Here is a 55,320-nt window from a genome sequence, read left to right as displayed (position 1 = left end):
GCGAGGAACGCGAGCGGAGCCCCCGGCACCGACACCCGGCCACTCGTCAACCCGGCCAGAGGGACCAGCGACTGAAGGATCTCCAGGTCACCGCCGGGATGCTCCCCGTCCGACGCCGGCAGGTGCAGCGCCCCGCCCAGCCAGGAACCCGACGGCTCCGGCATTTCTCCCGGTGGCCGCCACTCCAGGACCACCTGAGGATGGTCACCGAACCGCGCGCCCACCTCCGGGACATCGCTCACGACCGCGATCCCCAGCGCCTCCAGCTCCCGGCGCGGCCCCACCCCGGACAGGTGGAGCAGATGCGGAGAGCGCAACGCCCCCGCGCACAGCACCACTTCACCGCCGCACACCATCCGGCGCAGCCCGTCCCGCTCCACCTCGACGCCGGTCGCGCGACCCCGCTCGACGACGACCCGCAGGACCGTACTGCCGCCCTGGACACGGAGGTTGGGGCGGTCCAGCGCGCCGAGGAGGTGACTGAGGCCGGTGTTGATCCGGACGCCGTCCACCGTGTTGGTCGGGACCGGACCGAACCCCGGCGCTCCGTCGGCGTTCTTGTCGGGTTCCTCGGGAAAACCCAGGCGCAGAGCGGCCGTTCGGAACGCTTCGGCGGCCGGATGGGCCAACTCCGTGCGGGTCAGGCCGGTTTCGAGCGAGCGCAGGAGCGGCAGCAGCCGGTCGTACGACCAGACGCTCCCGCCCGCCACCGCCGACCACCGGTCGAAGTCCTCCCGCCGGGCCCGGATGAAGTAACCCCCGTTCACCGCGGTCGACCCGCCGAGCCCCCGCCCCCGCACGACCGTGTACGGCCGCGACGGCGTCAGACGGACGTCGTACGGCTGGACGGCGGGATGCCCCGGCCGGGCGCCGGGGACGAGCCGGGCGTCGAGCACCTCGGGGCCGAACCCGGCCACGGGCCCCGCCTCCAGGACCAGCACCCGGCGTCCGGGATCCTCGCTCAGCCGGGCCGCGAGCACCGCGCCACTGCCCCCGGCGCCCACCACGACGACATCCGCGCGCTCCATGGGCACCGGATTCAACTCCCCGCGCCCGCCCCGCACAAGACCCCGTCCCGCTGGCCGGGAACACCGGCCCCTTCACTTATGGCACGTGGTGCCATTACTCTCCCGGCAACCGACGGAAGACGTCCGAGGGAGAGTCGCATGACCGAGCTCCGATCCGAACCGTCCGAAGAAACCGCCGAGTTGGAGACACCCCCGCTGATCGAGGCGGAAGACCTCCTGGAGGAGATCTCCATCGACGGCATGTGCGGCGTCTACTAGGGGCCGCCGCATGACAGGGATCGACCTCGACCGCGCCTGGGACCTGCACCCGCAGGTCTCGGTGCGGCCCGAGCCCTTCGGGGCGCTGCTCTACCACTTCGGCACCCGCAGGCTCACGTTCCTCAAGGACCGCCGCCTCCTCGCCGCCGTCGACCGCCTCGCGCAGGCGCCCACCGCCCGCGCCGCCTGCCGCGACGCCGGGATCGAGGAGAGCGAACTCCCGCGCTACCGCGCCGCGTTGGCCGCCCTCGCCGACTCCGCCATGCTCGTCGGAAGGACGACCCCATGACCCGGCTTACCGACCTGTTCGAGCACGGACTCGACGCGCCGATCTGCCTCACCTGGGAACTCACCTACGCCTGCAACCTCGCCTGCGCCCACTGCCTCTCCAGCTCGGGCCGCCGCGACCCCCGCGAACTCACCACCGCCGAAGCCAAGGCGGTCATCGACGAGCTGGAGGCCATGAAGGTCTTCTACGTCAACATCGGCGGCGGCGAACCCACCGTCCGCCCCGACTTCTGGGACCTCCTCGACCACGCCACCGCCCACCACGTCGGCGTCAAGTTCTCCACCAACGGCGTCCGCATCACCCCGCACGCCGCAGGCCGCCTCGCCCGCAACGACTACGTCGACGTCCAGATCTCCCTGGACGGCGCCACCCCCGACGTCAACGACGCGCTGCGCGGCCGGGGTTCGTACGCGACGGCGATCAGAGCCCTGGAGAACCTCGCCGCCGCCGGGATGGACAACGTCAAGATCTCCGTGGTCTGCACCCGCCACAACATCCCCCAGCTCGACGCGTTCAAGGCCCTCGCCGACCGCTACGGCGCCACCCTGCGCCTCACCCGCCTGCGCCCCTCCGGACGCGGCGCCGACGTCTGGGACGACCTCCACCCCACCGCCGCCCAGCAACGCGAGCTGTACGACTGGCTGTTGGCTCACGGCGAGTCCGTCCTCACCGGAGACTCCTTCTTCCACCTCTCCGCGTACGGCGAACCGCTGCCCGGCCTCAACCTGTGCGGCGCCGGACGCGTCGTGTGCCTCATCGACCCCGTCGGCGACGTCTACGCCTGCCCGTTCGCCATCCACGACGAGTTCCTCGCCGGGAACGTCCGCGACCCCGGCGGATTCGCCCAAGTCTGGCGCGACTCCGAGCTGTTCGGGCGGCTGCGCACCCCGCAGCACGGCGGCGCCTGCGCGTCCTGCGCCTTCTACGACACCTGCAAGGGCGGCTGCATGGCCGCGAAGTTCTTCACCGGCCTCCCGCTCGACGGCCCCGACCCCGAATGCGTCCAGGGCCACGGCGAGCGACTGCTCACCCTCCGCGACCCGGTGCTCCTGCCCAAACCGTCCGGCGACCACTCCCGGCCCGCCCGCGCCTGCGACGAGAGCCCGCTGACCATCGTCAGGAAAGCCCATGCCTAGAAACCCCTGGTTCGAGACGGTCGCCGAGGCACAGCGCCGGGCCAGGAAACGCCTCCCCGCCTCCGTCTACGGCGCCCTCCTCGCGGGCTCCGAACGCGGCCGCACCCTCCGGTCGAACGTGTCCGCCTTCGCCGAACTCGGCTTCTCCCCACGGGTGGTGGGCCACCACGCACAGCGCGACCTGACCACCACCGTCCTCGGCGTCCCCGCCGCATTCCCCGTCGTCATCTCCCCGACCGGCGTCCAGGCCGTCGACCCCGAGGGCGAGGTCGCCGTCGCCCGAGCCGCCGCGAACCGGGGCATCCCGATGGGCCTCAGCTCCTTCGCGAGCCGCCCCGTCGAAGAGGTCGCCGCCGCCCAGCCGGACCTGTTCTTCCAGCTCTACTGGAGCGGCACCCGCGACACGATGATCCGCCGCATGGACCGCGCCCGCACGGCAGGCGCCAAGGCCCTCATCGTCACCCTCGACTGGTCCTTCTCACAGGGCCGCGACTGGGGAAGTCCCGCCATTCCGGAGCGACTCGACCTCCGGACGATGCTCAAGTTCGCCCCGGACGTCCTCCCCAAGCCCGGCTGGCTCCTCAAGTACGCGAAGGCCGGCCGCCTCCCCGACCTGACCGTCCCCAACCTCACCGAACCCGGCGCCGCACCCCTCACCTTCTTCGGCGCCTACGGCGAATGGACGCAGACCCCACCTCCCACCTGGGACGACGTCAAATGGCTCCGCGAGGAGTGGGGCGGCCCCTTCCTCCTCAAGGGCGTCACCCGCGTCGACGACGCGAAACGCGCGGTGGACGCGGGCGTCACCGCCCTGTCCGTCTCCAACCACGGCGGCAACAACCTCGACACCACCCCCGCCACCATCCGCCTCCTCCCCGCGATCACCGAAGCCGTCGGCGACCAGGTCGAGGTCCTCCTCGACGGCGGGATACGACGCGGCGGCGACGTCGCGAAAGCCCTCGCCCTCGGCGCGCGAGCCGTCCTCGTCGGCCGCGCCTACCTGTGGGGCCTCGCCGCGAACGGACAGGCCGGCGTGGAGAACGTCCTCGACATCCTGCGCGGCGGCCTCGACTCGGCGGTCCTCGGCCTCGGCCGCGCGGCCGTCCACGAACTCGCCCCGGACGACCTGGTGATCCCGCCCGGCTTCCGCCTCGACCCGGCATGACGGCGTCCCTGTCCTACGCCGTCTGGCCCGCCGTACCGCGCGGCACCCTCGTCCTCGTCCCCGTCGGCTCCACCGAACAGCACGGACCGCACCTGCCGCTCGACACGGACACGGTCGTCGCCGACGCCGTGGCCCGGCGCGCGGCACGGGAGTTCCCGGGCGCGCTCGTCGCCCCGGCCCTCGCGTACGGGGCGAGCGGGGAACACGCCGGGTTCCCCGGGACCGTGTCCATCGGGCGCGAGGCCCTGCACGCCGTGCTCGTCGAGGTGGCACGCTCACTCGCGCTCTGGGCCGGGCGCGTCGTCCTCGTCAACGGGCACGGCGGGAACACGGCGACCGTCGCCGACGCTGCGAGGATCCTCCGTGAAGAAGGACACGACCTTGCCTGGACAGGCTGCGAGATCCCCGGCGGCGACGCACACGCCGGACGCACCGAGACGTCCCTCATGCTGCACCTCGCCCCGGAACACGTCCGCCTCGACGCGGCCGTCGCCGGGGACACCAGGCCGCTGGCCGATCTGATGCTGGAACTGGTCGCGCGCGGCGTGCGAGCCGTGTCACCCAACGGAGTGCTCGGGGACCCGGCCGGGGCGTCGGCGGAGGAAGGGCGGCGGACCCTGGACCGTATGACCGACGCCACGGTCCACCGCATCAAGGCGTGGACGGTCGACACCCGAGGGCGCCTGAGATGACCACCGTCGCACTGGACCGCCACACCCACGTCCTCGACGACGGCCGCGCCCTCCTGGGCGGCTCCCCGACCCGGCTCCTCAAACTCGCGCCCAGAGCACGGGAGTTGATGACCGGCAGAACCCTCACCGTCCGCGACACGGCGAGCGCCCTCCTGGCGGACCGCCTCCTCGACACGGGCATGGCCCACCCGGTCATCGAGACCTACGGCCCCCCAACCGACCCGCGCTACACAGTGGTTGTCCCGGTCCGCGACCGCCCCCGCCAACTCGAACGGCTCCTGCGGAGCATCGGCGACCACCCGGTGATCGTCGTGGACGACGCCTCGCACGATCCAGGGGCCGTCGCACGCGTGGCCACCCAATTCGGTGCCCAGCTCGTCCAGTTGGCCACCAATCAAGGCCCCGCCGGAGCCCGCAACGCCGGCCTGCGGCGCGTCACCACGCCGTACGTCGTCTTCGCCGACTCGGACGTCGTCCTTAACCCCGACACCGTCCCCACCCTCCTGCGCCACTTCACCGACCCCCGCGTCGCCCTGGCCGTCCCCCGAATCACCGGCCTCCCCGCCCCGAACCCCACCTGGATCGAACGGTACGAGAACGCCCGCTCCTCCCTGGACCTCGGCGCGCACCCGGCACTGGTACGGCCCGGGACGCCGGTGTCCTGGGTGCCAACTGCTTGTGCGGTGGCCCGAGTCGACGCGCTACAGAAGGGCTTCGACGAGGAGCTGCGGGTCGGCGAGGACGTGGACCTGTGCTGGCGGCTCATCGAAGAGGGCCGGCGTGTGCGGTACGAGCCCTCCGTCCGGGCCGCGCACGAACACCGCACGCGCCTCGACGACTGGCTCACCCGCAAGGCCGTGTACGGAACCGGCGCCGCCCCCCTCGCCCACCGCTACCCCGAGTTCATCGCGCCCGCCGTCCTCGCCCCGTGGAGCGCCCTGTTCGCGGCCTCGCTGCTCGCCCAGCGCCGCTGGTCCGCGCCGGTCGCGGCGGGCGTCCTCGCGGTGACCGCCGTACGGGTGGGCCGCAAGCTCGACGGGACCGGACACCCGTACCGGTTGGCCGCGCGGCTCACCGGGAACGGTGCCCTCGCGGCCCTCGCGCAGACCTCGGCGCTCCTGAACCGGCACTGGTGGCCCCTCACCGCCGCCGGATGCCTCGTGTCCCGGCGGCTGCGCAGGGCTGCCGTGGTCGCCGCCGTGGCCGATATCGCCCTTGAACACCCCAGCCCCAGTGGCCTGTTGAGGTACGGCGTCGCCCGGCGTCTCGACGACCTCGCGTACGGCGCCGGCGTCTGGATGTCGGCGCTACGGGACCGCTCGACGCTCGCCCTGCGACCCCGCTTCACGGCTGTCCCGGTCAGCGGAAAGCGTCCGGCGGGCCCGGGGCACGCACCCCGAGACTGAGATCGTCCCGGCGCCGTGACCATGCGCGGCGCCGGCGTCGATTCAGTCACCAGGAGGTGCGCGTGACGCATGAAGTGGTCGGCCGTGTCGAGGAGTCCGGGGCCGAACTGGCCGCACTCGCCGACGACAACGAGGCACTCGGCAAACTCAGCGACCGGACGGTGGAACTGCTCCGCTCGGCCGGGGTCATCCGCATGCTGCAACCCAAGGCGTACGGCGGCTACGAGGCCCACCCGAGGGACTTCGCCGAGGCCGTGATGGCGGTCGCCCGGCACGACGGCGCCGCCGGCTGGGTGTGCGGCGTCGTCGGCGTGCACCCCTGGGAGCTGGCCCAGATGGACCCCCGGCTCGCCCAGGAGGTGTGGGGCGACGACCCGGACACCTGGATCGCCTCCCCGTACATGCCGAACGGCATCGCCGAACCCGTCGACGGCGGCTACGTGTTGAGCGGGCGGTGGCCGTTCTCCTCCGGCAGCGACCACTGCCGCTGGGACTTCCTCGGTGCGCTCCTCGGCAACGGCAACGGCAAGGGCCGGCCCGCCCAGCCCATCACCGTCCTGCACGTCGTGCTGCCCCGCTCCGACTACGAGATCATCGAGGGGAGTTGGGACGTCGTCGGCCTCAGCGGCACCGGCAGCAAGGACGTCGTCGTCGACAAGGCGTTCGTCCCCAGCCACCGCGCGATCCGCCAGGAAGCGGTGCAAGAGGGCGTCGCCGCCGAGGAGTTCGGGATCAACGACACCCTCTACCGGCTGCCGTTCAGCTCGATGTTCCCGCTCGGCATCACCTCCGCCGTCATCGGCATCTGCGAAGGCGCGCTCGCCCTGCACCTCGCCCAGCAGAAGGAACGCGTCGCCGTCACCGGCGTCCAGGTCCGCGACGACCCCTACGTCCTGTACGCCGCCGGGGAGGCCGCCGCCGAGGTCGCCGCCTCCCGGGTCCAACTCCTCGACGGCATCAGCCGCTTGTACGACAAGGCCGAGTCCGGGCAGAAGATCACCGTCGAGGACCGGGCCGACGTACGGCGCAACCAGGTGCGCTGCGCCTGGCGGGCCGTCGGCGCGCTCGACCAGATCTTCACCCGCTCCGGCGGCAACGCGATCCGCCGGAACAACCCGATGCAGCGGTACTGGCGGGACGCGCACGTCGGACTCCAGCACATGATCCACGTACCGGGTGCCGCCTACCACGCGAACGCGCTCGCCGGCATGGGCCTCGAACTGCCCGAGCCGATGCGCGTGCTGATATGAACCCGCGGGAGTTCCGCGACGTCCTCGGCAACTTCCCGACGTCCGTCGTCGCCGTCACCACCACGGGCGCGGACGGACTCCCGCACGGCATGGTCGTCGGCACCTTCACCTCCGTCTCCCTCGACCCGCCGCTGGTCTCCTTCCTCGCGGACCGCTCCTCCGCCACCCTGCGCACGATCCTCGGGGCGGGGCGGTTCTGTGCCAACGCGCTGGCCGGGAACCAGGAACGGCTGTCGCGGAAGCTGGCGAGCGGGCCGGGGCGCGGGCGGTTCGAGGGGGTCGCCTGGAGCCCGTCGTCGAACGGGAACCCGGTGCTGGACGGTGTCGTCGCCTGGGTCGACTGCGCCGTGGAGCGCGAGGTCGGGATCGGGGACCACCTGCTGGTCGTCGGGCGGGTGCGGGACCTGCGCGTCGAGTCGATGAAGACCCCGCTGCTGTTCTTCCGCGGCGGGTACGGCGACTACCTGTCCAGCGCGGCCGTGCTGCTGGACAGCCTCGTCGGCTGGGACGAGATCGGGAGACAGCCGGGCGCACATCCGTGACAAGGAGCCGCAGATGCCGCAGATGAGACCTGACCGCTACATCAGACTGCAACGCCTCTCCGCCTGGTGCGGAGTCGTCCTGTTCGTGGGATTCCTCGCCGCGTTCCTCGTGGGCCACCTCACCCCGCCGATGAGCCCGACGGAGAGCCCCGAGGACATCGTGAAGTTCCTCAAGGACCATCGCACAGGCATCCTCACCTGTGTCGCCCTGATGGTCCTGCTCGTCCCCTTCGAGTACCCCTACGTCGTCGTGACGAGCCTCCAGATGCGCCGCGTCGAGGGCGGCTGGGGGCTGATGTCCATGATCCAGGTCCTCACCGGGGTCGTCGCCCCGCTCGGGTTCTTCTTCCCGCTGGCGATCCTCGCCGCCGCCGCGTACCGGCCCGAGATCCACTCGGCGGACGTGCTGTCCGCGATGACCGACACGTTCTGGCTGATGTTCGTCGGCAACGCCTGCATCTTCGTCCTCCAGGTGTGGTCGATCGGCTACATGTCGTTCATCGACGACACCCGGGAGAAACCCCTCTTCCCGCGCTGGTACGGCTGGCTGAGCATCGTTCTCGGCATCCTGCTGATCCCGGGCGCGTTCGTCTTCCTCAACCGCACCGGACCGCTCGCCTGGGACGGCCTGTTCGCCTACGCCCTCCCGTCGGCGGCCTACTTCGTGTGGAAGATCGCCACCCCCTACGTGCTGCTGAAGGCGATCAGTGACGAGGAACGCGAACTCGCCGCATGACTCAACGGCTGTGCCCCGCAACCGAGTTGCGGGGCACAGCCGTATGCGCTCACAGCGAGAGCGCGAACCCGCCCGTCACGCGCAGCGTCTCACCGGTCACGAACGAGGCCCGGGACGACACGAGATGCAGGAGCGCCTCCACGATGTCCCCTTCCGTGCCCGGGCGTTGGATCACCTGCTCCCCGACGACGCGTTCCAGTTCGGCCGGCGGCAGTTGGGCGCGGACCGCGTCCGTCAGGACCAGCCCCGGGGCGATCGCGTTCACGCGGATCCCGTCCGGCGCGAACTCGCGGGCGAAGGACATCGTCAGCCCGCGCACCGCGAGCTTCGAGACGCCGTAGACGCTGCGGTTCGCGAAGGACGCCGACGACGAGATGTTGACGATGGACGCGCCGTCCCGCCCCTTCATCGCCTCGCGGGCGGCCAGCGAGCAGATCACGACGCCCATGACGTTGACGTCCAGGACCCGCCGTACGGCCGCGAGGCCCAGCTCGGTGAAGGGGCGGTTGTAGGCGGCGTGCAGACCGGCGTTGTTGACCAGCACATCGAGCCCGCCGTACCGCCCGACGATCCCGGCGACGGCCGCGCCCACCGCCTCCTCGTCGGTGACGTCGCAGGCGACCCCGGTGACCCCCGCCCCGAGTCCGGCCGCCGCCTCCGACGCGGCGTCGCCGTCCACGTCCGCGAGGACGACGTACGCGCCCCGTGCCGCGAGTGCCGCCCCGAACGCCCGCCCGAGCCCCCGTGCGCCCCCGGTCACGAGGGCCACCTTCCCCTCCAGCTCCACGCCGCTCACCTCGGCCCGAACCGCTGCCCGGCGTCCAGGCGCAGACACTGGCCGTTCAGCATCGGGTTGTCGACGACGGCGAGCGCCAGCTTCGCGTACTCCTCGGGCCGGCCCAGGCGCCGGGGGAACGCCGCGTCCTTCACCAGCGCGGCCCGCGTCCCGGCGGGGATCCGCTCCGTGGCCCCTGTCTCGAAGAGGCTCGGCGCGATGGCCACGACCCGGATGCCGAGCGAGCCGAGATCGCGGGCCATGGTGAGGGCCATCCCGGCGATCGCCGCTTTGGCCGCCGCGTAGGCGACCTGGCCGATCTGCCCCTCGAACGCGGCGATCGACGAGGTGGTGACGATCACCCCGCGCTCCCCGTCGGGCTCCTCGGGCTCGCCCCGGCTCATGTGGAGGGCGGCGAGGCGGCTGATGTTGAACGTCGCGACCGCGTTGAGGTCCAGGACCCGGCGGAACGTCTCCAGATCGTGCGGGCCGTCCTTGCCGAGCGTGCGCCGGACACTGCCGCCGCCCGCCGTCGTCACCGACACGTGCAGCCCGCCGAGCGCGTCGACGGCGTCGGCGAGCGCGGTCTCGGTGGCCGCGAAGTCCGTCACGTCCACGGGGTGGAACGTCCCGCCGAACGCGGCGGCGACCTCCCTCCCGGCCGACGCGGGACGGTCCAGCACGGCCACCTCGGCGCCGCGCGCCGCGAGGAGTCCGGCGGTGGCCCGGCCCATCCCGGACGCCCCGCCGACCACCACGGCCTTCTTGCCCTTGATCTCCATCAGGAACCCTTCGGATCGGTGAGGCCCGGCATCAACAGCTCGCACAACCGGTCACGATGAACGGCCGCGTCCCCGTACAGCACGCTGTCCGCACGGGCCCGCCGCAGATACAGATGCAGATCGTGCTCCCACGTGAAGCCGATCCCCCCGTGCAACTGGAGCGCCCGGCCCGCGACGTGAGGGGCCCCGGCCGCGACGTACGACGCGGCGGCACAGGCCGCCCGCTCGGCGTCGCCCTCGGCCATCGCGGCGTAGTAGGTCGCCGCCCGCGCCCCGTGCACCAGCAGCGCCATGTCCGCGCACGCGTGCTTCACCGCCTGGAAGGCGCCGACCGGCCGCCCGAACTGTACGCGCGTCGTGGTGTGTTCGACGGTCAGCTCCAGCATCCGTTCCATCGCCCCGAGCGCGTCCGCACACCGCAGCACCGACGCCTCGTCCAACAACCGCTGGATATCGGCCGGTTCGGCGTCGAGCCGCTGCGCGGACCGTACGCCGGTGAGCCGGACCTCGTAGAACGCCCGCGTGGGGTCGAGGACCTGCTGCCGCCTCACCGTGACCCCGGGCGCGGAGCGGTCGACCAGGTACGACGCCGGCGTGCCCTCCTGGAGCGCCGTCACCAGCAGCCAACGGGCGCCGCCCGCATCCTGCACGGCCGTCTTCACCCCGTCGAGGACGTATCCGCCGCCCCTCTCCGGCTTCGCCGTGGCACGGATGCCGGCGAGGGACCACGGGGCGCGGGGCTCCGCGAACGCCCAGGTGGCCCAGGCCGCTCCGGCGGCCAGCTCGGGCAGCACCTCCGCCCGGAGACCGGGCGGCCCGGCGTCGGCGAGCGCGCGCCCGACGATGGCCGTCGGCAGGAACGGCCCCCGCCCCAGCGCCCGCCCGATCTCCTCGGCCACCAGCGCGAGTTCCACCAGCCCCTGCCCCGCGCCCCCGTACTCCTCCGGCAGCCCCAGACCGGGCCAGCCGAGGCCGGCGGTCAGCCGCCACACCTCGGGATCGACGTCCTCGTCCCCCTCCGCCCACGCCCGTACCCGCTCGACGGGGGCCCGGTCCGCCAGGAGGTCGCGCGAGGCCGCGCGCAGCATCTCCTGCTCCTCACTGAGCTCGAAGTCCATGGAGACGCCCATCTCAACGCGCCGCCCACGTCACGGACTTCGTCTGCACGTACTCCTCCAGCCCGAACTCCCCCCACTCCCGCCCCAGCCCGCTCTGCTTGTACCCCCCGAACGCCACCCGCGGACTCACCCCCGCGCTGCCCCCGTTCACAGCCACTCCGCCCGCCCGGATCCGCGCGGCGATCTCGTACGCGGCGACCGGATCCGCGCTCCAGACGCCGGCGGCCAGCCCGTACGGACTGTCGTTGGCGATCCGTACGGCCTCCTCGTCGTCCGCGAACGGGATGACGACCCCGACCGGCCCGAAGAACTCGGTGCGGGCGACGGTCATGGAGTTGTCGACGTCCGTGAAGAGCGTCGGCTCGACGAACCACCCCCGCTCCAGGCCGACAGGCCGACGGCCGCCGTACGCCAGTCGCGCCCCCTCCTCCTCGCCGGTGCGGATCAGCTTCTCCACCTTGTCGCGCTGGGCGGCGCTGATCAGGGGGCCCATGGTGGTCGCCGGGTCGGCGGGGTCGCCGGTGCGTACCTGGGCGAGCCCTTCGGTGAGCCGGGCCACGAACTCGTCGTGCACACAAGCGTGGACGAGCGTCCGGGTCAGCAGCGAACACCCCTGGCCGGCGTGGGTGACGATCCCGGCGAGCGAGGAGCGGACGGCGCCGTCCAGGTCGGCGTCCGCGCGGACCAGGTTCGCCGACTTGCCGCCCAGCTCCAGGACGACCTTCTTCAGGGAGGCGGCGGCCTGGCCGTACACCAGTCGGCCGACGGTGTCGGAGCCGGTGAAGCTGACGAGGTCCACCATCGGGTGGGTGGTCAGGACCCGGCCCGCCTCCGCGTCGCCGGTCACGATGTTGAGGACGCCCGGCGGCAGTCCGGCCGCGTCGGCGAAGTCACCGATCAGCAGGGACTCCAGGGGCGTGGCGGGCGCGGGCTTCAGCACGGCCGTGCAGCCCGCCGCGAGCGCGGGGATCACCTTCATCATGCTGAGGAAGAAGGGGAAGTTGTACGCCGAGATCAGCGCGCACACCCCGAACGCCTCGCGGCGCAGCACCCCTTGGGAGATGCCGAGGCCCGGCACGGGTGTCGGGGCCACCGGGCGCTCCCAGTCGAACGCCGGCAGCACGCGCTCCGCCATGTCCCGCAGGTGGGCGACCGGGACGCGGGTCTGGAGGGTCTCGGCGAGCGCGCGCACCGAGCCCGCCTCGGCCATGTTGACCGCGACGAGTTCGGGGAGCCTGCGCTCCATCTCCTCGGCCATCCGCAGCAGGACGGCGGCCCGTTCGCGGGGGCGCATCCGGGGCCACGGTCCCTCGTCGAAAGCGCGCCGGGCGGCCTCGACGGCGCGGCGCACGTCGTCGGGTCCGGCGTCCGGGACCTCGGCGATCGGCTCTTCGGTCGCGGGGTTGCGCACGACCAGGGACGTGGTGGCGCGGCCGTCGGTGCGGTGGCCGTCGAGGTAGAGCTGAGTGGAGAACGCGTAGGCCGTCGTCATGGTATTGAGTGTACTTAATTGAGGGCTGCGGGAAAGGGGTCCGGTCGCAGCTCCTTGTGTCGGCGTTCTGTCAGGTTGGCGGACCGTGTGACCTCGTGGAATCCGTGTGCTGAATCATTGACTAGACCGATCGGTACAGCTAACTTCGGCGCTATCCGCTCGTGGGGGAGTCCGACGCGAACGACGAGGGTCGAAAGAGGTACCGCCAGTGTTCAAGGAATTTGTCGTCTCCGGCGATTCACACATCATCGAGCCGGCCGACCTGTTCAAGGCCCGGCTGCCGAAGGGCCTGCGCGACCGGGCCCTGTGGGAAGAGGAGTTCACCCTCGACGAGCCGATCGTCGAAGGCGGGCACACCGAGTTCAAGAAGCTCCACACCATCGGGTTCGACGGCTGGACCATCTCCAAGTACCGCCAGCTCGGCGGCGAGACCCCCGACGGCGACCCCGAGCACATCATCCGCGACATGAACCTCGACGGCGTCGACGCGTCGGTCATGTTCCCGAACCTGTCGCTGTTCGTGCTCTTCACCGACGACCACGAACTGTCCATGGCCCACGCCCGGGTGTGGAACGACTACCTCGTCGAGCGCTACCTCCCCTACAAGGACCGGCTGCGCCCCACCGCCGCGATCCCGCTGACCGACGTCCCCGCAGCGGTCGCCGAGATCGAGCGCTGCGCCCGCCTCGGCCTCGGCGCGATCCTCCTCCCGGAGATCCCGCCGCTGCCGTACTACGCCCGCGAGTACGACCCCGTCTGGGCCGCCGCGCAGGCGCACGGCCTGCCCGTCTTCATCCACGTCGCGACCGGCGGGGTCAAGGTCAGGGAGACCGTCTCCGAGACGGCCATGACCGTCCGGGGCCTCATGACGGCCGTCAACCAGGGCAAGGGCAACCTGACGGACAGCATGGTCGCCGGCCGCACCATGGGCAGCGCCGTCGGCTCCGCCGTCGCCGGGCCGCAGGGCATCATCGCGAGCCTCGTCGGCGGCGGGGTCTGCGAGCGCTTCCCCGACCTGCACTTCAACCTCATCGAGTACACCGCCGGCTGGCTCGTCTCCTTCATGGGCTACATGGACAAGGCGTGGAAGACCGGCACCGGCCAGGACTCCGACTGGTGGCTCGGCTTCTGGGACGACAACCGCCCCGCGCACGACCAGCCCGCGATGGGCCGCCTCTTCGCCATCAACGACAAATGGCCCTACCCCCTCAAGCCCACCGAGTACGTCCGCCGCCAGATCCACGTCCAGTTCGCCGACGACCCCACCGCCGTCAAGGCCCGCCACATCACCGGCCTCTCCACGATCATGTGGGGCAACGACTACCCCCACGCCGAGGGCACCTTCCGCTCCAGCGCGGACTGCGTCGCCGAGAACTTCGAGGGGGTCGGCACGGAGGACCGCGCGGCGATCCTCGGCGGGACCCTGGCGAAGGTGGTCGGCTTCGACGCGAGCAGGAAGCTGGCGCCGGTGCCGGAGACGATCTGAGGCCGGAGAACAGCCGGGTCCCCGCAGCGCCGTCCGCTGCGGGGACCCGGCCGGCTTCAGGGAGCGGCGGCCCCGATCAGCTCCAGCGCCGAACGCGCGTACGCCGCCCGCCGTCCGGGGCTCACCAGATAGCTCGGCGGCGCGAAGTACCCGACGTCGCGGGGGAGTGACCCGGCCCGGCGGGCCAGCGTCTCCTTCGCCTCCGCCGTCGTCCCGCACACCGCGATCTCCGCCAGCATCCCGTCGGTGACCGCCTGCGCCATCGCCTCGGAGTCGCCGTTCCTGAACGCCCCGCGCAACGCGGCGACTTGCTCCTGCCAGCCGTGGTGCGCGACGAACGGGTCGTACGTCTTCACCGTCAGATAGAAGGCGATCATGCGGCGCGCGTCGGCGCGGGCGCGCTCGGGGGCGTTGTCGTCGACGGCCGTGATGATCCAGCCGTGTTCGAGCAGCGGGCGCCCGATCGTGGCGGGCCGTACGACGTCGTTCCACCAGGAGGCGGTGAACAGGCCGTGCCCCACGATCCCGTCGGCGACCCGCGCGGCCGTCGTCGCCATCCGCCGGTTGAACGCGGCGAGCAGGACGGGGATGTCCAGCCGCCCGAGCACCGGCGCCCGCACGTCCGCGTCCACGGCGAGGAACTCCCCGGAGTAGCGCACCGGTTGCCCGTTCTCCGCGCCCAGCCAGGCCCGTACGGCGCCGACGGTCTCGGCGATGCGCTCCACCGGCCGGTCGGCGGGCACCCCGAGCCAGTCCCGGTTGACGCGGAACGCGGCGCTGCCGAGCCCGAGGAAGAGCCGGCCCGGCGCCTGCGCGTGCAGGTGGCGCAGGGCGGTGGCGTGGGCGTAGGGCGTGCGCGCGAAGGCGTAGGCGATGGCGGGACCGGCGAGCGCGCGCTCGGTGTTCGCGACGATCTCGGCGACCGTGAGGTAGGCGTCGTGATCGGCGAACTCCCCCGCGCAGAACGCGTCCACGCCGGCCTCCTCGGCCTCCCTCCCCACCTCCCGTCCGGGCCAGGGCATGCCGAACCGCATGAGAACCTCCCGAAGACTGAAACGGTGAGATGAGTACACTCATTCGGGAGAGTAGGGGAGTGTCACCGCAGTGTCCACCGCCCCCGCTCCACCGCCGAACGCTCCACCTGGGCCTTCCCGACCGGATTGCCGATCTGCGTGTACGACAGCCCCGTACGCAGCGCCTGGGTGCGCGTCGCGTCCAGTGACTCCCAGATCGCCCGCACCGTCCCCTGGATCACGGCGGGCGGCTTCGCGGCGATGATCCGGGCGATCTCGTCGGCCCGCGCCCACAGTTCCCCGCGCTCCACCACCTCGCTGACCAGCCCGATCTGTAGCGCCCGCGCGGCCGAGACCCGCTCGTCGAGGCCGAGCAGCGCGATCCGCAGCGCCTCCCCGAGCGGCACCCGGCGGGCGAGCCCGATCGGCTCCAGCGCGGCCGTGAGCCCGTAGCTGACGTGCGGATCGAAGAACGTCGCCTCCGGCGAACAGATCAGGATGTCCGCCTCGTTGAGCCAGTAGAACGCCCCGCCCGCCGCCATCCCGTGCACCGCGCAGACCAGCGGTTTCCACACCTGGTTGAGCTTCGGCGACAGGAACTCCCCGGGGTCGGTCTGCGACCACGCGTTGGGGTGCCGGTCGATGCCCTCCTTGACGTCCATCCCCGTGCAGAAGGCCCGCTCACCGGCCCCGCGCAGCACGACCACCCGGATGTCGTCGTCCGCCTTGACGGTCTCCCAGACCGCCGCGAACTCCTCCAGCATCCGCTGGTTGAAGCCGTTCATCACCTCGGGGCGGTTCAGCGTGACCGTGGCGACGTGGTCGGCCACCTCGAACAGGACGGTCCTGAGATCCATCCGACGACTCCCATCTCGACGTGATCGGGCTAAGTAGTATACTTTTTTCGCGTTGCTCGGCACAGTTGCTCGGTCACTCGATACTCGCGGAGGACGCTGCGATGAGGCCACGCGTGGGGCAGATGCTCGCCAGTACCGTCGACACGACGGCGGTGATCGTCGTCCGCTGCCCGGACACCGAACTCGACATCACCTGCGGGGGCGCCCCGATGACCGAGGGCACCACCACGGGAGCCTCCGCCCCCGCCCCGGCCGGCGGCACCCTGCTCGGCAAGCGGTACGCCGACGAGGAGCACGGCCTCGAACTCCTCTGCACCAAAGGCGGCCCCGGCACCCTCGCGGTCGACGGCGTCCCCCTCCAGGTCAAGAGCGCCAAACCGCTCCCGGCCTCGGACTGAGGGGCTTGCGCCATGCACCTCTCCACGCTGCTCGACATGGCCGCCGAGGGCTTCGGCGACCGGGTCGTCCTCGGCCGGACCCAGGACGGGCTGACCGCCCGGCGTCTGCGCGAACTCGCCGACCACGGCGCCGGGTTGATCGGGGACGCCGACGCGCTGGTCCACCTGGCCGTGAACGGCCCCGCCCTCCCCGTCGCGCTGTTCGCCGCCGCCCGCGCGGGAGTTCCCCTCGTCCCGGTCAACTACCGCCTGGGCGCGGCCCAGTTGGACGCCCTCCTCGCCCGCCACCCCCGAGCCCTCGTCATCGCCGGACCTGACCACGACGAGGCACCGCGCCGCGCCGGACTGCGGATCACGACGCCGCAGGAGTGGCTGACCGGCACGGGCTCGCCCACTGCTCCCACCGGGAGCGACCCCGACGCCCCCGCCGTCCTCATCTACACCAGCGGCACGACCTCCGCCCCCAAAGCGGTCGTCCTGCGCCACCGCAACCTCGTCTCCTACGTCCTGGGCACCGTCGAGTTCGCGGCGGCCGACCCCGAGGAAGCCGCGCTGGTCAGCGTCCCGCCGTACCACATCGCCGCCGTCGCCAACGTGCTCACGCACCTGTACGCGGGCCGCCGGGCGCTGACGCTGGAGAGGTTCACGCCCGACGGCTGGCTGGAGCTGGTGCGGGACCAGGCGGTCACCCACGCCATGGTCGTCCCGACGATGCTCGCCCGGATCATGGACACCCGCGGCCTCGACCGGTCCGTGCCCTCGCTGCGCGCACTCGCCTACGGCGGGGCACGGATGCCGGTGCGGGTCGTGGAGGCGGCGCTGCGGGCCTGGCCGCACGTCGACTTCGTCAACGCCTACGGACTCACCGAGACCTCCTCCACCGTCACCGTCCTCGGCCCGCGCGAGCACCGCGCCGCCCTCAACGCGGACGACCCCGCCGTACGCGCCCGGCTCGGCTCCGCCGGACTGCCGCTGCCCGGCGTCGAGTTGGAGATCCGCGACGCCTCCGGCGCGGTGCTCGGGGCCGGGGAGAAGGGGGAGATCTGGGTGCGGGGCGAGCAGGTGTCGGGGGAGTACGCGGGGCAGGGGGCCGCCGTCGACGGGCGGGGCTTCTTCCCGACCCGCGACCGGGGGCACCTCGACGGCGGCGGCTACCTGCACATCGAGGGGCGGGCCGACGACACGATCATCCGGGGCGCCGAGAACATCGCGCCCGCCGAGATCGAGGACGTCCTGCTGATCCATCCGGACGTGCTCGACGCCGTGGTCGTGGGGGTGCCGGACGAGGAGTGGGGGCAGCGCATCGAAGCGGTCGTCGTCCTGCGGGACGGGGCCGCGGTGGACGCGGACGCACTGCGTTCGCAGGTGCGCGGGGTGCTGCGCGGGTCCAAGACGCCGGACCGCATCGCCTGTTGGGCCGAGTTGCCGCGTACGGCGACCGGGAAGCTCGTACGCCGCGAGATCGTCGAGGCGCTGACCGTACGCGGGGAGGGCGCGTGAACACCGTGGTCGACGAGGAGCTGGCCGAGCGGACGGCCGTCGCCGTACGGGGATGGGTGCCGGGGGCCGGGGTCGTGTCGGTCGCGCCGCTCGCGGGCGGGACGTCGAGCCTCACCTGCACCGCCGTGCTGTCCGGGGTGCCTGCGCGGTACGAGCGGGTCGTGCTGAAGGTGGCGCCGCCGGGGCTCGCGCCCGTACGGAACCGGGATGTGCTGCGGCAGGCTCGGCTGATGCGGGTGCTGGCGGGGGTGGCCGGGGTGCGGGTGCCGCAGGTGCTGTTCACGGACGCGGGGGCGCCGGTCGACCGACAGCCGTTCGTCGCCATGGAGTTCGTGCCGGGGGAGTGCGTCGAGCCGGTGCTCGTGCCGAGGGGGCGGGTCGACGCCGGGGAGGTGCGGGCGCGGGCCTTGGACGCGGCGCGCATGCTGGGGCGGCTGCACCGGGTCGATCCGAAGCGGACCGCGCTCGCCGTCGAGCCCGTGGTGACGCCGGGCGCGGAGATCGGCCGGTGGGCCAAGGCGTTCACGACCGTGCCCGAGGATCTGCGGGGCCGCTGCGAGGAGATCGAGGCGCGGTTGCGGGCGACCGTACCGGCCGCGGTGATGCCGGTGATCACACACGGGGACTTCCGGCTGGGGAACACGCTGTGCTCCGGGGGCACGGTCAACGCCGTGATCGACTGGGAGATCTGGGCGCTGGGAGACCCCCGGGTCGACGTCACCTGGCTGACGTTCTTCACGGACGAGGCCCGCCATCCGGCGTCCGTCTCCGAGGAGTTGACGGGGATGCCGGGCAAGGCGGAGCTGATCGACGCGTACCAGGAGGCGCGGGGCGAAGTCCTGCGGGACATGGGGTGGTTCGAGGCGCTCACCAAGTACAAGGAGGCCGCCGCCACCGCGCTGCTGATCAAACGGGGGCGCAAGGCGGGGGAGTTGACGGACATGCACCGGCGGATGCGGCCGGCTCTGCCGAGGCTGCTGGCGGAGGCGGGGGAGCTGCTCGGCTGACGCTCCCCGGGATCCCCGGCTCCCACCCTGCGGACTGCGTACGCCTCGTCACCGACATGTGGCCCGGCCCTCCTCCGGCTCAGCGCGTGTCGACGAAATGTGAGTGGTGAAAGCCCGCTCGCCAAGGTTCTTCGCGGAGGATGTCGAGAACGTGCCGTCGGCTCCGTCCCAGGGGCAACAGCGGCCAGCACCGGCCGCGCCAGGGATCAGGAGGGACCGTCATGGCGATTCAGCGGATGGACAACGTCGGCATCGTCGTCGAGGACCTGGACGCCGCCGTCGCGTTCTTCGTGGAGCTCGGGATGGAGCTGGAGGGGCGAGCGGAGGTCTCGGGCCTCGTCGCCGACCAGTGCACCGGGCTCGACGGCGTGCACTGCGACATCGCGATGGTCCGGACCCCGGACGGACACAGCCGGCTCGAACTGGCGAAGTACCGCAGCCCCGAGGCGATCAGCACCGGGCCCCGCAACCAGCCGCACAACATCCTGGGCACGCACCGCGTCATGTTCGCCGTCGACGACATCGAGGACACGGTCGCCCGCCTGCGCACCCACGGCGCCGAACTCGTCGGTGAGCTGGCCCGGTACGAGGAGAGCTACCGGCTCTGCTACGTCCGTGGCCCGGAGGGCATCATCGTCGGGCTGGCCGAGCAGCTCGGCTGAACGGCCTGGCTCTAGTACAGGCCACCGTCCACGCGGATCAGCGCACCCGTCGTATAGCTCGACGCGTCGCTCGCCAGGTACAGCGCCGTGCTGACGATCTCCTCCGGACGGCCCGGGCGGCCCAGCGCGCTGCGGGCCGTGCGGCGTTTCTCCTCCGTCCAGGAGGCGGAGATGTCGGTGAGGAAAGGGCCCGCCGAGATCGTGTTGACGCGGACCGTCGGGCCGTACTCCTGGGCGAAGACCGAGGTCAGGGTGTTGAGGGCGGCTTTCGCGCCGGCGTAGGGGGCGAAGCGGGGCTGGGGGAAGAGGGCGCCGGAGGAGGAGACGTTGATGATGGAACCGGCGCCGGCCGCCGCCATGCGCTCGCCGATGAGGGAGGCGAGGCGGAACGGGCCCTTGAAGTTGACGGCGATCACCTTGTCGAAGAGGTCCTCGGAGGTCTGTGCCGAGGACGGGGCGAGCGGGGACATACCGGCGTTGTTGACGAGGACGTCGACCTGGCCGAAGTGGTCGTAGGCGGCGTCGGCCAGCCGGGCGAGGTCGTCCCAGCGGCCGACGTGCGCGGCGACGGGCAGGGCCCGGCGGCCGAGGGCGGCGACCTCCTTCGCGACGGCCTCGCACGCGTCGGACTTCCGGCTGGCGACGACGACGTCCGCCCCGGCCTCGGCGAACGCGCGCACCATCTGGAGCCCGAGCCCCCGGCTGCCGCCGGTGACGAGGGCGACTTTGCCGGTGAGGTCGAACGGGTTCACGCCCCCACCCACTCCGGACGCCCTCACGCCTCCACCCGCCCGCTGAGCGTCTCGTCCCCGATGATGTGCGCGTACCGCTTCCGCGCCGCCTCCAGCCTCGGCGGAATGTGCTCCGACGGGAACAGTCCCTCCGCCGGGCGGTAGCCCTTCAGTACCCGTTTCGCGATCGTCGTCCGGTGCACCTCCGTCGGCCCGTCCGCGAGCGCGAGGTTGGGCGCGGCCATCCACCACTTCGCGAGCGGCAGCTCGTTGGTTGTGCCGAGCGACCCGTGCAGGTGGACCGCCCGCTGGACGATGTCGTGCAGCACCTTCGCCGTCTGCACCTTGCACATCGCGATCTGCGTGCGCGCGGCCCCGTGCGGCTGGGTGTCGATGAGCCACGCCGTGTGCAGGACGAGCAGCCGGAACTGCTGGAGTTCGACCCACGAGTCGGCGATGAACTGCTGGACGGCCTGTTTGTCGGCGAGGAGGGTCCCCTGCGTACGGCGCGACAGCGCGCGCTCGCACATCATGTCGAAGGCACGCGCGCACTTGCCGACCGTCCGCATCGCGTGATGCACCCGGCCCCCGCCGAGCCGCGCCTGCGCGACCTCGAACCCCTGCCCCGGCCCGCCGAGCATCGCGTCGAGGGGGACGCGGACCCGGTGGTAGCGGATGTACGCGTGGATCCCCTCGTCGAGCCCGTCGCGCTCGTCCATGGTGCCGACGTTGCGCTTGACCTCGATGCCGGGCGTCTCGGCGGGCACGACGAACATGGACATCCGGCGGTGCGGCGGCGCGTCCGGATCGGTGACGGCCATGACGACGAGGAAGGCCGCGTACCGGGCGTTGGAGGAGAACCACTTCTCCCCGTCGATGACCCACTCCTCGCCGTCACGCCAGGCGCGGCACACGAACTCCTTGGGATCCGCGCCCGCTTGGGGCTCGGTCATGGAGAACGTCGACACGATGTCCCCGTCGAGCAGCGGCTTCAGGTACCGCTCCTTCTGTGCGTCCGTGCCGAACATCGCGAGGATCTCCGCGTTGCCGGTGTCGGGGGCGGCGGTGCCGAAGACGGTCGGCGCCCAGTAGGAGCGGCCGAGGATCTCGTTCAGCAGGGCCAGCTTGACCTGGCCGTAGCCGGGGCCGTCGAGTTCGGGGCCCAAGTGGCAGGCCCACAGCCCCTGTTGCTTCACCTGCTCACGCAGGGGCCGCAGGATCGCGCGGGCCTTCTCGTTGCCGGTGTCGTAGGGGTCGCCGCCGTGCGGGAAGAGGAGGTCGAGCGGCTCGATCTCGTCGCGGACGAAGGCCGCCGCCCAGTCCAGCTTCGCCTGGAACTCCGGTTCGGTCGTGAAATCCAGCATGCCGAAAACAGTATACTTTTTAGCGTCCTCGGTCCATACTCGTACCCGCAGAAGCCGCATTGGGTATGCGTAATAGCGCCGATCCGCCGAGGAGTTGATCCGATGCAGAGGCCCATGGAGGGCGTGCGGGTGCTAGAGGTCGCCCAGTTCACCTTCGTCCCGGCGGCCGGGGCCGTCCTCGCGGACTGGGGCGCCGACGTCATCAAGATCGAGCACGCCGAACGGGGCGACGCCCAGCGGGGGTTGGTGCGGGTCCTCGGCTACGAGGCCGCGAGCGAGGGCTCGTCGTTCTTCCCCATCATGGAAGGCCCCAACCGGGGCAAACGCAGCGTCGGCCTCGCCCTGGAACGGCCCGCCGCGCGCCCGGTGCTGGAGAAGCTGATCCGCGAGAGCGACGTCTTCCTCACCAACTTCCTCCCTGACGCCCGCGCGAAGCTGCGGATCGACGTCGACGACGTCCGCACGATCAACCCCGACATCATCTACGTCCGTGGCAGCGGCTTCGGCGTGCACGGCGAGGAGTCCGGCAAGGGCGGCTACGACAGCACCGCGTTCTGGGCACGCGGCGGCAGCGCGGCCGGGGTCACCCCGCCGGACGCCGACCGGATGACGCGGATGCCGGCCGGGGCGTACGGCGACTCGATGGGCGGCATGACCATCGCCGGAGGCGTCGCCGCCGCCCTCTACTCCCGCGCCATGACCGGCCGACCGTCGGTCGTGGACGTCTCGTTGATCGGCGTCGGCGCCTGGGCCACCCAGTTCACCGTCAACCTCGCCCTCATGAACGGCGGCCCCCTCCCCGTCGCCGCCCGGCCCCGGCACGGCTCCGCCACCAACCCCCTCATCGGCGCCTACCGCACCGCCGACGGCCGCTGGATCGAGCTGTCGATGCTGCAACCCGGCCGCTACTGGGCCGAGTTCTGCACACTCGCCGGACGCGACGACCTCGCCGCCGACGAACGCTTCGACAGCACCGACAAGGTGATGGCGAACGCCGCCGAAGCGGCCGACCTCGTCGCCGAGTTGATCGCCTCACGCCCCTTCGCCGAGTGGACGCGGATCCTCGCCCGGGGCGACGGCCAGTGGGCCGCCGTACAGAACTCCTGGGAGGTCGGGCAGGATCCCGCGCTGCGGGCCAACGGGCTGATCGCGCCGGTCGTGGACGCCGACGGCGTGGAGCGTGAACTCGTCGCGAGCCCCGTGCAGTTCGACGGGAGCGCGCCCGGACTGACCCGCGCCCCGCAGTTCGCCGAGCACACGGACGACGTGCTGCGCGAACTCGGTCTCAGCGACGAGGAGTTGCTCAGCCTGAAGATCGACGGGGCAGCCACCTGAGGAGCCGTGACATGAGTACCCCTCTCGCATCCGACGGCACCCACGACGGGGTGCCCGCCTACCGCTTCGACAACCGCCTCGGCGGACCGGTCCTCAGCCACCAGGAACGCTGGGACGAGATCGCCGGGAGCCACGGCGGCTTCCGCTCCACCACCGCCCGGGGCTACTGGGTCGTCACCGACGGGCCCGCCGTCCAGCAGGCGCTGCAGGACTGGCGGACCTTCTCCAACCGGTCCGTCACCGCCCTCGAACCCGACCCCAAGTTCCTGTGGATCCCGGAGATGCTCGACCCGCCCGTGCACGGCGTGTGGCGCCGCCTGCTCGGCCGCTACTTCTCCCCGAACGCCGTCGCCGCCCGCGAACCCGAGATCCGCCGCGTCGCCGCCGACCTCATCGACGACCTGAAGGACCGTCAAGAAGCCGACGTCCTCGACGCGTTCGCCCGCCGCTTCCCCACCCGGATCTTCATGCGCCTGATGGGCCTGCCCGAGGACGACCTCCCCGTCTTCCTCGACTGGACCCACGAACTCCTCCACCTCCCGCACCACGAGGACCCCGACGGCGCCCGCCAACTCGCCGCCATGCGCGCGGTGTCGGCGTACTTCGAGGAACAGATCGCCCAGCGCCGCGAGACCCCCCTCGACGACCTCCTCTCGCACGCCATGGCCTGGACGATCGACGGCGAACCCATCGACGACCGCGACCTGCACGCCTTCTGCGTCCTCATGTTCCAGGCCGGCTTCGACACCGTCCCCATCTCCATCGGCTGGGCCCTCTACCACTTCGCCACCCACCCCGAGCAGCGCGCCGAGATCCTCGCCGACCCCACCCTCATCCCCACCGGCGTCGAAGAGACCCTGCGCGTCTACTCGTTCGTCGTCCCCGCCCGCAAGGCCACCCGGGACGTCGAGATCGGCGGCTGCCCCGTCAAGTCCGGCGAGATGGTCATGCTGCCGCTCGCCGTCACCAACCGCGACCCCGGCCGCTACCCGGACCCCCACCACGTCGACCTGCACCGCGCGACCACGAACCACATCGCGTTCGGCTCGGGCCCCCACCGCTGCCTCGGCTCCCACCTCGCCCGCCTCGAACTCACCGTCGCCGTCGAGGAATGGCACCGCCGCATCCCCCACTACCGCGTCGCCCCCGGCCAGGACCTGTGGCAGCACGGCAACATGTACGGCCTCACCGCCCTGCGCCTCGCCTGGGACCCGGCATGAACCACTTCCACACCGGCATCGTCGTCCCCGACATCGAGGCGTGGAAGACCCGCCTCACCGACACGGCCGGCCACCGCTGGACCCGCACCCTCACCGGCGAGGTCCGCGTCCGCCTCGCCGACGGCGACCACGACCTCGCCCTCACCTACGCCTACTCCCTCGACGCCCCCCACCTCGAACTCGTCCAGGAGATCCCCGGCACCCCCTGGCGGGCGGGCGCCCACCACATCGCCTACCTCGTCGACGACCTCCTAGCGGCCTCGAAGAGCCTCGAAGCGGCGGGTTTCCCCCGCGAGGCATGCGCGCTCGTCGAGGGCCAACCCGCCATCTTCGCCTACCACTTGAACCCCGCAGGCGTCCGCATCGAGATCGTCGACCGCGCCCGCATGCCCGACTTCCCCGCCTACCTGCGCGCCAGGACCCCACGATGACCTTCACCGAGGACCACGACCACCTCCGTACGGCCGTCCGCCGCCTCCTCGACGAGAAGGCGCCCAGCGAGGCCGTCCGCACCGCCATGGACTCCGCACCCGGCCACGACACCGCCCTGTGGCACCGCATGGCGAACGAACTCGGCCTCCACGGACTGGCGTTGCCGGAGGGCCATGGCGGCTCCGGCGGCGGACCCGTCGAACTCGGCGTCGTCCTGGAGGAGTTCGGCCGCGCCCTGCTCCCCTCCCCGTACTTCGCGACCGTCGCCCTCGCCGGACAGGCCCTCACCGCGTCCGGCGACACCCGCTGGCTGCCCGGCATCGCCGACGGCACCCTGACCGGGACCCTCGCCCTCACCGAGGAGAGCGGCTCACCCCGCATCGAGGACACCACGACCACCGCACACCGAGCGGGCGACGGCTGGCAGATCACCGGCACCAAGATGTTCGTCGTCGACGGCCACAGCGCCCACCTCCTGATCGTCGTCGCCCGCGACAGCACCGGCCCCGCCCTGTTCGCCGTCACCGCCGACGCCCCCGGCCTCACCCGCACCCGCCTGGAAACCCTCGACCCCACCCGCAGACAGGCCCGCCTCGACCTCGCCGCCGCCCCCGCCGTACGCCTCGCCACCGACCCGTACCGCGCCCTCGACCTGGCCCTCGTCGCCCTCGCCGCCGAACAGGCCGGAGGCGCGGCGGCCTGCCTCGACGCGTCCGTGGCGTACGCGAAGGCCCGCACCCAGTTCGGCCGGCCCATCGGCTCCTTCCAGGCCGTCCAGCACAAGTGCGCCGACACCCTCCTCAAGGTCGAGGCCGCCCGCTCGGCCGCCTACCACGCGCTGTCCGTGGCCGTCGACGCACCCGACGAACTGCCCGTGGCCGCCGCACTCGCCGCCGCCACCTGCGCGGACGCCTACACGCACGCCGCCAAGGAGAACATCCAGATCCACGGCGGCATCGGCTGCACCTGGGAACACGACGCCCACCTCCACCTCCGGCGCGCGAAGTCCTCCGAGCACCTCCTCGGCGGCCCGGCCGCGCACCGGGGACGACTGGCCGAGCTGGCCGGGATCACCGCGACGAAAGGCTGAGCGCGTGGGAATTCGCGACCGTCTGACCCGGCTGCTCGCCGTGGCCGACGCCGACGCACCGGCGATCGAGCACGACGGACAGTGGTGGACGTGGGGCCGGGTCCGCGCCACCGCGCACGCCCTCACCGACGCCCTCGACACCGCCGGCCTCGGCCCCGGCGCCCGCGTCGGCGTCGTCCTGGAGAACCGGCCCGAACACGTCGCCGTCGTCGCCGCCGTGATCGCCTCCGGCCGCTGCCTCGTCATGCTGAGCCCTCTCCAGCCCGCCGCCCGCCTCGCCGCCGACATCGACCGCTGCGCCCTGCCCGTGGTCGTCTCCGGCCCCGAACCCCTCGGCCGCGAAGGCGTGCTGGACGCGGTGACCGCCCACGGCACGGCCCTGGACCTCCCCGGGCTGCGCCCCGCCGGCGGCACCGTCCCCGAGGACGCGCCCCGCCGCCCCGGCATCGCCGTCGAGATGCTCACCTCCGGCACCACCGGCCCCCCGAAACGCGTCCACCTCCGCACCGGCCAGCTCGACCAGGCCCTCGTCTCCGGCGGACAGGTCCCCAAGGACGACCGCCTGTTGTCGCCGTCCGTGTCCCTGGTCGCCGCACCCCTCGTCCACATCGGCGGACTCTGGCGAGCACTGGCCTGCCTCGCCACCGGGCGCCGCATGGTCCTGCTGCCGCGCTTCTCCGTCGCCCCCTGGACGGACGCCGTCGAACGCCACCGGCCGCGCGCCGCGAGCCTCGTCCCGGCCGCCCTCCGGGCCGTCCTCGACGCCGGAGTGCCCAAGGAGCGGCTCGCCAGCCTTGAGGTCGTCACGTCCGGCACCGCGCCCTGCCCCGCCGAACTCGCCGACGCCTTCCACCGCACCTACGGCATACCGGTGTTGATGACCTACGGCGCCACCGAGTTCGCCGGAGCCGTCGTCGGATGGACGCTGCCGCTGCACCGACGCTGGTGGCCACGCAAGGCCGGAAGCGCCGGGCGGGCCTTCGCGGGCGTCGAACTGCGGGTCACCGGTGACGACGGCGCCGAGGTGCCCGTCGGGCGTGCGGGGCGGCTGGAGGTGCGGACCGAGCAGAGCGTGCGCGGCGGCGGGACCTGGACCCGGACCAGCGACCTCGCCCGCATCGACGCCGACCGGTTCGTGTGGATCGAGGGGCGCGCGGACGACACGATCATCCGGGGCGGGTTCAAGGTGCGGCCGGACACGGTCCGCCTCGCGCTGGAGGCGCACCCTTCCGTACGGGAGGCCGCAGTGGCCGGGCTGCCGGACGCGCGGCTCGGCGAAGTACCCGTCGCCGCAGTCGAGTTGGAGCCCGGTGCGCCTGTCCCCGACCCGGCCGACCTGCTCGCCCTGTGCCGCGCCCGGCTCACCCCCTACGAGGTCCCGGCGCACATCCTCGTCCTCGACACCCTGCCCCGCACCCCGTCCAGCAAGGTCAGCCGCGTGGAACTCCTCGACACCGTCCGCGCCCGACTGGAGGAGAGCCGATGACGTTCGGCACACTCACCGACGAGGCGGTCGCCCGCTCCCGCCGCCGCCTCGGCACCCCCCAGCCCCAGCGCAACCCCCCGCACAACTACGAGGTCACCCGCGACGGCGTACGCCACTTCGCGTACGGCTACGGCGACGACAACCCCCTGTACTGCGACCCGACTTACGCCTCCCGCAGCCGCTGGGGAACCCTCCTCGCGCCGCCGACCTTCCTGTACACGATGGGCGAGGACGCGGCGCCCGCCCCCGACGCCGGGACCAAGGCGCTCCTCAAGGGCGACCCCTTCGCCGGACTCGGCTCCTACCAGGCCGTCATGGAGTTCGAGTGGTGGCGGCCCCTGACCCTGGGGGACCGCTGCCGGGTGCTCCAGACACAGGTCGGGGTCCAGCTCAAGCCGAGCAGCTTCGGCGGACGCACGGCCCACGTCGTCCGCGCCTACCTGTACACCGACGGGCAGGGGCGCATGCACGCGCTCAGACGCGGCACGTGGATCAACGCGGAACGGCACACCTCGAAGAAGCGGGCCAAGGAAGCACTGGTCCAACAGCCTTACAGCGACGCGGAGGTGGCCGAGATCGACGCCGCCTACGCCGCCGAGACGCGGCGTGGCGCCGAGCCCCGCCACTGGGAGGACGTCAAGGTCGGGGAGGAACTCCAGCCCCGGGTGAAAGGGCCGCTCACCACGACCGACGTCGTCGTCTGGCACCTCGGCTGGGGGATGCAGCTCACCCCGCCCGGCGCGTTCGGGATCGCCGCGAAGGTACGCCGCAAGGCGCCCGGGCTCTACCCGCCGAATCCGCTCAACATCCCCGACACCGTGCAACGGCTGCACTGGGAGCCCGAGCGGGCACGGGAGTTGGGCCTGCCGAACCCCTACGACTACGGCGGCATGCGCGAGACCTGGCTCTGCCATCTCCTCACCGACTGGATGGGCGACGACGGCTGGCTGTGGCAACTCCACTGCGAACACCGGAAGTTCAACTACCTCGGCGACACGACCTGGGTGCGCGGCACGGTCGTCGACAAGCAACTCCGCGACGGGCGGGCCGAGGTGCACGTCGAGGTGCGGTGCGAGAACCAGCGCGGTGAGGTCACGACGCCCGGGACAGCGGTCGTGCTGCTGCCCACACGGGACCGTCCCGTCGAGCTGCCCGCGCCGCCGGCCGACACCCTCGACGGCATGGTCGCCCATGAACTCACCCGATTCGACTGCGACGTCGACCAGAGGAGGTAGACGTGTCCGACGAGGTGCTCGTGGAGCGTCGGGGCCCGGTGCAGGTCATCACGATCAACCGGCCCACGGTGCGCAACGCGCTCGACGCGGGAGTGGCCGCAGGGGTCGCGGCCGCCGTGGACGAGCTGGACGAGTCCGACGAACTGCGGGTAGGAGTGCTCACCGGGGCCGGCGGCACGTTCTCCGCCGGGATGGACCTCAAGGCATGGCTCCGAGGGGAGACCCCCGCCATCGAGGGCCGGGGCCTGTGCGGGATCAGCATGACGCCGCCCCGCAAGCCGTTGATCGCGGCCGTCGAGGGGTGGGCGCTGGCCGGGGGATTCGAACTGCTGCTGGCCTGTGACCTCGTCGTCGCCGCCCGGACCGCCCGGCTCGGGGTGCCCGAAGTGACGCGGTCCCTGGTCGCCCGGGCCGGAGCCGCGTTGCATCTGCCGCGCCGGATTCCGTACGCCATCGCGCTGGAGTTGTTGCTGACGGGGCAGCCGGTCAACGCCGGGCGGGCCGCCGAGTACGGGCTCGTGAACCGGCTCACCGAAGAGGGGGGCGCACTCGAAGGGGCCCTCGAACTCGCCGAGGTCATCGCCCGGAACGGGCCTCTCGCCGTCGCCGCAACCAAGGAGATCGCCCGGTCCACCGCCGACTGGAGCCTCGACGAGGCGTGGGGGAAGCAGTTCGACATCGCCGAGCCGGTGTTCCAGTCACAGGACGCGCGGGAGGGGGCGGCGGCGTTCGCGGAGAAGCGGTCGCCGGTGTGGAAGGGGCGGTGAGCATGGAGGAGGCATCCGGCGATCGTCGTGGGGCTGCGGTGGGGCCTTTGGCCGGTGTCCGCGTGCTGGAGCTCGGCGGGATCGGGCCCGGCCCGTTCGCCGGGATGCTCCTCGCCGACCTCGGGGCCGAGGTGGTGCGGGTGGACCGGCCGGGGGAGAAGGGGGTGGGCGGTCCGGCCGACGTGCTCGGGCGGGGGAAGCGGTCCGTCGTGCTCGACCTCAAGTCGGCCGGTGGAGTCGGCGCGTTGCTCGGACTCGTCGAGCGGGCCGACGTACTGATCGAGGGGTTCCGGCCCGGCGTCACCGAGCGTCTCGGAGTGGGGCCGCACACGTGCCTCGCCCGCAACTCCCGCCTCGTCTACGGGCGGATGACCGGATGGGGGCAGGACGGTCCGCTCGCCGCCAGCGCCGGGCACGACATCACCTACATCGCGGTGAGCGGGGCGCTCGGAGCCATCGGGGAGGCGGACGGGCCGCCGCAGATTCCGCTGAACCTCGTCGGGGACTTCGGAGGCGGCGGCTGCTACCTCGTGATCGGCGTGCTCGCCGCACTCCACAACGCCGCCCGCACCGGGCGAGGCCAGGTCGTCGACGCCGCGATCGTGGACGGCACGGCTCACCTCCTCGCCAGCACCTACGCGAAGTTGGCCCGCGACGAGTGGACCGACGAACGGGGCGTCAACCGCTTCGACGGAGGCTGGCCCTTCTACGCCGTGTACGGCACGAAGGACGGCCGGCATGTCGCGGTCGGCGCGCTGGAGCCCAAGTTCTACCGCGCGCTGGTCGAGTTGCTCGGCCTGGACGTCAACCCCGCGCACCAGCACGACCGTTCGGGCTGGCCCGAGCTACGGCGCCTGCTGACCGAACGGTTCGCCGAGCGCACCCGCGACGAGTGGGCCGCGCTGTTCGAGGGGACCGACGCGTGCGTCGCCCCCGTCCTCAGCCTCACCGAAGCCGCCTCCCACCCCCATCTCACCGCCCGCACCAGCCTGTTCACCCGCGCCGGCGTCCTCCAGCCCGCCGCCGCGCCCCGCTTCTCCGTCACCCCGGCCCGCGCCGGGAGCCCGGCACCGGCGGTGGGCGCCGATACGCGGGGCGTGCTGCGGGAGTGGGGCGTGGAGGACATTGCCCCCGCCGAACCGACCTGACGCCCAAGCTCACCCCACCGACACCACCAAGGAGCCCCCATGCGAGACGCCGTCATCGTCGACGCCGTACGCACCCCCATCGGCAAGCGCAACGGCACCCTCGCCTCCGTGCACGCCGCCGACCTCTCCGCGAAGGTCCTCAACGCCCTCGTGGAGCGGACCGGTATCGACCCCGGCACCGTGGACGACGTGATCTGGGGCTGTGTCACCCAGATCGGCGACCAGTCCAGCAACGTCGGCCGTTCCGCGGTGCTCTCGGCGGGCTGGCCCGAACACGTCCCGGCCGTCACCGTGAACCGTGCCTGCGGTTCGAGCCAGCAGGCCGTCGACCAGGCCGCGCACGCCGTCATGTCGGGCCAGTACGACCTGGTCGTCGCGGGCGGCGTGGAGACCATGAGCCGGGTGCCGCTCGGCGCCCACCGCACCACCGGGCAGCCGTACGGGCCCGGCGTACTGGCCCGGTACGAGGGCGTCGAGTTCAACCAGGGCATCGGCGCCGAACTCATCGCCGAACGCTGGAAGTTCAGCCGCACCCGGCTCGACGAGTTCGCGTCCGCGTCGCACGAGAAGGCCGCCGCCGCGATCGACGCGGGCGTCTTCGACGACCACCTCGTACCGGTCGACGCGGACGGCACGAAGCTCACCACCGACGAAGGACTCCGGCGCGGCACGTCACCGGAGAGACTGGCCGGGCTGAAACCGTCGTTCAAGGAGGACGGTGTGATCCACGCCGGGAACTCCTCGCAGATCTCCGACGGCGCCGCAGCCCTCCTCGTCACCACCCCCGAACGCGCCCGGGACCTCGGCCTCACCCCGATCGCCCGCTACCACACCGGCGCGGTCAGCGGCGCCGACCCGGTGACCATGCTCCTCGGCCCGATCCCGGCGACGGAGAAAGCCCTGCACCGAGCCGGCCTCACCATCGACGACATCGGCGTCTACGAGGTCAACGAGGCGTTCGCCCCCGTCCCCCTGGCCTGGCTCGCCGAGACCGGCGCCGACCCGGACCGCCTCAACCCCTACGGCGGCGCCATCGCCGTAGGGCATCCGCTGGGCGGTTCCGGCGCGATCCTCATGACCCGGATGCTGGCCCGCATGCGCCAGGGCGGCATCCGCTACGGCCTCCAGACGATGTGCGAGGGCGGCGGCACCGCGAACGCCACGATCGTCGAGCTGCTCCCTTGACCGGCCGCCCCCTGCCCCAACCCACCCTCGCGAGCGCCGAGTTCTGGCGCTCCGGCGCGGACGGCACGCTCCACATCACCCACTGCGCGGACTGCGGACGGCACGTCCACCCGCCGCTGCCCAACTGCCCTTCCTGCCGCAGCCGTTCCGTCGCCCTCGCACCCGTGTCCGGGCGTGCGGTCGTCGTCGGCTTCAGCGTCAACCACCAGACGTGGCTGCCGGAGTTCCCGCCCCCGTACGTCGTCGCCGTGGTCGCCCTCGCCGAGGACGACCGGGCCCGCCTCACCACGAACATCGTCGGCTGCGCACCCGAGGACGTCCACGTGGGGATGCGCGTCCGCGTCCGCTTCGAGGAGCACGGAGACGTCCATCTCCCGCTGTTCGAACCGGACGTGGCGGACACCGCCCCCGGCCCGCTCCCCGAACCCCGCGCGATCCGTGCCCCCGCCCGGGCGTCCGCCCGCAAGTACGAGGACCGGGTCGCCCTGACCGGCGTAGGGCAGTCGCAGGTCGGCCGGCGCCTGATGGTCGACCCGCTCTCCCTCACGGTCGACGCCTGCCTGGCGGCAGTCGAGGACGCGGGCCTCGAACTCGACGCCGTCGACGGCCTGTCCACCTACCCCGGGCCCAGCCCCGACGGCATGAGCGAAGGCGGCGTCACCGCCCTCACCGAGGCCCTCGGCCTGCGCCCCGCCTGGGTCAACGGCGCCCGCGAAGTCCCGGGCCAGATCGGCTCGATCACCGCCGGGATGCTCGCCGTCGCGGCCGGACTGTGCCGGCACGTCCTGTGCTTCCGCACGGTCTGGGAGTCATCCCACAGCGCGCTCACCCGCTCCGGCCAGTGGCAGACACCCCAAAACGCCCGCGCCACCGGCATGTTCGAGTTCCGCGCTCCCTTCGGCGCGCTGTCCGCCGCCCAGTGGATCGGCTGCCACGCCTCCCACTACCAGCACCGCTACGGCGTCGGCCGCGAGGCCCTCGCCGCCATCGCCGTCACCACCCGCGCGAACGCCGCCCGCAACCCCGAGGCCCTGCACCGCGCCCCGATGACCCTCGACGACTACTACGCGGCCCGCATGGTCACGACACCCTTCGGCCTGTACGACTGCGACGTACCCTGCGACGGCGCGGTCGCCGTCGTGGTCTCCGCGATCGAGACCGCGTACGACCGGCCGCGCCCGCCCGTGCTGGTCGAGGCCGTCGGAACGGCCGTGTCGGAGCGGCTGAGTTGGGACCAGGACACCCTGACGCACCTCCCGCAGGCCCAGGGGCCGTCCGCTCACCTGTGGACGCGGACCGACCTCACCCCGGCGGACGTCGAGGTGGCCCTTCTCTACGACGGGTTCACCTTCAACGCCCTCTCCTGGATAGAGGCGTTGGGGTTCTGCGGACCCGGCGAGGGCACCGACTTCATCGCGGGCGGCAAGACCATCGCCCTCGACGGCGAGTTGCCGTTGAACCCGCACGGCGGCCAGCTCTCGGCGGGACGATTGCACGGGTACGGGTTCGTGCGCGAGGCCATGCTCCAGCTGAGGGGCACCGCGCACGGCCGCCAGGTCGCGGGGGCGAGGACAGCGGTCGTGACGGCGGGCGGGGGAGTGCCGTCGGGGGCGATGCTGCTGCGCCGGGCCTAGGAAGCGCCCCCGCCTCCGCCCCCCTCACCATGTCACCGGCAGCTCATAGATGCCGTACGCCTGGGAGTCCTCCTTGAAGCGGAGGTCCGCGACGTCGGCTGCGAGCTTCAGGGTCGGGACGCGGCGGAACAACGTACCGAAGACCACGTGGAGTTCGATGCGCGCGAGCTGCTGGCCGACGCACTGGTGCGGGCCCCAGCCGAACGCGTGGTGGTGGGCGGCGGGGCGGGTGAGGTCGAGGCGGGCGGGCTCGGCGAACGCCTCGGGGTCCCAGTTGGCGGCCGGGAGCGAGGCGATGACGCCCTCGCCCGCGCGGATCGTCTCGCCGCCGATCTCGATGTCCTGCGTGACCGCGCGGCGGGCCAGCAGGTGGGGGATCGTCAGGTAGCGCAGGAGTTCCTCGACGGCCTTCGTCACGTACTTCGGGTCGTCGGCGTGCTCGCGCAGTGCCGCGAGCTGCTCGGGTTCGCGCAGCAGCAGCCCCGTGCCGAGGGTGATCATGTTGGCGCTGGTGTCGTGCCCGGCGACCAGGAGGATGTGGCCGAGCGGCGCGGCCTCCTCCATCGACAGGACGCCCTCCTTGATGCGGGCCCCGAGGTCGGAGAGGACGTCCTCGCCGGGGTCGGCCATCTTCGCCTCGATGAGCCCGGCGATGTAGGCGCGCAGGTCGGCCGTCGAACGGGCCGCCTCCTCCGGTGTCTTGAAGCGGGCGTTGGTGACGCCGGCGTGCTCCTGGAAGAAGTCGTGGTCCTCGTAGGGCACCCCGAGGAGCGCGCAGATCATCAGGGACGGGAGGGGGAGAGACAGGGCCTCGTTCAGGTCGACCGGGTTCGGTCCCGCGAGCATCTTGTCGATCAGGCCGTCGGTGATGGACTGGATCTCCGGGCGCAGCTTCTCCATCCGGTGCCGGGTGAAGGAGTTCGTCAGCATCCGGCGCCAGCGGCTGTGCTCGGCGCCGTCAGTGTTGTTGATGGACGGCCGCATCTCGGCGGCGTGCGCCTTCATCGCCTCGGTGGTGTGCGGGTATCCGGGTGCGCCGATGTCCGCGCTGAGCCGGGGGTCGGTCAGCAGCTGGCGCTGGGCGGCGTGCGAGGTGACGAGCCAGGGGGTGGTGCCGTCCCAGGTGCGGACGCGCTGGACCTCCCGGCCGGAGTCGTGCAGCTTCAGCAGACCCGGCGGGGGCGCGAAGGGGCACTCGGCGGAGCGGGGCGCGGGGAACTCGGGCAGGTCGGCGCTCATGGGGGGTGTCCTCTCGTGCGGGGTCCTCGGCCACCGTGCCACGCGCCCTTGATTATGTCGATCGGTCGGTACAATAAAAAACCTCAGCGTGACTCGCGCGGCAGCCCGAGCCCCCGCTCCGCGATCTGCGTGCGCAGCACCTCGTTCGCCCCGCCCGCGATCGTGTACGCCCGCGCGTACAGATGCGCGTCCTGCCACCACCCGCGTCCGAGCACCTCCGGATCCCCCTCCACGAGCAGCCCGTCGGTGCCCTGCAACCGCAGCCCGAAGTCCGCGAGATCGTGGTTGAGTTCGCTGAAGAAGATCTTTCCGAGCAGCGCGTCGGCGGGCTCCTCGGTGCCGTGCAGCAGCCGGGAGCGCGTGAGGGCGGTGAGCGCCGCGTTCACGTGGACGCGCGCGGCCAGCTCGCCCAGCGTCTGCCGGGCCGCCTCGTTGTCCAGGGCGCCGGTCTCGGCAGCCAGTGCGACCAAGTCGTCCAGGACGGCGAGGAGTTCCGCGCCCCGCGCCGCGACCCCCGAGCGCTCGTGCCCGAGGCTGCTCATCGCGACCCGCCAGCCGTCGTTCACCTCGCCGATCACGTTCCCGGTGGGGACGCGGACGCCGTCGAGGAAGACCTCGTTGAAGTCGGTCGTCCCGGTGATCTCCCGCAGCGGGCGCACCTCCACGCCGGGGCTGCGCATGTCGAGCGCGAACGCCGTGATCCCGCGGTGCCTCGGCGCGTCCGGGTCGGTGCGGGCGAGAAGGTAACCCATGTCCGCGTGCTGCCCGTTGGTCGTCCACACCTTCTGGCCGCTCACCACGTACTCCTCGCCCTCCCGGACGGCCCGCGTCCGCAGCGCCGCGAGGTCGCTGCCCGCCCCGGGCTCGCTGAAGAGCTGGCACCAGACGTCCGCGCAGGACCGGATGCGGGGCAGGAAGCGGGCGCGCTGCTCGTCGGAGCCGTACGCGACGATGGCCGCCGAGGCCAAGGGGGCCGCGCCGATGGGGGCCCAGGTGCGGGCGCGGGCGATCTCCTCGGCGACGATCGACGCCTCCAGCGGGTGCGCGTCGGGTCGCCCGCCGTACTCGGGGGGCCAGTCGATGCCGAGCAGGCCGGCGGCGTACAGCTTCGCCGTCCAGGCGCGGATCGCCGGCATCAGGGCGGGGTCGGGGGCGCGGACGCCGGAGTGGGTCTTCGGGCCGGGGGAGTGCTCCGCGACGAACGCGCGGACGTGGGCGCGGAAGGCGTCGAGTTCGGGGGTGGCGTCCGGTCTCATCGGTGTCCGCTCCTCGGCCGGGTGATGTCGCGGGGATCTCGCGGGCGATCTCGAAATGAGGGCACTCTAACCAGATCACTGGCGGGGAGGCTAGATCCACGACCGAGAATCAGTGGACTGATATCGGCGTCGTGCGCGCCACACCTCCGTACGGCGAATAGACTGGGGACCCGGAAATTTCCCCCAGAGGAGTCAGCCCATGGCGACAGCCGTCGACCGCGAGTCCGCCGACGGCGAGGCAGGTGTCCCGGTCGGCAAACTGGCCGCGCAGACCGCGCGCCGGATCGAGGCGAACGTGATCCGCCGGGGCTGGCCCGTCGGCGAGTCCCTGGGTTCCGAGGTGGAGCTGAGGGAGCAGCTCGGCGTGAGCCGCGCCGTGCTGCGCGAGGCGGTCCGGCTGGTCGAGCACCACCAGGTCGCGCGGATGCGGCGCGGGCCGGGCGGCGGCCTGATCGTGAGCGCGCCCGACGCAGGGCCCGCGACCCGCGCGATGGTGATCTACCTCGAATACATCGGCACCAGCGTCACCGACCTCCTGCATGCCCGCCAGCTCCTCGAACCCATCGCGGCGGGGCTCGCCGCCGAACGGATCACCGAGGAGGGCATCGCGACCCTCCGGGCCACCCTCGACTCCGAGCGCGGCCACTGGGACGACCCCTCCGTCCACTCCCAGGACCCCCTGCACCCCGTCCTCGGACAGCTCTCCGGCAACCCGGTCCTGCACCTGTTCATCGACGTCCTCACCCGCCTGACCGCCCGCTACGCGAACACCTCCCGGCGTATCTCCCGCGCCGAGCTCCACGCCGCGAAGGAGGTCTCGCACCGCGAGCACCGCGCGGTCGTCGAGGCGATCATCGCGGACGACGGCGCCCGCGCGCAGACCGAACTCACCGCCCACCTGGAGTCGGTGGCCGCCTGGATCGAGAAGCACCGGGTGCGCAGGGGCCGCCGTATCCAGGGCACGGTCGTCGAACCCGAACTGGTCGAGGGCCCGCGCGCCAAGCTCGCCGAGGTCGTCGCCGCCCGCATCCACGACGACATCGCGGCCCGCGGCTGGCAGACCGGCATGGTCCTCGGCTCCGAGACCGACCTCCTCGCCCGCTACGGCATCAGCAGGGCCGTCCTGCGCGAAGCCGTACGCCTGCTGGAGTACCACTCGGTCGCGCGGATGCGGCGCGGACCCGGCGGCGGGCTCGTCGTCACCGCGCCCGAACCCGAGGCCAGCGTCGACACGATGGCGCTCTTCCTGGAGTACCAGGGCGTCACCGCCGACGACCTGCGGATCGTGCGGGGCGCCATCGAACTCGGCGTCGTCGCCACCGTCACCACCCGGCACGCCCAGGGCGGGACGGAGATCGCCGAGCGCCTCGCGAAGGCCGTGAAGTGGACGAAGGAGGGCCCCGCCGACGACCTCCGCAAGGCCGACCTCTTCCACTCCGAACTCGCCGCCCTCGCCGACAACCCGGTGCTCTCGCTCTTCCTGTCGATCATCACGGAACTGTTCCGCCGCCACGCCTCCGGCCACGACCGCCCGCTGCCCGGGGACACCGCCGCCGACGAGGTGCAGCACGTGCACCAGCGCATCCTGGACGCGATCGTGCAGGGGGACGCCGGGGTCGCCCGGCACCGGATGCGACGGCATTTGGATGCACTCATTCCCTGGTGGCACTGAGGTTTTGTAGACCACCTGGACCAAGAACGCTAATTCCGTATACTCAATAGGGTCCCGATCGAAGGAGATTCGATGCGCCGGACCCTGTTCGAGCAGGACCACGAGGACTTCCGCCTCCTGGCCCGCGACGTCCTCGCCCGCGAGGTGCTCCCCGCGTACGAGGACTGGCGCCGGGCCGGACTCGTCCCCCGCGACCTCTTCACCACCCTCGGCAAGCCCGGCCTCCTCGGCACCGCGATCCCCGAGGAGTACGGCGGCGGGGGCCGGGCCGACTACCGCTTCAACGTCGTCCTCCAGGAGGAGTGCGCCCGCGCCGGCGTCACCCTGGGCGGCCTGCGCACCCACCTCGACGTCGTCGTCCCGTACTTCACCGGCCTCGCGGACGCCGGGCAACGCGCGCGCTGGCTCCCGGGGCTGGCCTCCGGCGAGCTGTACACCGCGATAGCGATGAGCGAACCCGGCACCGGCTCCGACCTCGCCGGCATCACCACCCGCGCGGTCCGCGACGGCGACCACTACATCCTGACCGGCGCGAAGACCTTCATCACCGGCGGCCACCACGCCGACCTCGTGATCGTCGTCGCCCGCACCGCCACCGACCCCGCCGACCGGCGCAGAGGGCTCACGCTCCTGGTCGTCGAGAAGGGCAGCCCCGGCTTCACGGTCGGCCGCAGGCTGGAGAAGATCGGCCTGCCCACGCAGGACACCGTGGAACTGTCCTTCGACGCCGTCCGCGTCCCCGCCGCGAACGTCCTCGGCGAGGAGGGCGCCGCCTTCACCCACCTCGGCCGCAACCTCGCACAGGAACGCCTCGCCATCGCCGTCGGAGCCGTCGCCCAGGCCCGCGCCGCCCTCGACCGGACCGTCACCTACGTCCGCGACCGCACCGTGTTCGGCAAGCCGGTCGCCCACTTCCAGAACACCAAGTTCGAACTCGCCGCCGTCGCCACCGAGTTGGAGGCCGCCCAAGCCCTCCTGGACGCGGCGGTCCGTGCCCTCGTCGACGGCGAGCTGAGTCCCGCCGACGCCGCGAAGACCAAACTGTTCTGCACCGAGACACAGGGCCGGATCATCGACCGCTGCCTCCAACTCCACGGTGGCTACGGCTACATCCTCGAATCCCCGATCGCCCGCCTCTACGCCGACGCACGGGTCACGCGGATCTACGGCGGCACCAGCGAGGTCCTGAAGACCATCATCGCCAAGTCCCTCGGACTGTGAGGAGAGCGCAGTGCACATCGACGGTTCCTCGGCCCTCGTCACCGGAGGCGCCTCCGGACTCGGCCGCGCCACCGCACGCCGGATCATCGAACGGGGCGGCCGGGTCGTCCTCGCCGACATCTCCGAGGAGGAGGGCGTGAAAGCCGTCGCCGGACTCGGCGCCCACGCGACGTTCGTCCGCGCCGATGTCACCGACGAGACCGAGGTGACCGCCGCCCTCGACGCCGCGAGCCGACGCGGCACCCTGCGCTGGGTGGTCCACTGCGCCGGGCGGGGCGGCGACCGCACCCGCATCATCGACCGCGACCGCGTCCCCGGCGGCCTCGACACCTTCGCCGAGGTCGTCCGCGTCAACCTGATCGGCACCTACAACGTCCTGCGCCTGGCCGCCGCCCGCCTCGCCGGAAACGAGACCGTCGACGGCGACCGGGGCGCGATCGTCCTCACCGCGTCCGTCGCCGCCTTCGACGGGCAGATCGGCCAGACCTCGTACACCGCCGCCAAAGCCGGAGTCCACGGCATCACCCTCGTCGCCGCCCGCGACCTCGCCAGCTGGCAGATCCGGGTCAACACCATCGCCCCCGGCATCATGGACACCCCCATGCTGGGCCGCCTGCGCGCCGACATCCGCGAGGGCCTCGCCGCGACCGTCCCGCACCCCAGACGCCTCGGCGAACCCGACGACTTCGCCCGCCTCGCCGTCGAGATGCTGGAGAACCCCTACCTCAACGGCCAGACCGTCCGCCTCGACGGCGCCCTGCGCATGGCCCCCCGATGACCGACGCCTTCCGCGCCCGCCTGCGCGCCTTCCTCACCGACCACCACCCCGGCCGACGCCCCAAGTCCCGCGCGGAGAGCCTCGCTTGGCGGAAAGCGTGGCTCGCCACCCTGTACGACGCCGGCTGGGCGGGCCCGAGCTGGCCGCGTGAACACGGCGGCCTGGACCTCGACTTCGCCCACCAGGTCGTCTACCAGGAGGAGTACGCGCGAGCCCGCGTCCCCGGCCCCCTCGGCACCGGCCTCGGCATCGCCGCCCCCACCCTCATCCGCTACGGCACCGAGGAGCAGAAGGCCCGCCACCTGCGCCCGATGCTGCGAGGCGACCAGGTGTGGGCACAGGGCTACTCCGAACCCGAGGCGGGCTCCGACCTCCCGGCACTGCGCACGACCGCCCGCCGCGACGGGGACACGTACGTCGTCAACGGCCAGAAGGTGTGGAACAGTTCGGCCGACATCGCCGACATCCTCTTCACCCTCGTCCGCACCGGCCCCCCGAACTCCCGCCAGGACGGCATCAGTTACCTCCTGATCGACGCGCACGCCCCCGGTGTGACCGTCCGCCCGCTGCGCGACCTCACCGGCGACGCCCACTTCTGCGAGATCTTCCTCGACGACGTCCGCGTCCCCGTCGCCGACAGGATCGGCCCGGAGAACGGCGGCTGGCCCCTCGTCCGCACCAGCCTCGGCCACGAACGCGCGGCCGGCGCCATGAACCAGGCCGCCCGCTACCGGCGCGTCCTCGACGAGTTGATCGACCTCGCGCACGAACGCGGCGCCACCGCCGACCCGTTGGTCCGCGACCGGCTCGCCGACTTCGAGATGAGGGTACGGATCATGCGCCTCACCGGCATGCGGACCATCTCCGACATCCTCACGAAGGGCGAGCCAGGACCGGCGTCCTCCACGTCCCGCCTGTACATCGCCCTCTTCGAACAGGACCTGCACGAATTCGCCGTCGACCTCCTCGGCCCGTACGGCACCCTCGACCGGCGCGACCCGCACGCCGTCGAACGCGGGCGCTGGGTCTGGGGGTTCCTGCGCACCCGCGCCTCCACCATCGGCGCCGGCACCGCCGAGATCCAGCGCAACACCATCGCCGAGCGGGTCCTCGGGCTGCCCAGGGGGACGGGGTGAGGGCGGCGCGGTGCACGGCGTACGGGGCTCCCGAAGGGCTGGAGGTCGTCACTTCGCACGACCCCGAACCCGGGCCCGGGCACGTGCTGGTCGACGTGCACGCCGCCGCCGTCAACTTTCCCGACGTCCTGCTGATCGCGGACCGGTACCAGGTGCCCGCGCCGCTGCCGTTCACGCCGGGCAGCGAGTTCGCGGGGGTGATCGCCGGGCTGGGTGCGGGAGTCGAGGGTCCGCCGGTCGGAACCCCGGTCGCGGGGGCGGTGCTTACGGGTGCCTTCGCCGAGAAGGTCGTCGTCCCCGTCGAGGGGCTGCGGCCCGTGCCGGACGGGCTCGACATGGTCCACGCCGCCGCCTTCCACGTCACCTACGCGACCGCCTACCACGCCCTCGTGACCGTCGGATCGGGGACGGCGGGGGAGTGGGTGACCGTGCTGGGCGCGGCGGGCGGAGTCGGGTCGGCCGCCGTGGACGTGGCGTCGCGGCTCGGGATGCGGGTCGTCGCGGCGGCGTCCAGCGAGGAACGCCTCAAGACCGCGTACGGCCTCGGCGCCGAGGCCGGCGTGGACTACGTACGCGAGGACCTGAAGACCCGCGTCCGTGAACTCACCGGGGAGGGCGCCCACTTGGTCGTCGACCCCGTCGGCGGCGACCACGCGGAAGCCGCCCTGCGCGCGCTGCGCCGAGGCGGCCGTTTCGTCACCGTCGGCTACGCGGACGGCCGTATCCCGCGTGTTCCCCTCAACCTGGTCCTCCTCAAGGACGCGGTGATCAGGGGCTTCGAGATCCGGATGCTGCGCCGGTACGCCCCCGACACGGTGGCCGCCGGGGACGCGGCGCTCGCCCGGCTGGTCCGCGACGGGATGCGGCCGCTGGTCTCCCGCGTCCACCCCCTCACCGAGGTGGCCGCCGCTCTGACCGACGTCGCCGAGCGGCGGGCCACGGGCAAGGTCGTGATCGACATGACCCGCTAGAAGGTGGGGAGTTGGGGCCGTCGCTTCACATAGCCCCCGGCGTCCACCCGCATCTGCATCCCGGTGACGTACCGCGATTCGTCCGACACCAGGAACAGCACCATGTCGGCGATGTCGTCCGTCGACACGTAGGGGACCCCGAACCCGGTCGTCGCCGGGAACGACGGCAACGCGTCCTCGCGGGTGGGGTGTTCGAGGTCGGGCCGGAACGACCGGTACATGGCGTCGCTGTTGAGCATGTCGGTGTCGACGTTGGTGGGGTGCAGGGCGTTGACGCGGATCCGCCGGGGGTTGAGGACGGTCGCCAAGTCGTGGACGAACCCGGCGACCTGCCGCTTGGCGAAGGAGTAGCCGAGCCCGCCGGGGCCGTTGGCCGGGTTGTCGGTGGTCGCCGGGATCAGCCCGGCGATCGACCCGGTCGCGACGATCGAGGCACCGTCCGGCAGATACGGCAGCGCGGCGTCCACGGCGTGCACGACCCCGTTGAAGTCCACCGTCACCGCGTCCAGGAACGCCTGAGCGCTCTTCCCCGGCCCGATCGGGCAGATCCCCGCCTGCGCGACGACCGCGTCCAGCCGCCCCAGCTCCCCGACCCCGTCCGCGACCGCCGCCTTCAGCGCGCCCGGATCGCGTACGTCGGCCTTGCGGGCGACGATCCTGCGGCCCAGCTTCTCCACCTGGCGGACCGTCTCCTCCAGGTCCTCCGGCGTGGCGAGGGCGTAGCCGTTGGTGGCGATGTCCTCGCACAGGTCCACGGCGATGACGTCGGCCCCCTCGGCGGCGAGCCGGACCGCCTGGGCCCGGCCCTGTCCGCGCGCGGCCCCCGTGATGAAGACGACCTTGTCCTGCACGCGACCCATGGGGTCTCCCTCCGTCGAACTCCTCGGATTCTTCCGAAGAAAAGAGTAGCCTTAATAAGGTCAGGTTGATCCGGTCGTATCCCAAGATCCCTGATCCAGGTAGGTACTTCACGCTCGGTCCCGCTCACCGGGACATGTTCAGTACACGCAATGAGGTAGCTGGTAGAGGGAGCGCACATGCCGTTGCAGCCATGGATGAAGCTGCTGTCCACCGACGACCACCTGATCGAACCCCCGCGCCTGTGGAGCGACCGCCTCCCGGCCCGCCTGCGCGAGGCGGGCCCCCGGATCGTCGAACAGCACCGGGGCGAGGGGAAACCGCCCGCCGAGGTGTGGACGTACGAGGGCCGGATCTACCCCTACATCGGCCTCAACGCCGTAGCCGGCAAACAGCCCGAGGAGTTCGGCCTCGAACCCACCCGCTACGACGAGATGATCCCGGGCTGCTACGACCCCAAGGCCCGCCTGCGCGACATGGACCTCGACGGCGTCTGGGGCGCCCTGTGCTTCCCCTCGTTCCCCGGCTTCGCCGGCACCGTCTTCCTCGACGGCCGCGACAGGGAACTCGCCCGCCTCTGCGTCCAGGCGTGGAACGACTTCGTCCTCGACGAGTGGTGCGCCACCGCCCCCGACCGGCTCATCCCCCTCGTCGTCCTGCCGCTGTGGGACGTCGAAGCCTGCGTCGCCGAGATCCACCGCACCGCCGCCAAGGGCGCCAAGGCGATCTCCTTCCCCGAGAACCCCGTCCCACGCGGCCTGCCCTCCTTCCACACCGACCACTGGGACCCCGTCTTCTCCGCCGCCGAGGAGACCGGCCTCCCGCTCTGCCTGCACTTCGGCACCTCAGGACAGCACCCCAAGACCGCCCCCGAGGCCCCCTTCGCCGTGACGATCGCCCTCTTCGGCTGCAACGCCATGTTCGCCACCGCCGACCTCCTGTTCTCCCCCGTCCTCCACAAACACCCGAAGCTCAAGATCGGCCTCTCCGAAGGCGGCATCGGCTGGATCCCCTACCTCCTGGAGCGCATCGACGGCACCTGGGAACGCCACCGCCACTACCAGAACGTGAACCAGACCGTCCGCCCCTCCGAACTCTTCCACCGGCACTTCCACGGCTGCTTCATCGACGACCGCTTCGGCGTCGAGAACCGCCACCACGTCGGCATCGACAAGATCACCTGGGAGTGCGACTACCCCCACTCCGACTCCTACTGGCCGGGGAGCCGCGCCTACGCCGCCGAAGTCCTCGCCGACGTCCCCGACGACGAGGTCCACCGGATCGTCGAGCTGAACACCCGCCGCCTCTACAACCTCCCCGCGTGAACGCCCGCCCGCCGTCGGAGCGCTCCGACTGGACCGACGTCGACCTCCTGACCCGCGAGGAGGCCACCGAACGGCTTCGCGAGGAGATCTCCGCGACCGAGGCGCGGCTCGGCAAGGCCGAGGAGGGAGCCGAGCGCGACCTCCTGACCTCCCGGCTGCGCGCCCTGCGTGAAGCGGTGGACGACCTCAGAACCCAGGAAAGGGCAGGCAGTTGACGGGACGAGCAGAGGGCAAGGTCGCCCTGATCACCGGAGCGGCACGCGGACAGGGCCGCTCCCACGCCCTGCGCCTCGCCGAGGAGGGCGCCGACATCGTCGTCACCGACGTCGGCCACGACATCAGCGACGCCCTGCCGTACCCGCTCGGCACGAAGGAACAGCTCGCCGAGACAGCCGAGTTGGTGCGGGCGACCGGGCGCGGATGCGTCGCCGTCGAGGCCGACGTACGGTCGATCACCGACATGCGCGCGGCCGTCGACGCCGCGCACGCCGAATTCGGCCGCCTGGACACGGTGATCGCCAACGCGGGCGTCATGAGCTCCGGCGCCGCCTGGGAGTTGAGCGAGGAGGCGTGGGACGTCGTCGTCGACGTCAACCTCAAAGGCGCCTGGAACACGGCCCGCGCCGCGATACCGGGCATGATCGAGGCGGGGGAGGGCGGCTCGATCGTCCTCATCAGCTCCGCCGCCGGGATCCGGGGCCACGTCCCGTACGCCCACTACGTCGCCGCCAAGCACGGCGTCGTCGGCCTCATGAAGGCCCTCTCCAACGAACTCGCCCCGCACCGCGTCCGCGTCAACACCGTCCACCCCACCGGCGTCAGCGACACCGGCATCAGCGTCGGCGTACCGGTCGAGGAACTCGCCGCCCGCGAGCCCCTGTTCGCGCTCGCCGCGATGAACCCCCTGCACCCGTACGTCGAACCCCGCGACGTCTCCAACGCGGTCCTGTTCCTCGCCTCCGACGAGGCCCGCTACGTCACAGGGCTCCAGTTCACCGTCGACGCGGGTTCCACGAACAAGCCTTAGAACGGAGTGACTTGCGTGAAGATCACCATCGATTCCGGGTCCTGCTCCGGACACGCCCGCTGCGCGGCGGCGGCACCGGGACTCTTCCGCCTCGACGACGACGGGTACGCCCTGCCGTACGACGGTGAGGTGCCCGAAGGGCAGGAGGAGGCCGCCCGCGACGGTGAACGGGCCTGCCCGGAACGGGCGATCAGCATCCGCTGACACGGCGAAGAGCCCCACGGCAGACCGTGGGGCTCTTCTCACCACTCCGAGCGCTCAGCCCGCCGGCTGCGGCGGCGGCGTGAAGCGGTGCCCCCAGAACGCCCCGTCGGTGATCTCGTACACCGGCACCGGCTCCGGCACCTTCAGCCCGTTCCAGCCGAACTCGACGGCGATGTTCTCCGGCGACCACACGTAGAACGACACCATGTGGTCGTTGGTGTGCTTGCCGAGCGAGTGCATCATCGGCACCTCGTACTTGGCCGCCCGGTCCAGCGCGAGGCCCACGTCGTCCAGGGTCGCCGCCTCCACCATGAAGTGCAGCAGCCGCCCCGGACCCGGCGCCGGGGTGATCCCCAGCGTGTGATGGCGCGGGTTGCAGCCCAGGAACCACGTCGTACCGCCGGGCCCCTTCATCGTGTTGCGCTCGACGAAGCCCAGCACACCCACGTAGAAGTCGAACGCGGCCCGGGCGTCCTCCGCCGACACGATCGCGTGCCCGAAGCCCATCTCACCGGTCACGAACCGCGACACCAGCGGCGTCCGCACGGGCTTGTGGTCGAGGACGGTCCCGTAGTACAGCTCGACCGGGTTGCCGCCCGGATCCGCGAACCGCACGAAACCGGTGACCTTCCGCTCGGCGGCCTCCGCCTCCGTCCCGGCCGTCACCTTGATGCCCGACTTCTCGACGTCCGCGACGAGCTTCGCCAGCTCCCGCTCGTCCAGCACCTCGAAGCCGAGCGCCGTCGTCGCGGGCTGCGCGCCCGGCGCCACCACGATCCGGGCGGGATGGTCGTCCATCCGGAACGACAGCGACCCCGAGTCGCCCTCCACCGGCATCAGACCGAGGAAATCGGCCCCGAAAGCCCGCCACCTGCCCAGGTCGTCGGACTCCAGCCGCAGGTACCCGAGTGAACGCACGCCCATCAGGCCCTCCCCTCACATTGGTTCGGTATCGCTACGACGGCGACGGTAGGCAGCGCCCCCGCCTCCCCGCCGGACCCGTCCCACTGATCGGGAGCCGTACGGCGACCCCGACCGCCCCGGTGCCACGGTGGCCGCCATGACCCTCAGCCATGACGCCACCCTGCGCGAACTCCCCACCGCCGACGGCACGTTGCGCTACCACGAGGCCGGCGACGGCCCCCCGCTGCTCCTGCTGCACGGCTCAGGACCCGGGGTCACCGGCTGGCGCAACTACCGCGCCAACCTGCCCGCCCTCGCCGAGCACCACCGCTGCCTGGCCCTGGAGTTCCCCGGCTTCGGCGTGAGCGACCCCACCCCCGAGAGCCCGATGGCCGCCGCCCCCAAAGCGGTCCTGCGCTTCCTCGACGGCCTCGGCCTCGACCGGGTCGACGTCATCGGCAACTCCATGGGCGGCTTCGTCGCCGCCGGCCTCGCCGTCGCCCGGCCCGACCTGTTCCGGCGGATCGTCACCGTCGGCGGCGTCGGCCGCAACATCCTCGCGCCGGCCCCCAGCGAAGGCATCAACCTCCTCGTCGAGTTCGCCGAGAACCCCACCCGCGACAACCTCGTCCAGTGGCTGCGCTCCATGGTCCACGACCCGGCGCTCCTCACCGACGAACTGATCGAGGAACGCTGGGCGTCCGCCACCGAGACCGAGACCCTCGAAGCCTCCCGCCGCATCTACGGCCGCCAGGCCATGGCCGCGATCCTCGCCGCCCAGGCCCACGACGACCGCCCCCTGTGGTCCCAGCTCCACAAGGTCACCGCGCCCACCCTCCTCACCTGGGGCCGCGACGACCGCGTCACCCCCCTCGACAACGCCCTCCTGCCGCTGCGCACCATCCCCAAGGCGGAACTGCACGTCCTGCCCGACTGCGGGCACTGGGCGATGATCGAGCAGAAGGAGGCGTGGGAGAGCACGGTCCTGGCGTTCCTGGCCCGCCCGGAGGCGGGGTGAGTGTGCGGACGACACCGGGCCGAGCCGCGACGACTCACCGACGTACGCCGCCCCGCCGAACCCACCTCCATCCGCCAGGCCGCCCGCCGCGTCCGCATCCTGAGCGCCGCCTCCGCCCTCGGCGCCCGTGAGGGGCTCGCCGCCGTCCAGATGCACGACGTGGCCAGGGAGGCCGGTGTCGCCATCGCCACCCTCTACCGCTACTTCCCCTCCAAGCCCGGCCTGTTCCTCGCCGTCCTGGAGTGGCACATCGAACAGTTCCTGGACGACACCGACGAGGACACCGGCCTCGCGGACACCTTCGTCGAGCTGACCGACGAACTCCTCGCGAGCCCCCTGCTCGCCTCCGCCGTCGCGCTGTCCTCGTTCACCGAGTACGCGAGCGCCGTCCCCACCAGGATCGACATCACCGGCACCGCCCTCGGCCGGATCGCCCTGGAGCGCCTCGGCAGCCGCAGCCGGGTCCGCATGCTCGTCTACACCTGGTGGGGCCTGTTCGTCGCCGTCCTCACCGAGGAGATCAGCCCCGAACAGGCCGAACACGACCTGCGCCTCGCGGCCCGCCTCCTCACCGAGCAGTGACCCGCGCCCGGGACCCCGTCACGGAGTCCCGGGCACGTCGGCGTTCAGCTCCCGGCCAGGTCCAGCACCGCGAGGTACGAGAACGCGATGCTCGACCCGATCGGCGTCCCCGCACCCGGATACACGCGCCCCGACATCGCGGCGGCCGTGTTGCCGGCCGCGTACAGCCCCGGGATCGGGCTGCCGTCGGGGCGCAGGACACGGGCGTTGACGTCGATGCGCAGACCGCCCTTCGTGCCGATGTCGGCGGGCAGGATCGTCGCCGCGTAGAACGGCGGCTTGTCGATCGGCAGGAGCAGCGGATTCGGCCACTCCGTCTCCGGGGTCGCAGGGAAGTTCTGCCGGGGATCGGCGGCGAACGGCACGATGTGGTGGAACATCTGGTCCCACACCGTCTCACCACGCCGGAACCGCTCGTCGACACCCGTGCGCGCGAACCCGTTGAACTCCTCGACCGTCCGCCGCAGCCCGTCGTACGGCACCCCGATCACCGAGGCCAGCTCCTCCAGGCTGTCCGCCCTCCTGAGCGCGCCCGACCCCAGCCACTCGGGACGCACGGGCTCGTCGGGCGGGCCGCCGAAGCTGTCGCGGTCGATCAGGCGCTGGTCGAAGACCCAGTGCGCGGGGATGTGGGAGACGCCGGAGGTGCGGTGCAGGCGCATGATCTCGTGGCCCGCCTGGTCGTACGGCCGCGTCTCGTTGACGAAGCGCTCGCCCGCCCCGTTGACCCAGATCCCGGCGCGGGTCCCGGTGTGGAAGACGGGCCGCCTGTCCGGCTGCACCAGCCCGGGCACGAACCACGCCTCGTCGAGGAGGTCGGTGTCCGCGCCCACGGCGATCCCGGCGCGCAGCGCGTCCCCGGTGTTGGCGCCGACCCCGTTGGACCATTCCCCGGACAGCGGCGGCTGGTGCTTCTCGCGCAGCTCCCGGTCGTGCTCGAACCCGCCCGCCGCGAGGAGGACGCCGCGCGCGGCCCGGAAGCGTACCCGCTCGCCGTCGCTGACCGCCTCGATGCCGACGACCCTTCCGTCCTCGACGATCAGGCTTTCCAACGCCGTGTCGAGCAGCAGGGTGCCGTACCCGGTCTCCAGGAACGCGGCCAGCGCCCGGCCGATCAACGCCCGCCCGCCGGACACGAGTCGACCTTCGTCGAAACCCCAGCGCTCGGTGGGCAGGGAACGGCGCAGGACGTCCGCGTGCCCGCCGATCTCCGCCAGGTCCAGGGGCGGCGGGAAGACGGTGTGACCGGTGGGGGAGGCGCCCGGCGCGGTGCTGAAGTAGTCCGGTACGGGGGCGTGCGTGAACGACTGGAACCAGGGGCTGGTCTCCAGCTCGTCGATCAGCCGCGCCCCGGCCGCCAGGTACGCGTCCTGGAGGGCCTCGCGCGCGGGGTCCGCGACCACGTGCCGCAGATAGCCGCGCGCCTCCTCGACGTCGTCCCCGAGACCCGCCCGGCGCAGCGGCGCGCTCCCCGGGAACCACAGCCCGGCACCGGAGTAGGCGACCGTGCCGCCCACCTGGCCGGTCTTCTCCACGACCAGCGTGCGCAGCCCGCGCGCCGCCGCCGTGTACGCACCGACGAGCCCACCGCCCGAACCCACGACGATCACGTCGTGCTCGACCTCTTTGTCGATACCCATGATGACCTCCTCATGACCAGCGGTGACCGTAACGAGCCCTCCAGGCGACGCTGTCGAGTCATCTCGTTGACCGGGACCACCCGGCCGTCCCGATGAGCGGAACTCCAGGCCACCCGGCCCGCGCGCCTCGCCCAGGCTGTCGTGGATGCGAACGACAGACGTCACCAACAGCGCGGCCAGGCGGCTCACCCGGGCCGCCGCCGACCGCGCCCCCTGCCCTCCCGTGCGGGACCTGCTCGGCACGACCGACATCGGCCTCGCCTACACCGTCCAGCAGCACGTGATCGGCGAGCGGATCGCCGCCGGAGCCCGCGTCGTCGGCCGCAAGATCGGACTGACCTCGCCCTCGGTCCAGGCCCAAGTGGGCGTCGACCGGCCCGACTTCGGGGTCCTCCTCGACGACATGGACGTCAGCGACCTGCCCGAGGTCCCCAGCTCCCGGCTCCTCCAGCCGCGCGTCGAGGCCGAGATCGCGTTCGTGCTCGCCGCCGACCTGGACGGCGACGACCTGGACCTCGACCGGGTCACGGCGGCGGTCGGACACGCGGTCGCCGCGCTGGAGATCGTCGACAGCCGGGTCGCCGACTGGGACATCGCGATCACCGACACCGTCGCGGACAACGCCTCCAGCGGACTCTTCGTCCTGGGCCAACGGCTGGTCCCGCTGGGCGAGTTCACGCCACGGGACGTGACCATGAAGCTGTACGCCGACGGCGTCCTCGCCTCCGAGGGGAACGGCGCCGCCTGCCTCGGCGACCCCCTCGCCGCGCTGCTCTGGCTGGCGCGCACGGCACGGGAGTTCGGGGATCCGCTGCGCGCCGGACAGATCGTCCTGTCGGGCGCGCTGGGCCCGCTCGTCCCCGCCCCGCCCGGGGTGACCGTACGGGCCGAGCTGACGGGGCTGGGCCCGGTGACCGCAACCTTCTCACGCGAGGAGCACGAAGCATGACGAGGACCAAGGTGGCCGTGATCGGCTCCGGCAACATCGGCACCGACCTGATGATCAAGGTGCTGCGGCTGTCGGAGACCCTGGAGATGGCCGCGCTGGTCGGCATCGACCCGGACTCGGACGGCCTCGCGCGCGCCGCCCGGCTGGGGGTGCCGACGACCCACGAGGGCGTGGACGGGCTGATCCGCATGCCGGGCTTCGACGAGATCGGGATCGTCTTCGACGCGACGTCGGCGAAGGCGCACATCTCCAATGCGGAGAAGCTCGCCGAGTACGGCAAGAAGCTCATCGACCTCACGCCGGCCGCCATCGGCCCGTACGTCGTCCCGACCGTCAACCTCGACGAGCACCTCTCGCTCGACAACGTCAACATGGTCACCTGCGGCGGCCAGGCCACCATCCCGATCGTCCACGCGGTCGGCCGGGTCACGCCCGTGCCGTACGCGGAGATCGTTGCGTCCATCTCGTCCCGCTCGGCGGGGCCCGGGACGCGGGCCAACATCGACGAGTTCACCGAGACGACGGCCGGGGCGATCGAGCGGGTCGGCGGGGCGCGCAGGGGGAAGGCGATCATCGTGCTGAACCCGGCCGAGCCGCCGCTCATCATGCGGGACACGGTGTACTGCCTGATCGGCGACGCCGACCACGACGCCGTGCGGGCCTCCGTCGAGAAGATGGTCGCCGAGGTCGCCGAGTACGTGCCCGGCTACCGGCTGAAGCAGGAGGTGCAGTTCACGCCGGTCGCCGCCGACGAACCCGTGCACACCCTCCTGCCCGAAGGGTCGGAGCCCGTCGACACGCGCGTCTCGGTGTTCCTCGAAGTGGAGGGCGCCGCCCACTACCTCCCCGCCTACGCGGGCAACCTCGACATCATGACCTCGGCCGCCCTCCGCGTCGCCGAGCGCATCGCCCGCCGGAAGGTGACCCAGTGACCCGCAGGCTCTACCTCCAGGACGTCACCCTCCGGGACGGCATGCACGCCGTACGCCACCGGATCACCCCCGACTTCGTGGCCCGCATCTCCGCCGCCCTCGACCGGGCCGGGGTGGACGCCGTCGAGGTCGCCCACGGCGACGGCCTCGCCGGCGGCTCCCTCAACTACGGCCCCGGCAGCAACACCGACTGGGAGTGGATCGAGGCCGCCGCCGACGCCATGGACCGCGCCGTCCTCACCACCCTCCTGCTGCCCGGCATCGGCACCGTCGCCGAACTGAAGCGGGCCTACGCGCTGGGCGTCCGCTCGGTGCGCATCGCGACCCACTGCACCGAGGCCGACGTCGCCGCCCAGCACATCGCGCAGGCCCGCGACCTCGGCATGGACGTCTCCGGCTTCCTGATGATGGCCCACATGACACCCCCGCAGAAGCTCGCGGAACAGGCCAAGCTGATGGAGTCCTACGGCGCGCACTGCGTCTACGTCACCGACTCCGGCGGCCGTCTCACCATGGACGGCGTCCGCGACCGCATCCGCGCCTACCGCGACGTCCTCGACCCCGGCACCCAGATCGGCATCCACGCCCACGAGAACCTCTCCCTGTCCGTCGCCAACTCCGTCGTCGCCGTGGAAGAGGGCGTCACCCGCGTCGACGCCTCCCTCGCCGGACAGGGCGCCGGCGCCGGGAACTGCCCCATCGAACCCTTCGTCGCCGTGGCGAGCCTCCTCGGCTGGAAGCACGACTGCGACCTGCACGCCCTCCAGGACGCGGCCGAGGATCTCGTACGGCCCTTGCAGGACCGCCCAGTTCGGGTCGACCGCGAGACCCTGACCCTCGGCTATGCGGGCGCCTACTCCAGCTTCCTGCGGCACGCCGAGACCGCCGCCCGGCAGTACGGGCTCGACGCCCGCACGATCCTGGAGGAGGTCGGGCGCAGGGGCCTGGTCGGCGGGCAGGAGGACATGATCGTCGACATCGCGCTCGACCTGTGCCGTACCGCCTGACAACGCGCCGTACCCTCGCACGGGTGCGGCGCATTTTCATGCCCGGCGAATAATAGACCGTACGCTCCAATTAATGCGTGCACGACCCTGTCTCCCCGGACGAGGCATTGATACGTTGACATCGGCGCCGAACTAGAATTCATTTCAGTTTGAGCAGGAGGCACCGACGCCGATGTCTGCCCTTCGCCTGGAAACACGCCCCGCAGGGACCCTTCCCCCGTCGATGATGGAGCGGGTCACCCTGATCATGGACCTCTTCGAACGGCCTCAGACCCGTCTCACCCTGGAGACCGTCTCGCGCGGCACCCGCCTGCCGCGCTCCACCACCCACCGCATCCTCGACCAGCTCGTCCGCCTCGACTGGCTGCGGCACACCGACGCCGGATACACCCTCGGCGAGCGCGCCCTCGGCCTCGGCGGCCGGGAGACCGCGCACAGCGCCCTGCGCGCCGCCGCCGCGCCCCACCTGCTCGATCTCGCCGTGCGCACCCGGATGGTCGTCCACCTCGCCGTCCTCGACGGACCCGAGATCTACTACCTCGACAAGGTCGGCGGCCGGGCCGCCGTCGACATCCCCTCCCGGGTCGGCGGGCGCGCGGTCGCGCACTGCACGGGCCTCGGCAAGGCGATGCTGGCGCTGCTGAGCCCCGAGGAGATCGACGCGCGGTACGCGGCCACGATGGAGTGCCGCACGCGGCGCAGCATCGGGCGGCTCGACCACCTCCACCGGGAACTCGCGCTGATCCGGCGCCGGGGAGGGCTGGCCATCGAACGGGGTGAGTGTTTCCCGCACCTCGGCTGCGTGGGGCTCGCGCTGCGCGGGCCCGAGGGGCCGATCGGGGCGGTGTCCGTGGTGGGGGACGGGAAGTCGTCGCTGGAACTGGTCGCACCGCTGGTCGTCGACACGGTCCGCGCGGTCACGGCCGACCTGTTCCAGGCGCCGGCGCCACAGCTCGCGGGGTGAGGGAGGAGGCCGACGCGGGCACGCGCTGCGCGTCGGCTCCCACCTGGGCGTGGCTTCAGAGGACGGCGACTATTACGGGGCCGTCGAGGCGACCGGCCCCGCCGACCCGGCCGCCGGGCGAGCGGCACCGCCTACCGTGCCGGGGGAGTGAGCGGCACTCCCCGCCATGCTGCCGGGGCGGGTGGCATCCCCCGCCACGTCGCCGGGGTGAGCGGCATCCCTCGCCATGCTGCCGGGGTGAGCGGCACTCCCCGCCACGCCGCCCGAGCGACCGGCACCCCTCACCACGCCGTCCACCCCCCGTCCACCGTCACCGTCGTCCCCGTCACGTACCGCGACGCGTCGGACGCCAGGAACACCGCCGCGCCCCCGAGTTCGCCCGGCTCCCCGACCCGCCCCAGCGGCGTACCGCGGACGATCCGCTCCCCCCACTTGCTGTCGAGGAGCCCCGAGCTGAGGTCGGTGCGGAAGTAGCCCGGTGCCAGGGAGTTGACGCGTACGCCCCGGTCGGCCCACTCGACGGCCAGTGACCGGGTGAGCGCCTCGGCGGCGCCCTTGCTCGCGGCGTACGCGGCGATCCGCTCGAAGCCGGTGGTGGCGTGGACGGAGGAGACGTTGACGATCGAGCCCGACCCCTGCGCGAGCATCACCTTCCCCGCCTCGCGGCAGCAGAAGAACGTGCCCTGGAGGTTGACGTCCAGGACACGCCGCCAGTCCTCGTCGGTGACGTACTCGCTGCGTGTGAAGTGCGGGGAGATCCCGGCACAGTTGACGACCGCGTCGAGCCGCCCCAGCTCCCCGGTGATCCGCCCGACGACGCCCCGGACGACGTCCGCGTCGGCGACGGAACCCGGCACGACCAGCACCTCGCCGTCGGCCTCCTCGCGCAGGCTCTCCAGGTCCCCGGCCGTCCGCGCGGTCACCGCGAGCGTCGCCCCGGCCTGCGAGAGCGCGACGGCGACGGCCCGCCCGAGGCCCTTGCCCGCGCCCGTCACCCAGGCGACCTTCCCGTCCAGCCGCAGCGCGGTGTTGACGTCGGTCATGGCTCAGCCCTCCGCGGGACGGTCGCGCAGGGTCCGCTTGAGGACCTTGCCGGACGGGGTACGGGGCAGTTCGTCGACGAAGTCGAAGCGGGCCGGCACCTTGAACCCGGCGAGGCGTTCGCGGCAGAACCCGCGCAGCGCGTCCGCGTCCACGGACGTACCGGGCCGCAGTACGACGAACGCGCGCGGCACCTCCCCCCAGCGCGGATGCGCGAGCCCCACCACGGCCGCCTCCAGCACCGCCGGGTGCTCGTACAGCACCCGCTCCACCTCGGGCGTCGCGATGTTCTCTCCGCCGGACACGATCATGTCCTTCTTGCGGTCGTCGACGTACAGGAAGCCGTCCTTGTCGACGTGCCCGATGTCCCCGGTATGGAACCAGCCGCCCCGCAGCGCGGCGGCCGTCGCCTTCTCGTCGCGCCAGTAGCCCCCGAACACCTTCGGCCCGCGCAAGGTGATCTCCCCCAGCTCGCCGGGCGCCGCTTCCCGGCCGGTGTCGTCGACGATCCGTACGCGCGTGTGCGGCACCGGACGCCCGACCGAACCCAGCTTCGACAGGGCGTGTTCCCGGTCGAGGAACGTGTCGCCGGAGACGGTCTCGGTGAGCCCGTACGCGTCCGCGAACCAGGCGTTGGGGAACGCGGTCATGATCCGGCGCAGCACCGGCTCCGGGGTCTTCTCGCCGCCGCCGAGGACGAACCGCACGGACGAGGTGTCGTAGGAGGCGCGGTCGGGGACCTCCAGGACGGCGTTGACCATCGCCGGGGCCAGCCACACGTTCGTGACCCGGTGGTCCTCGATCGCGCGCAGGGCGCCCGCCGCGTCGAAACGGCGCTGGAGGACGACGCCGCCGCCCGCGTACAGCGTCGCCAGCGCGGGCATGTCGAGGCCGCCCACGTGGTAGAGGGGGCCGCAGACCAGCGTCGTGTCCGCGGCGGTCAGGCCGAAGTGGACGATGTGGGCGAGGTTCTTGGCCTGCACGTTCCCGTGCGTGATGCGCACGCCCTTGGGGCGTGAGGTGGTGCCGGAGGTGTACATCAGGCGCTGGAGGTCGTCGGCCGCCGCGTCCACGGCGGGCGTCCCGGCCCCGGAGTGCCCTTCGAGCAGGTCCTCGTACCCGGTCCAGCCCGCACGGGGCCCGCCGTCCACCAGCACCAGGCTCTCCAGGGACGGCGTGCGCCCCGCCAGGCGCCCGCCCGGCGCGGTGAACTCCGGCTCGGTGACCAGGACCCGCGCCTCGGCGTCGCCCAGGATGTACGCCCACTCCTCCTCGGAGAGACGGTAGTTGAGCGGCAGGAACACCGCCCCGATCCGGCTCGTCGCGTACAGCAGCTCCAGGAACTCCGGGCGGTTGTGGAGGAGGAGCGCGACGACGT

The 55,320-nt window shown here is 72.3% G+C and carries 55 protein-coding genes (2 of these 55 cut by a window edge); 39 read left to right on the top strand and 16 right to left on the bottom strand.

Features of this window, described 5'->3' with window-relative positions:
• Positions 1–1,028, bottom strand: partial view of a GMC family oxidoreductase N-terminal domain-containing protein gene (locus tag ACLZOT_RS07765; protein ID WP_416968314.1) — the 5' portion only. 442 nt of this gene lie to the left of the window's left edge; the window shows 1,028 of its 1,470 coding nt (coding positions 1–1,028); it begins with the start codon at positions 1,026–1,028; its stop codon lies off the left edge, out of view.
• Between the two features lie 138 nt (positions 1,029–1,166).
• Here ACLZOT_RS07765 and mftA point away from each other — a divergent pair, with 138 nt between their 5' ends.
• The 9 genes from mftA (at position 1,167) to ACLZOT_RS07720 (ending at position 8,502) form a co-directional block, all read left to right on the top strand.
• Positions 1,167–1,286 carry a mycofactocin precursor MftA gene (gene mftA, locus ACLZOT_RS07760; protein WP_416968012.1) on the top strand — a complete coding sequence of 40 codons (120 nt, stop codon included), beginning with the start codon at positions 1,167–1,169 and terminating at the stop codon, positions 1,284–1,286.
• Positions 1,287–1,296: 10 nt separating this feature from the next.
• Complete coding sequence (gene mftB, locus ACLZOT_RS07755) at positions 1,297–1,575, top strand: mycofactocin biosynthesis chaperone MftB (protein ID WP_416968011.1); 279 nt, start codon at positions 1,297–1,299, stop codon at positions 1,573–1,575.
• Positions 1,572–2,711 carry a mycofactocin radical SAM maturase gene (gene mftC, locus ACLZOT_RS07750; protein ID WP_416968010.1) on the top strand — a complete coding sequence of 380 codons (1,140 nt, stop codon included), beginning with the start codon at positions 1,572–1,574 and terminating at the stop codon, positions 2,709–2,711. The genes mftB and mftC overlap by 4 nt, the downstream gene beginning before the upstream one ends.
• On the top strand, positions 2,704–3,876 hold the full coding sequence (mftD, locus tag ACLZOT_RS07745) for a pre-mycofactocin synthase MftD (protein WP_416968009.1): 1,173 nt from the start codon (positions 2,704–2,706) through the stop codon (positions 3,874–3,876). The genes mftC and mftD overlap by 8 nt, the downstream gene beginning before the upstream one ends.
• Positions 3,873–4,568: a mycofactocin biosynthesis peptidyl-dipeptidase MftE gene (gene mftE, locus ACLZOT_RS07740; RefSeq protein WP_416968008.1), complete on the top strand. Its 696-nt coding sequence runs from the start codon at positions 3,873–3,875 to the stop codon at positions 4,566–4,568. Before mftD ends, mftE begins: the two co-directional genes overlap by 4 nt.
• Positions 4,565–5,974: a mycofactocin biosynthesis glycosyltransferase MftF gene (mftF, locus tag ACLZOT_RS07735; protein ID WP_416968007.1), complete on the top strand. Its 1,410-nt coding sequence runs from the start codon at positions 4,565–4,567 to the stop codon at positions 5,972–5,974. The genes mftE and mftF overlap by 4 nt, the downstream gene beginning before the upstream one ends.
• Before the next feature lie 62 nt (positions 5,975–6,036).
• Positions 6,037–7,224 (top strand): hydroxylase, encoded by a 1,188-nt coding sequence (locus ACLZOT_RS07730; RefSeq protein ID WP_416968006.1) that lies wholly within the window; start codon positions 6,037–6,039, stop codon positions 7,222–7,224.
• Complete coding sequence (locus tag ACLZOT_RS07725) at positions 7,221–7,766, top strand: flavin reductase family protein (protein WP_416968005.1); 546 nt, start codon at positions 7,221–7,223, stop codon at positions 7,764–7,766. Before ACLZOT_RS07730 ends, ACLZOT_RS07725 begins: the two co-directional genes overlap by 4 nt.
• A 13-nt stretch (positions 7,767–7,779) precedes the next feature.
• A complete protein-coding gene (locus ACLZOT_RS07720; RefSeq protein ID WP_416968004.1) occupies positions 7,780–8,502 on the top strand; it encodes a hypothetical protein in 723 nt (240 codons plus the stop codon).
• A gap of 49 nt (positions 8,503–8,551) precedes the next feature.
• Here ACLZOT_RS07720 and ACLZOT_RS07715 read toward each other — a convergent pair whose 3' ends face one another.
• The 4 genes from ACLZOT_RS07715 to ACLZOT_RS07700 are packed head-to-tail and all read right to left on the bottom strand — an operon-like array spanning position 8,552 to position 12,669.
• Complete coding sequence (locus ACLZOT_RS07715; RefSeq protein ID WP_416968003.1) at positions 8,552–9,289, bottom strand: SDR family NAD(P)-dependent oxidoreductase; 738 nt, start codon at positions 9,287–9,289, stop codon at positions 8,552–8,554.
• Between the two features lie 5 nt (positions 9,290–9,294).
• On the bottom strand, positions 9,295–10,059 hold the full coding sequence (locus tag ACLZOT_RS07710) for an SDR family NAD(P)-dependent oxidoreductase (RefSeq protein ID WP_416968002.1): 765 nt from the start codon (positions 10,057–10,059) through the stop codon (positions 9,295–9,297).
• Positions 10,059–11,177 carry an acyl-CoA dehydrogenase family protein gene (locus ACLZOT_RS07705; protein WP_416968001.1) on the bottom strand — a complete coding sequence of 373 codons (1,119 nt, stop codon included), beginning with the start codon at positions 11,175–11,177 and terminating at the stop codon, positions 10,059–10,061. Before ACLZOT_RS07705 ends, ACLZOT_RS07710 begins: the two co-directional genes overlap by 1 nt.
• 13 nt (positions 11,178–11,190) lie before the next feature.
• A complete protein-coding gene (locus ACLZOT_RS07700; protein WP_416968000.1) occupies positions 11,191–12,669 on the bottom strand; it encodes an aldehyde dehydrogenase family protein in 1,479 nt (492 codons plus the stop codon).
• Between the two features lie 208 nt (positions 12,670–12,877).
• On the opposite strand from ACLZOT_RS07700, the gene ACLZOT_RS07695 reads away from it, so the two are divergent.
• The gene (locus tag ACLZOT_RS07695) at positions 12,878–14,155 is read left to right on the top strand and encodes an amidohydrolase family protein (protein WP_416967999.1); all 1,278 of its coding nucleotides are present in this window, start codon (positions 12,878–12,880) and stop codon (positions 14,153–14,155) included.
• 56 nt (positions 14,156–14,211) lie between these two features.
• Here the strand turns inward: ACLZOT_RS07695 and ACLZOT_RS07690 are convergent, their stop codons facing one another.
• Both ACLZOT_RS07690 and ACLZOT_RS07685 read right to left on the bottom strand, forming a co-directional pair.
• A complete protein-coding gene (locus tag ACLZOT_RS07690; RefSeq protein ID WP_416967998.1) occupies positions 14,212–15,189 on the bottom strand; it encodes an LLM class flavin-dependent oxidoreductase in 978 nt (325 codons plus the stop codon).
• A 62-nt stretch (positions 15,190–15,251) separates the two neighbouring features.
• On the bottom strand, positions 15,252–16,025 hold the full coding sequence (locus tag ACLZOT_RS07685; protein ID WP_416967997.1) for an enoyl-CoA hydratase/isomerase family protein: 774 nt from the start codon (positions 16,023–16,025) through the stop codon (positions 15,252–15,254).
• A gap of 101 nt (positions 16,026–16,126) precedes the next feature.
• Here ACLZOT_RS07685 and ACLZOT_RS07680 point away from each other — a divergent pair, with 101 nt between their 5' ends.
• The 4 genes from ACLZOT_RS07680 to ACLZOT_RS07665 all read left to right on the top strand — a co-directional run bounded on the left by ACLZOT_RS07680 (position 16,127) and on the right by ACLZOT_RS07665 (position 19,592).
• On the top strand, positions 16,127–16,423 hold the full coding sequence (locus ACLZOT_RS07680) for a hypothetical protein (protein ID WP_416967996.1): 297 nt from the start codon (positions 16,127–16,129) through the stop codon (positions 16,421–16,423).
• 12 nt (positions 16,424–16,435) lie between these two features.
• Positions 16,436–17,923 carry a class I adenylate-forming enzyme family protein gene (locus ACLZOT_RS07675; protein ID WP_416967995.1) on the top strand — a complete coding sequence of 496 codons (1,488 nt, stop codon included), beginning with the start codon at positions 16,436–16,438 and terminating at the stop codon, positions 17,921–17,923.
• A complete protein-coding gene (locus ACLZOT_RS07670; protein ID WP_416967994.1) occupies positions 17,920–18,930 on the top strand; it encodes a phosphotransferase family protein in 1,011 nt (336 codons plus the stop codon). The genes ACLZOT_RS07675 and ACLZOT_RS07670 overlap by 4 nt, the downstream gene beginning before the upstream one ends.
• A 221-nt stretch (positions 18,931–19,151) precedes the next feature.
• Positions 19,152–19,592: a VOC family protein gene (locus ACLZOT_RS07665; protein ID WP_416967993.1), complete on the top strand. Its 441-nt coding sequence runs from the start codon at positions 19,152–19,154 to the stop codon at positions 19,590–19,592.
• 11 nt (positions 19,593–19,603) lie between these two features.
• Here the strand turns inward: ACLZOT_RS07665 and ACLZOT_RS07660 are convergent, their stop codons facing one another.
• Both ACLZOT_RS07660 and ACLZOT_RS07655 read right to left on the bottom strand, forming a co-directional pair.
• On the bottom strand, positions 19,604–20,344 hold the full coding sequence (locus ACLZOT_RS07660) for an SDR family NAD(P)-dependent oxidoreductase (RefSeq protein WP_416967992.1): 741 nt from the start codon (positions 20,342–20,344) through the stop codon (positions 19,604–19,606).
• A 23-nt stretch (positions 20,345–20,367) separates the two neighbouring features.
• Positions 20,368–21,687: an acyl-CoA dehydrogenase family protein gene (locus ACLZOT_RS07655; RefSeq protein ID WP_416967991.1), complete on the bottom strand. Its 1,320-nt coding sequence runs from the start codon at positions 21,685–21,687 to the stop codon at positions 20,368–20,370.
• Positions 21,688–21,789: 102 nt separating this feature from the next.
• On the opposite strand from ACLZOT_RS07655, the gene ACLZOT_RS07650 reads away from it, so the two are divergent.
• The 10 genes from ACLZOT_RS07650 to ACLZOT_RS07605 are packed head-to-tail and all read left to right on the top strand — an operon-like array spanning position 21,790 to position 33,219.
• Positions 21,790–23,022 carry a CaiB/BaiF CoA transferase family protein gene (locus ACLZOT_RS07650; RefSeq protein WP_416967990.1) on the top strand — a complete coding sequence of 411 codons (1,233 nt, stop codon included), beginning with the start codon at positions 21,790–21,792 and terminating at the stop codon, positions 23,020–23,022.
• Between the two features lie 11 nt (positions 23,023–23,033).
• Positions 23,034–24,242, top strand: a complete 1,209-nt coding sequence (locus tag ACLZOT_RS07645; RefSeq protein ID WP_416967989.1) for a cytochrome P450 — start codon at positions 23,034–23,036, stop codon at positions 24,240–24,242.
• On the top strand, positions 24,239–24,673 hold the full coding sequence (locus tag ACLZOT_RS07640) for a VOC family protein (protein ID WP_416967988.1): 435 nt from the start codon (positions 24,239–24,241) through the stop codon (positions 24,671–24,673). Before ACLZOT_RS07645 ends, ACLZOT_RS07640 begins: the two co-directional genes overlap by 4 nt.
• Positions 24,670–25,764, top strand: a complete 1,095-nt coding sequence (locus tag ACLZOT_RS07635) for an acyl-CoA dehydrogenase family protein (RefSeq protein WP_416967987.1) — start codon at positions 24,670–24,672, stop codon at positions 25,762–25,764. Before ACLZOT_RS07640 ends, ACLZOT_RS07635 begins: the two co-directional genes overlap by 4 nt.
• A 4-nt stretch (positions 25,765–25,768) precedes the next feature.
• Positions 25,769–27,250: a class I adenylate-forming enzyme family protein gene (locus ACLZOT_RS07630; protein ID WP_416967986.1), complete on the top strand. Its 1,482-nt coding sequence runs from the start codon at positions 25,769–25,771 to the stop codon at positions 27,248–27,250.
• Positions 27,247–28,485 (top strand): FAS1-like dehydratase domain-containing protein, encoded by a 1,239-nt coding sequence (locus tag ACLZOT_RS07625; RefSeq protein ID WP_416967985.1) that lies wholly within the window; start codon positions 27,247–27,249, stop codon positions 28,483–28,485. The genes ACLZOT_RS07630 and ACLZOT_RS07625 overlap by 4 nt, the downstream gene beginning before the upstream one ends.
• Positions 28,486–28,487: 2 nt before the next feature.
• Positions 28,488–29,252, top strand: coding sequence for a crotonase/enoyl-CoA hydratase family protein (locus ACLZOT_RS07620; protein WP_416967984.1), 765 nt, complete (start codon positions 28,488–28,490; stop codon positions 29,250–29,252).
• A 2-nt stretch (positions 29,253–29,254) separates the two neighbouring features.
• On the top strand, positions 29,255–30,400 hold the full coding sequence (locus ACLZOT_RS07615; RefSeq protein ID WP_416967983.1) for a CaiB/BaiF CoA transferase family protein: 1,146 nt from the start codon (positions 29,255–29,257) through the stop codon (positions 30,398–30,400).
• Between the two features lie 39 nt (positions 30,401–30,439).
• Positions 30,440–31,585, top strand: coding sequence for a thiolase family protein (locus ACLZOT_RS07610; protein WP_416967982.1), 1,146 nt, complete (start codon positions 30,440–30,442; stop codon positions 31,583–31,585).
• Positions 31,582–33,219, top strand: a complete 1,638-nt coding sequence (locus ACLZOT_RS07605) for a thiolase C-terminal domain-containing protein (protein ID WP_416967981.1) — start codon at positions 31,582–31,584, stop codon at positions 33,217–33,219. Before ACLZOT_RS07610 ends, ACLZOT_RS07605 begins: the two co-directional genes overlap by 4 nt.
• A gap of 24 nt (positions 33,220–33,243) precedes the next feature.
• Here the strand turns inward: ACLZOT_RS07605 and ACLZOT_RS07600 are convergent, their stop codons facing one another.
• Positions 33,244–34,458: a cytochrome P450 gene (locus tag ACLZOT_RS07600; protein WP_416967980.1), complete on the bottom strand. Its 1,215-nt coding sequence runs from the start codon at positions 34,456–34,458 to the stop codon at positions 33,244–33,246.
• 83 nt (positions 34,459–34,541) lie between these two features.
• On the bottom strand, positions 34,542–35,714 hold the full coding sequence (locus ACLZOT_RS07595) for an acyl-CoA dehydrogenase family protein (protein ID WP_416967979.1): 1,173 nt from the start codon (positions 35,712–35,714) through the stop codon (positions 34,542–34,544).
• Between the two features lie 199 nt (positions 35,715–35,913).
• Here ACLZOT_RS07595 and ACLZOT_RS07590 point away from each other — a divergent pair, with 199 nt between their 5' ends.
• From ACLZOT_RS07590 to ACLZOT_RS07570, 5 genes are all read left to right on the top strand, one after another.
• Complete coding sequence (locus ACLZOT_RS07590) at positions 35,914–37,386, top strand: FadR/GntR family transcriptional regulator (RefSeq protein WP_416967978.1); 1,473 nt, start codon at positions 35,914–35,916, stop codon at positions 37,384–37,386.
• A gap of 72 nt (positions 37,387–37,458) precedes the next feature.
• Complete coding sequence (locus ACLZOT_RS07585; RefSeq protein ID WP_416967977.1) at positions 37,459–38,607, top strand: acyl-CoA dehydrogenase family protein; 1,149 nt, start codon at positions 37,459–37,461, stop codon at positions 38,605–38,607.
• Between the two features lie 10 nt (positions 38,608–38,617).
• The gene (locus ACLZOT_RS07580; RefSeq protein WP_416967976.1) at positions 38,618–39,385 is read left to right on the top strand and encodes an SDR family NAD(P)-dependent oxidoreductase; all 768 of its coding nucleotides are present in this window, start codon (positions 38,618–38,620) and stop codon (positions 39,383–39,385) included.
• Positions 39,382–40,521, top strand: coding sequence for an acyl-CoA dehydrogenase family protein (locus ACLZOT_RS07575; protein WP_416967975.1), 1,140 nt, complete (start codon positions 39,382–39,384; stop codon positions 40,519–40,521). Before ACLZOT_RS07580 ends, ACLZOT_RS07575 begins: the two co-directional genes overlap by 4 nt.
• The gene (locus tag ACLZOT_RS07570) at positions 40,518–41,492 is read left to right on the top strand and encodes an NADPH:quinone oxidoreductase family protein (protein ID WP_416967974.1); all 975 of its coding nucleotides are present in this window, start codon (positions 40,518–40,520) and stop codon (positions 41,490–41,492) included. The genes ACLZOT_RS07575 and ACLZOT_RS07570 overlap by 4 nt, the downstream gene beginning before the upstream one ends.
• On the opposite strand, the gene ACLZOT_RS07565 is transcribed toward ACLZOT_RS07570, so the two are convergent.
• Positions 41,489–42,352, bottom strand: a complete 864-nt coding sequence (locus ACLZOT_RS07565) for a mycofactocin-coupled SDR family oxidoreductase (RefSeq protein ID WP_416967973.1) — start codon at positions 42,350–42,352, stop codon at positions 41,489–41,491. The genes ACLZOT_RS07570 and ACLZOT_RS07565 overlap by 4 nt on opposite strands.
• A 177-nt stretch (positions 42,353–42,529) precedes the next feature.
• On the opposite strand from ACLZOT_RS07565, the gene ACLZOT_RS07560 reads away from it, so the two are divergent.
• The 4 genes from ACLZOT_RS07560 to ACLZOT_RS07545 are packed head-to-tail and all read left to right on the top strand — an operon-like array spanning position 42,530 to position 44,906.
• Complete coding sequence (locus tag ACLZOT_RS07560) at positions 42,530–43,675, top strand: amidohydrolase family protein (protein ID WP_416967972.1); 1,146 nt, start codon at positions 42,530–42,532, stop codon at positions 43,673–43,675.
• Positions 43,672–43,890: a hypothetical protein gene (locus ACLZOT_RS07555; RefSeq protein ID WP_416967971.1), complete on the top strand. Its 219-nt coding sequence runs from the start codon at positions 43,672–43,674 to the stop codon at positions 43,888–43,890. The genes ACLZOT_RS07560 and ACLZOT_RS07555 overlap by 4 nt, the downstream gene beginning before the upstream one ends.
• Positions 43,887–44,702: a mycofactocin-coupled SDR family oxidoreductase gene (locus ACLZOT_RS07550; RefSeq protein WP_416967970.1), complete on the top strand. Its 816-nt coding sequence runs from the start codon at positions 43,887–43,889 to the stop codon at positions 44,700–44,702. The genes ACLZOT_RS07555 and ACLZOT_RS07550 overlap by 4 nt, the downstream gene beginning before the upstream one ends.
• Before the next feature lie 15 nt (positions 44,703–44,717).
• The gene (locus tag ACLZOT_RS07545) at positions 44,718–44,906 is read left to right on the top strand and encodes a ferredoxin (RefSeq protein WP_416967969.1); all 189 of its coding nucleotides are present in this window, start codon (positions 44,718–44,720) and stop codon (positions 44,904–44,906) included.
• 54 nt (positions 44,907–44,960) lie between these two features.
• On the opposite strand, the gene ACLZOT_RS07540 is transcribed toward ACLZOT_RS07545, so the two are convergent.
• Complete coding sequence (locus ACLZOT_RS07540) at positions 44,961–45,830, bottom strand: VOC family protein (RefSeq protein ID WP_416967968.1); 870 nt, start codon at positions 45,828–45,830, stop codon at positions 44,961–44,963.
• Between the two features lie 136 nt (positions 45,831–45,966).
• On the opposite strand from ACLZOT_RS07540, the gene ACLZOT_RS07535 reads away from it, so the two are divergent.
• The gene (locus ACLZOT_RS07535; protein ID WP_416967967.1) at positions 45,967–46,827 is read left to right on the top strand and encodes an alpha/beta fold hydrolase; all 861 of its coding nucleotides are present in this window, start codon (positions 45,967–45,969) and stop codon (positions 46,825–46,827) included.
• Positions 46,828–47,409, top strand: coding sequence for a TetR family transcriptional regulator (locus tag ACLZOT_RS07530; RefSeq protein ID WP_416967966.1), 582 nt, complete (start codon positions 46,828–46,830; stop codon positions 47,407–47,409).
• 44 nt (positions 47,410–47,453) lie between these two features.
• Here ACLZOT_RS07530 and ACLZOT_RS07525 read toward each other — a convergent pair whose 3' ends face one another.
• Positions 47,454–49,049: an FAD-binding protein gene (locus ACLZOT_RS07525; protein ID WP_416967965.1), complete on the bottom strand. Its 1,596-nt coding sequence runs from the start codon at positions 49,047–49,049 to the stop codon at positions 47,454–47,456.
• 145 nt (positions 49,050–49,194) lie between these two features.
• On the opposite strand from ACLZOT_RS07525, the gene ACLZOT_RS07520 reads away from it, so the two are divergent.
• The 4 genes from ACLZOT_RS07520 to ACLZOT_RS07505 all read left to right on the top strand — a co-directional run bounded on the left by ACLZOT_RS07520 (position 49,195) and on the right by ACLZOT_RS07505 (position 52,901).
• Positions 49,195–49,998, top strand: a complete 804-nt coding sequence (locus ACLZOT_RS07520; protein ID WP_416967964.1) for a 2-keto-4-pentenoate hydratase — start codon at positions 49,195–49,197, stop codon at positions 49,996–49,998.
• Complete coding sequence (locus tag ACLZOT_RS07515; RefSeq protein ID WP_416967963.1) at positions 49,995–50,930, top strand: acetaldehyde dehydrogenase (acetylating); 936 nt, start codon at positions 49,995–49,997, stop codon at positions 50,928–50,930. Before ACLZOT_RS07520 ends, ACLZOT_RS07515 begins: the two co-directional genes overlap by 4 nt.
• Positions 50,927–51,937 (top strand): 4-hydroxy-2-oxovalerate aldolase, encoded by a 1,011-nt coding sequence (dmpG, locus tag ACLZOT_RS07510; protein ID WP_416967962.1) that lies wholly within the window; start codon positions 50,927–50,929, stop codon positions 51,935–51,937. Before ACLZOT_RS07515 ends, dmpG begins: the two co-directional genes overlap by 4 nt.
• Before the next feature lie 172 nt (positions 51,938–52,109).
• Positions 52,110–52,901 (top strand): IclR family transcriptional regulator, encoded by a 792-nt coding sequence (locus tag ACLZOT_RS07505; RefSeq protein ID WP_416967961.1) that lies wholly within the window; start codon positions 52,110–52,112, stop codon positions 52,899–52,901.
• Positions 52,902–53,182: 281 nt separating this feature from the next.
• Here ACLZOT_RS07505 and ACLZOT_RS07500 read toward each other — a convergent pair whose 3' ends face one another.
• Positions 53,183–53,944 (bottom strand): SDR family NAD(P)-dependent oxidoreductase, encoded by a 762-nt coding sequence (locus tag ACLZOT_RS07500; RefSeq protein WP_416967960.1) that lies wholly within the window; start codon positions 53,942–53,944, stop codon positions 53,183–53,185.
• Between the two features lie 3 nt (positions 53,945–53,947).
• Positions 53,948–55,320, bottom strand: partial view of an acyl-CoA synthetase gene (locus ACLZOT_RS07495; RefSeq protein ID WP_416967959.1) — the 3' portion only. Its footprint extends 157 nt past the window's final position; the window shows 1,373 of its 1,530 coding nt (coding positions 158–1,530); its start codon lies beyond the right edge, outside the window; its stop codon occupies positions 53,948–53,950.

This window comes from Streptomyces sp. 4F14 (genome assembly GCF_048159485.1).
GTDB lineage: Bacteria > Actinomycetota > Actinomycetes > Streptomycetales > Streptomycetaceae > Streptomyces.
Note: the sequence above shows the minus strand (reverse complement) of the source record. Positions and strands in the feature narration are given on the sequence as shown.

Excerpts from the sequence above, each read along its gene's own strand:
- mftA (WP_416968012.1), top strand. The coding sequence starts at position 1,167 with ATGACCGAGCTCCGATCCGAACCGTCCGAAGAAACCGCCGAGTTGGAG.
- mftB (WP_416968011.1), top strand. The coding sequence starts at position 1,297 with ATGACAGGGATCGACCTCGACCGCGCCTGGGACCTGCACCCGCAGGTC.
- mftC (WP_416968010.1), top strand. The coding sequence starts at position 1,572 with ATGACCCGGCTTACCGACCTGTTCGAGCACGGACTCGACGCGCCGATC.
- mftD (WP_416968009.1), top strand. The coding sequence starts at position 2,704 with ATGCCTAGAAACCCCTGGTTCGAGACGGTCGCCGAGGCACAGCGCCGG.
- mftE (WP_416968008.1), top strand. The coding sequence starts at position 3,873 with ATGACGGCGTCCCTGTCCTACGCCGTCTGGCCCGCCGTACCGCGCGGC.
- mftF (WP_416968007.1), top strand. The coding sequence starts at position 4,565 with ATGACCACCGTCGCACTGGACCGCCACACCCACGTCCTCGACGACGGC.
- ACLZOT_RS07725 (WP_416968005.1), top strand. The coding sequence starts at position 7,221 with ATGAACCCGCGGGAGTTCCGCGACGTCCTCGGCAACTTCCCGACGTCC.
- ACLZOT_RS07720 (WP_416968004.1), top strand. The coding sequence starts at position 7,780 with ATGCCGCAGATGAGACCTGACCGCTACATCAGACTGCAACGCCTCTCC.
- ACLZOT_RS07710 (WP_416968002.1), bottom strand. The coding sequence starts at position 10,059 with ATGGAGATCAAGGGCAAGAAGGCCGTGGTGGTCGGCGGGGCGTCCGGG.
- ACLZOT_RS07705 (WP_416968001.1), bottom strand. The coding sequence starts at position 11,177 with ATGGACTTCGAGCTCAGTGAGGAGCAGGAGATGCTGCGCGCGGCCTCG.
- ACLZOT_RS07700 (WP_416968000.1), bottom strand. The coding sequence starts at position 12,669 with ATGACGACGGCCTACGCGTTCTCCACTCAGCTCTACCTCGACGGCCAC.
- ACLZOT_RS07690 (WP_416967998.1), bottom strand. The coding sequence starts at position 15,189 with ATGCGGTTCGGCATGCCCTGGCCCGGACGGGAGGTGGGGAGGGAGGCC.
- ACLZOT_RS07685 (WP_416967997.1), bottom strand. The coding sequence starts at position 16,025 with ATGGATCTCAGGACCGTCCTGTTCGAGGTGGCCGACCACGTCGCCACG.
- ACLZOT_RS07680 (WP_416967996.1), top strand. The coding sequence starts at position 16,127 with ATGAGGCCACGCGTGGGGCAGATGCTCGCCAGTACCGTCGACACGACG.
- ACLZOT_RS07675 (WP_416967995.1), top strand. The coding sequence starts at position 16,436 with ATGCACCTCTCCACGCTGCTCGACATGGCCGCCGAGGGCTTCGGCGAC.
- ACLZOT_RS07665 (WP_416967993.1), top strand. The coding sequence starts at position 19,152 with ATGGCGATTCAGCGGATGGACAACGTCGGCATCGTCGTCGAGGACCTG.
- ACLZOT_RS07655 (WP_416967991.1), bottom strand. The coding sequence starts at position 21,687 with ATGCTGGATTTCACGACCGAACCGGAGTTCCAGGCGAAGCTGGACTGG.
- ACLZOT_RS07650 (WP_416967990.1), top strand. The coding sequence starts at position 21,790 with ATGCAGAGGCCCATGGAGGGCGTGCGGGTGCTAGAGGTCGCCCAGTTC.
- ACLZOT_RS07645 (WP_416967989.1), top strand. The coding sequence starts at position 23,034 with ATGAGTACCCCTCTCGCATCCGACGGCACCCACGACGGGGTGCCCGCC.
- ACLZOT_RS07640 (WP_416967988.1), top strand. The coding sequence starts at position 24,239 with ATGAACCACTTCCACACCGGCATCGTCGTCCCCGACATCGAGGCGTGG.
- ACLZOT_RS07635 (WP_416967987.1), top strand. The coding sequence starts at position 24,670 with ATGACCTTCACCGAGGACCACGACCACCTCCGTACGGCCGTCCGCCGC.
- ACLZOT_RS07625 (WP_416967985.1), top strand. The coding sequence starts at position 27,247 with ATGACGTTCGGCACACTCACCGACGAGGCGGTCGCCCGCTCCCGCCGC.
- ACLZOT_RS07615 (WP_416967983.1), top strand. The coding sequence starts at position 29,255 with ATGGAGGAGGCATCCGGCGATCGTCGTGGGGCTGCGGTGGGGCCTTTG.
- ACLZOT_RS07610 (WP_416967982.1), top strand. The coding sequence starts at position 30,440 with ATGCGAGACGCCGTCATCGTCGACGCCGTACGCACCCCCATCGGCAAG.
- ACLZOT_RS07600 (WP_416967980.1), bottom strand. The coding sequence starts at position 34,458 with ATGAGCGCCGACCTGCCCGAGTTCCCCGCGCCCCGCTCCGCCGAGTGC.
- ACLZOT_RS07595 (WP_416967979.1), bottom strand. The coding sequence starts at position 35,714 with ATGAGACCGGACGCCACCCCCGAACTCGACGCCTTCCGCGCCCACGTC.
- ACLZOT_RS07590 (WP_416967978.1), top strand. The coding sequence starts at position 35,914 with ATGGCGACAGCCGTCGACCGCGAGTCCGCCGACGGCGAGGCAGGTGTC.
- ACLZOT_RS07585 (WP_416967977.1), top strand. The coding sequence starts at position 37,459 with ATGCGCCGGACCCTGTTCGAGCAGGACCACGAGGACTTCCGCCTCCTG.
- ACLZOT_RS07575 (WP_416967975.1), top strand. The coding sequence starts at position 39,382 with ATGACCGACGCCTTCCGCGCCCGCCTGCGCGCCTTCCTCACCGACCAC.
- ACLZOT_RS07565 (WP_416967973.1), bottom strand. The coding sequence starts at position 42,352 with ATGGGTCGCGTGCAGGACAAGGTCGTCTTCATCACGGGGGCCGCGCGC.
- ACLZOT_RS07560 (WP_416967972.1), top strand. The coding sequence starts at position 42,530 with ATGCCGTTGCAGCCATGGATGAAGCTGCTGTCCACCGACGACCACCTG.
- ACLZOT_RS07540 (WP_416967968.1), bottom strand. The coding sequence starts at position 45,830 with ATGGGCGTGCGTTCACTCGGGTACCTGCGGCTGGAGTCCGACGACCTG.
- ACLZOT_RS07535 (WP_416967967.1), top strand. The coding sequence starts at position 45,967 with ATGACCCTCAGCCATGACGCCACCCTGCGCGAACTCCCCACCGCCGAC.
- ACLZOT_RS07525 (WP_416967965.1), bottom strand. The coding sequence starts at position 49,049 with ATGGGTATCGACAAAGAGGTCGAGCACGACGTGATCGTCGTGGGTTCG.
- ACLZOT_RS07520 (WP_416967964.1), top strand. The coding sequence starts at position 49,195 with ATGCGAACGACAGACGTCACCAACAGCGCGGCCAGGCGGCTCACCCGG.
- ACLZOT_RS07515 (WP_416967963.1), top strand. The coding sequence starts at position 49,995 with ATGACGAGGACCAAGGTGGCCGTGATCGGCTCCGGCAACATCGGCACC.
- ACLZOT_RS07505 (WP_416967961.1), top strand. The coding sequence starts at position 52,110 with ATGTCTGCCCTTCGCCTGGAAACACGCCCCGCAGGGACCCTTCCCCCG.
- ACLZOT_RS07500 (WP_416967960.1), bottom strand. The coding sequence starts at position 53,944 with ATGACCGACGTCAACACCGCGCTGCGGCTGGACGGGAAGGTCGCCTGG.